Source organism: Acidobacteriota bacterium (genome assembly GCA_016196035.1).
Classification (GTDB): Bacteria; Acidobacteriota; Blastocatellia; order RBC074; family RBC074; genus JACPYM01.
Window position 1 is genome coordinate 1 of the sequence record JACPYM010000065.1, and the last position, 57,671, is coordinate 57,671.

Below are 57,671 nucleotides of genomic sequence, written 5' to 3' on the forward strand. Positions count from 1 at the left end.
CAGCACAAGCCGTGCGGATGAAGCTGCTGCGCCAACCACAACGTGCAGGCTTCGGCATCTAGGAGATCGTTAAGGGGAAAGTCAATCATTCCCTAAGCTTACCCCTGGCGATGCAAACTGACTACACATGAGCCAAACTTTCTTGCCGCCGTCTTCGACGACCGCCCAATTGCCGACGACGGAAAGGAACCTTGCCGACTCGCCGCCGGCTTTGTCTTTGCTGATGTCCACGCGCGTGCTTTTCGCCTTGGCGGCGGGTTTGGCGTTTTGCGCGCGCAGGGCGGCGACGCTCAGCGCCAGGACTGCCAGCAGCGCGATTCCGAATGCGATGCGATTTTTCATGGGTTAGCTCCTACGAAAGATAGTCAACCACCAGACGGCAAGCACCGCCAGCGGCCAGAGAAAATAAAACAGCCAGTTGGCATAACGTGGTTGCGCCGCCAGCGGGTAGCCCGGAAAGACCGGCTCATTCACAGCGGGCGGCGGCGCGATTTCAACAAGTTGGAAAAGTTGTTCGAGCACGATGGGTTCGGTGGTCGAACGGTTCATCACCTTGCGCCCTTGATACTCATACCAGATTTCGCCGTAATGCTGGCCCGACTCTTCAAACAAGCCGGTGCGGCTTTGCGCGGCATACACGGCGGTGAGTTGCGGCAACAGTCGGCGCAGCTTGTTCAGGATGCTGCGCTCATAATCCATCAGGCGCGGGTCTTCGGCAGCCAGGTTGATCGTGATGCGCAAGGGCGCGCGGATTTGGCGTAAGGCCGTTTCTTCGCCGCGCGTGAAGGAATTGCGCCGGTTCTCGCTGACATCCCAACTCGCCCGCGAGGTCGTGACCAGCGCCAAGGCAACAGTGCTAAGCACCGCCAACCCCAGCGTCAGGCCGCAACGGTTGCGCCACGGTTGCCCGCTATGCCACCAGATGACGGTGAGCGCCAGACCCGCCAGCGTGCACGCCAACAGCACGCCGACCGTGCTGACGCGCAACAAACCCTGTTCAAAGAACCGCAGCGCCGCCGCCGGTGTATAGGCAGCCGCTGCCGCCAGCCAACCACCGCGCCCGAGTGCGATGAAATCGAGCGCCCAGGTGCCTAGCGTAAAACTCAACGTGACAATCGCCGCGCTCGCGGCGCTTTCCGTCAGCGCCGCCGCCGCCATTGCCACCGCCGCGCTTAGCAGCATTCGTAGCCAATGTCCGGCAAAGAGATTGAGCGTTTCCGCCCCAGCCAGATGCCCACCGTAAGACTTCCACAAAATCAGCGCCAGCAGCCCCGGCAGCCAAGCCAGCAGCCAACCGGTGAGCAAGGCCAGCACCTTCGCCGTCAATTGCAGCGGCAATGAAGCAGGGAATTGCAGCGCCAGCTTGAGCGCGCCGCTTTCTTTTTCCGCTGCGATCAACCTTATCGCCACGAAGGGCAGCAGCAAGGTCACGGCCAATTCATAGGCCGCCCAGGTCGGCGCCAGCATTCCATCCAGCGGCGTCAAACCTTGCGGCAGCGCCGCCGGCGCGCCGTTCGCGCCGCTGGCTTCGGCATACAGATGCACGACGGAAATAAAGCCCTGCCCGACGAGCGGCCCAATGACCAGCAGCAAGAGCCAGTACGCGCGCGAGGCCAGCAACTCGCGCCACTCTTTGCCGGCCAGGATGAGCAGCTTAGGTGAGCGCAAGAAAGATGTCCTCCAGATTGCCTTCCGCGAGTTTGGCTTGTGCGCGCAACTCGTCCAGCGTGCCGATGCCAGCGCAGCGTCCTTCGCTCAACAAAACCAAGCGGTCACAGACGCGCGCTGCGTCAATCAGTTGATGCACCGAGAGCAACAGCGTCCGCCCACGTTCGACGTGGCTGCGCAGCAAGGTCATGACCTCGCGCGTTTGCCGCAAATCCAATCCGTCAAAAGGCTCATCCAACATCAGCAGCGGTTGCGGCGTCAACAGCCCCAACGCCAGCAACGCGCGTTTGCGCTCGCCTTTGGAAAGCGTGCCGAGGCGCGCTTGCTTGAGCGACGCAAGTTTGAAGGCGTCCAGCAACGCTTGCGGCTTTACTTTCGAGCCATAAAGTCTGGCGAAGAAATCCAGCGTCCAGCCCAGCTTTTGTTCGGCCCAAGGCGAGATGCCATCGGGGATGTAAAACAACGCGTCTTTGCGTTGTGCGGCAGGCAGCGGGCGATCTTCCCATTGCACCACGCCCGCATCGGCTGGCAGCAAGCCCGCCAGGCATTCAAAGAGCGTTGTCTTGCCCGCGCCATTCGGGCCGATCAAGCCCAATACTTCACCCTGCCGCACACTGAAACTCACGTTTTGTAAGACGGCGCGCGGGCCGTAATGTTTGGTGACGCCGTTGACGTTGAGCAGGTTCATCTTATGGACACGCACAGGATGCGGTACGGGGAGTGGTAGCGACCTGGTACCTCGGCGTCGCACACATTCCGTTACACCAGGTCGCTACCACTCCCCGTACCGCGTTGTTCACTCAAAAGATAAACCGCACTTGCAGTTGGAACATCCGCGGCGGATCAACATTGGCAAAGGCCGGCAGCGCATTCGTTGCCGTGCCCACCGCCACCAATTGACCAAACGTGGTGTTTGGCGTGGCGGCGTCGCCGTAAATCGTCTGCCCGCGTCCGAGGTAGTTGCCGTGATTGAAAAGGTTGAACCCCTCCAAGCGCAGCAAGAGGCTCGCACGTTCTTTCAGCTTGATGCGATTCTCAACGAAGAGCGCCACGTCCTGTGTGGCCGTGCCGCGAAAGGCCGACTTGGCAACCACCTTGCCGTCAATCACGGGCCGGTCGTTGTTCGCGCCGTCGCCGTTGTTGTCCACGCCGGTGGTGGCGTTGAAGGGGCGCGCCGAGGCGAATTGCGAGAGCGTGCCGGCGGTGAAGTTATACGGCAGCCGATAGCTGAACGTGATGACCGCGCGATGCCGCTGATTGACTACACTCAGGCCGCGTTCGACTTCGCCCAGCCGCGCGAGGTTGGGTTCGTTCGGCGCGATGCCGTTGCCATCCGGTTCGGTCGTGTTGGTCGCCTTGGACAGCGTGTAGCTGACGGCGGCATAAATCTTCGCGTGGCCGCGATAGCTGACTTGCGTTTGCAAGCCGTCGTAATCGGCGACGCCGAAATTGGTCAACACATTCACTTGCCGCACGCCGCCGTTGACCGGCAGGATGGGGCGCGTGGCGTTGGCTGCTGCGACGGTGCGCGTCTGGCCGGGCGCGGTGCGGTCAAAGGGCGCGGGCGCATTCAAATCAAACGAGCGATCAATGTTGCTTAAGTGCTGATGCACGTAATCGCCGCCGACAAACAAGCCGTGCACGATTTCGCGTTCCGCGCCGATGGAGACGACTTGGCTGCGCGGGTTCACCAATTCATCGGGATAGTTCGACAGCTTGGTGAAGTCCAGCCCGTACTTCGTAAACTGCGTTTGGTAAAAGCTGCGCAGCCCCGCCCGAATGGTGATGTCGCGCGCGGGCAATTGCGCGGCGGGCAGCGTCTTCGGATCGAGCGGCACCGGCAGGCAAGAGCCGGACAAACACGTCGGAAAGCCCGTCTGGCCGGGCGTGGCGGTGTAAGTCGTCAAGCCGTCCAATCCGTTCACTAAATATCCGGCGACCGCATTGGCGCGAATCTGCGTGTAATACATGCCATAGCCGCCGCGAATCGAAGTGCGCGCATTGCCCCAGGGATGCCAGCCGAAGCCGAGGCGCGGCGCGAAGTTGTTCGTCGCGTCGGTCAAGGTCTGCCGGTCGTAGCGCAAGCCCAGATCAACTGTCAGATCGCGGCGCAAGTGGATGCTGTCCTGCGCGAAACCAGTCACCAGCCATTGCGACAGATCGTAGCTGCTGATGCCGAAGTTGATCGGCTGCTGATAATTCTGTACGTCGGCCAGCGTCAGTTGATCGAAGGGCGCGGTCGTTGTGTTGCGGAACGTGAACGTGCCGAGCACCGCCGTGCCGGGTTCGCTGCCCGTGCCGCCGGAAGTGTGATGGACAATGCTGCCGCCCAAACGCAGATAGTGCTTGCCAATCGTCCAAGATAAGGTGTCAGAGAATTGTGACTGGTAACTGTAAATGTTGGATGAGCGCGACTGGCCAATGGTGAACGGCACATTCCCCGCGCGAGTGTAGGTGGTCGAGAGCGTCTTGGCTTCCCAAAGCGTCACTGGGTCGCCGTGCAGGTAGGCGAAGCGCGCTTCGTTGAGCAAATCGGCATTGATGACTGTCGTGTGATTGAGTTGCGTCGTCCACGAACGGCGCGAATAACGGCGCGCGACGCTGGGCGCATTGGTGCCGCCCACGGCGTCCTGCGGGTTGTCATCGTAAAAACGATCCACGTTGAAGCGCGCCGTCAACGTTTGATTCGCGGTGAGCTTGTGATCCACGCGCCCGTTGAAGAGGAACTGGCGGTAGTGGCCGGTGTAATCAAGCTGCCCATTCGACGGCAACAGGAAAGCAGGCAGCGCGGTCGAGAGAAAGGTCGTGCGGTCTTGCGCCGTGTAATCGGTCGTGGCGAAAAAGAAGGTCTTATCTTTGACGATTGGCCCGCCGAATGTGGCGGAACCTTGCTTCAGCGCATCGGGAATATCCACCGGGTTGATTGCCGTGAGCGTGGTGGGCGTGACGCAACTCGGCACAGACGGCGGACAAAAGTTCTTGGTCGAAAAGGTCTCGGCCTGCCAGCCGCCGGGACGGAACAGGTACAGCCCTTCGCCGTGAAAGCCGTTCGTGCCCGACTTCGTGACGATGTTCAGGGCCGGGCCGGAAGTCCAACCGAACTCGGAAGAGAAGGCGTTCGAGAGCACGTTGATTTCCTGAATCGCGCCCAGTGGCACGGTGGCAATCGCCGTCTGGCGGCCCCAGCCTTCGTCATTGTTCGCGCCGTCGAGCGTGAAGGTGGTGGCGCGGCGCGAACCTACACCGGTGATGAAATAGGTCGCGTTGACGAAGAGATCGCCCGTGCCCTTGCCTTGCCGGAAGGCTGAATTCAGCAGCGGCAGCGTGGTCGCCTTACGGCCTAGAATCGGCGTCTCATCAATGGTTGGGTTGTCGAGGCGGCGACCAATCTGCGCGTCAGCGCGCACGCCATCGGTGGTGCCGAAGATGGCGACTTCCGCCGTTGTGGAGCCGACTTGGAGCTTCACCCTCAGGGTCGCGGTTTCACCCGAACGTAGCGTGATGTCCTTGAGTTCCTGGTTGCTGAAGCCCTGCTTGGACACGCTGACCGTATAGGTTCCTGTCAGCGCGAGCGCGGGCAGCGTGGCGTTGCCCGCGCTGTCCGAGACGGCTTCGCGCACCGCGCCGGTCGCGGCGTTCGTCACGGCAACTTTGGCGTCTTTGATGACAGCGCCGGTTTGATCGCTCACGCTGACGATCAGTGCTGACGTATTGGGCGATTGCGCGGCGGCTGGCGCGGCCATCAAGGCCAAGAGCGCCAGCAACGGCAGCAAGCTCAGGCGATGCTTGGTGGTCATATAAATTCCCTCGTTGTTTTTGAGAATCGCTTCTCTCAATCGTTCTACTCGGATTTGATCGTTTGTTTGCGGATTGGTGCGTCAATCGTGCAGATGGCCTGATCTTACGAGGCAGGATGAATTACTACCAGTGATCGTAGCTGAACCCTGTGGCTGTGCATGATGGCGGGACAGTACCGCGCGCGTAAGCAAGCGGCGGCATCAAGCTTGCCCTCTTGGCTGAGCTGCCAACGGAACGCTTGCTCACACGTGCGGTACTGTCCCGCTGCGCGCTTTTACCGTAGACCTGAGTGAAAACCGAGCTAAACAGCACGCGATGTGGCCGGGCTGGAATTCGCCGAACGCAGCAGCAGATAGCAAATGATTGCCAGCAGCGCCACGAACGCAACAAAGACAATGATTTTTAGAATCCCCAGCACCGTGGTGAGAATCAACAGTCCGCGCCGCGCGCTCTCAAACACCAGCAACAGCGTCGTCGCCAGTGAAACCAGGGAAGCGACCAATTTGAATAGAAAACCCATTGCTGCGTTACTCCTCGTTACTCGCCAAGGCCAAGCCCGCCGCCTGTAGCTCGATGTCGCCACTGGCCGAGCGCAAACTGACCAGCGGCGCCGCGCCAGCGGTTGGTGGATTGGCATTGACCGATTTTTGATTGCGTTCGAGCGCCAGCCATTCAAAACCCCGCGCCCGCAAACGGCCCGAGGTTGTGCTGGCGTCGAGCCGAAACAGAATGTCGCGCGGCAAGCTCAGGCGCGTTTGACCGTTTTCATTGCTGGCCGTAAGGTCGCCCGCCAGTTCGTCATTGTGTGTAAGAGTGATTTTGCCGTTGCGCGATTTGACGCTGAGCGAACCGGCAAAATTTTGTACGGCAATGTCGCGCGTCGCTTCGATCTGAATCGCGCCTTTCAAATCCACCGCCGTCACCGCGCCGTTTTCCGCCGTGACGTGCACCGCGCCATTGCAGCGGGTTAATTTGATTGACTCATTCGTAGTGGCGATTTGAACGTCACCATTTACGCCCTCAGCCTCAACGCGCGAGTGGTTCGCCTTGACGAGTAAGTTGCCAGTGAGATTGCTCACGCTGGCGCGCGTGTTGCTCAATTCATCAAGCGTAACCAGGTTCTCTGCGGCAGGGAAGCCGACGGGCGCTTGGACTTCGCGCAACTCAAGCCTGCTGTTCGCAATGCTGGCGCGCACCGCACCCGTTAGTTGTTTGATTTGATAAGCGCCGCCCTCTGCCCGTAAGACCAGCTTGCCTTTGATCTCGCTCAGGCTCGCCCCCGCGCGCAAATTGTTGAGGGTCAAATCACCTTCGTGTTGCGCGACTTCGACGCGGCCGCGCGGGTCTTCGACGGTCAGCGCGCCCCGATTGCGCGCGCTGCTGACACTTCCGCAATTGCGCAGCAATTGTTCGCCACGCAAGTCCGCCAGCTTGACCGCGCCAGAGGCTTCGTTGATCTCGATGTTCGCCGTCTGCTGCGTTGGCAATTCGATCAGGAGGGAGGTGGAATACGTTTCTTTCACACGCTCGGCGTTGAGCACGAATTGCACTGTGCTCGCGTTGGCGGCGATTTGCAGGTGAATTTGCCGGGCGATGTCGCGCGCCTTTTCTTCGCTGCTGGCGCGGATGTGTTTGATGAGCTTGGCCGTGGCCTGGGCCGTCGCCGCGCCACGGATTTCAATGTCGCCATTGAACGTGTTGAAGAGCAGCCGCGCGTTGGCGGGCAGCTTGAAAGGTTGCGGCGCTTCGTCATCAACTCTGATCGGATTGCCAAGAACGTATTCGCCGACGCCTCCGATTGCGCTGATGCGCTCATTGACGCGCGCGAGCAGTTGGTTGTTGCGGCTGACATAATTGGCGCTCAATCCAGTGCCCGCAATCAGCAGCATGACAAAGATCGCGCCGGGACTGAGAGCGCGTGCCTGTTTGCTCAAGGGCGCTGTGGCCGTGTATTGGCGCAGCACGCGGCCCATCACAAAAGCCAGCAGAAACCAGAACCAATACCGCCCAATGATCGCTGTCAGGGAAGTTTCGCCGCGCAGGTTGATCGCCAGCAGGCTGCCGCCCAATGTCGTTAATAAGAGACTGCCGACCGGCGAGCGCGGATGGCGGTCAATGGCATAACCAGCCAACCGCACCAACCCTGCCAACACAAGGAAGAGCGGCCAGAATGTTTTGAGCATTTGCACCGCGTAGGCTTGCTCTGAAGCTCTGAAAAAGAAAACGCCCAAGCCGATTAACGCCACCCCCAGTAGAAATGTCGCCACTCGTTTGAGCATGATTACTTCACCGCGCCTTCCCCGTGACGTTTCAGCGCCATTGATCGAAACGGCGTTCGGCCCGGCGCTCGGCATTGACCAGATTGTTTTCGACACGTTCATACGGCGCGCCGATGACCGAGGGCGGATGGGCGGGCAGGTTTGGCAGCAGCGCCGGTTCCGTCCGCTGTTGCCGGTAATTGCGCAGTAAGAAAAGCCCCGCCAGAATCAAGATCAGGGGCCAGAAGCGTTGCACTTGATACGGATAAAAAAGATTGAGCAAGGTCAACACGCCAACGCCGGTCAGCATTGCGCCGAGCGTCGTCGTGTTCTCGCGCAGCATCCGTTTCAAGGCTTCGTCTTCGTGGCGCAGGTCTTCGCCCAATGAAACCCGGTGAGCAGTGCGCACCGCATCGTAGATCGAGAAGATATAGAAGGCCGCGCCGCCCAGAAACAACGGCAACTCGACCTGATGCGAGAAGATGTCCCCCAATTGCCAGAGGCTGATGGGGATGATGAAGTGCAAAAGCGATTTGATGTTCTGGCCGTTATACGCCGCGCCCAGCCCCGGGATGATGCCGAAAAGGCCCGCTATCAGCGGTGAACGCGCCGCCAGCGCAGGATTGACCGCAGCGCCGCCTTGTTGTTGACGGCGCAACGTTTCAACCCCGGTCACAATGCAATCCTGACAATAAGGGATGCCTTTGATGCGATGGTCACACGCTGTACAAAGACTGCGCTGGCAGCAGGCGCAATTGGCGGACGCCGGATTAGTTGAATGGAACGCGCAATTCATCAGAGTCAACGCTGCTCGTATCGCACAGCCTTTTGCAATTTGGGTGATGGGGCAGCCTGCGGCGCTTGTTCGGTAACCGTCGTGGCAGGTTGCAAGGGGTTCGGAGACGGTTCGGGCGCGGACGGTTTGGGCTGTTCGGTCGAAAGCACATGGCCCAATTGAAACGAAGCCCGCGCCAAACTATTTCGCGCCTGTTCGCTGGTTTGGTTGAATTCACTGAGCAGCCGTCCGGCACGCCCGTTGGCATGAGAGGCGAAACTTTCAAAGCTGCCAAAGCGCACGGAAACCAACAAGAGAATGGACGCCAGAATCAACCATGCGGCGGCCCATTGCGGCGCAAACACGCGCGCGGCAACTGTCCCCAGCAAACCGAAGCCGCCGAATTGTGACCAGAAAGTTTTGGTTTGTTGGCCGACCGTGGCCGAGACAATCCGCTCGGGCAAAGTGCTGGGCATCTCGACTTCCAGTTCTTTGACTTCGCGGCACATCTCAATGGCTTCTTCGATGCCCGCCATCAGACGGCGGCATTTGTGGCAATGTTCAAAATGCGCCTGGAAGGCCTGATGATCGGGCGCGAGCATCACGCCGTCAAAGTAACGTTCGATGAGCCGGTCGAATTCGCCGCAACTGAGCATCTCGCCCGCCGTGGTGGCCGCCAGGATGCGGGTTTCCAGTCCCGTCAACTCGGCCGCTTCGCCTTCGACAAACGCCAAACTGCCCATCATCTGCACCGTCTCACGGACATCGGTGTACAACTCGCGGCACTCGCGGCAAATCAGCCGATGCCCCGCGCATTCGGCCCGCACCCGCGCATCAAGCGCGCCGTCGAGATAATCAGAAAGTAAATCTTGGAAATCTACGCAATTCATTTTGTGAATCGGTTGTCGGTTGTCAGTAGTCAGTAACGGGTAAGCTACTGACTACTGACTGCTGACTACTTTAGTTAGAGCGTTTCGACGACTTTCATCCGTCGTAAAATCTTCGCCAGTTCGATGCGCCCGCGATTGATGCGCGATTTGACCGTGCCGATGGGGATGCGCAGGATGTCTACGATCTCTTGGTAAGTCAGTTCTTCGATGTCGCGCAAGATCACGCATTCGCGCAAATCGGGTTGCAACTTGGCAATCGCCGCGTGCACCTGTTTGGCGCGTTCGCCGCGTTCGACGCCGCGATCTGGGGCGTCGTGACGGCTTTCCAAGTGATAGGAATGGTCTTCGAGATCATCGCCGAGATCGGTGGGCGTGCGCCCCCGGCGGCGGTAATCGTCAATGACCAGGTTGCGGGCCAGCCGCATCAGCCAATTTGCCAGATCGCCGGCCAGCGGGTCGTACTGTTCGAGGGAACGGTAGACGCGCACGAAGACTTCCTGGGTCAAATCCTCAGCGGCTTCGTGGCGGCCCGTAAAGCGATAGGCCAGGTTGTAAACGCGCCGGGAGTAATCGTGTACGACCTGTTCCCATGCGGCGCTGTCGCCCGCACGGCAACGGCGCACTAATTCTGCATCCGAGATGTTCACAGATGCTCTTGCTCCTAGATTGCTTTGGTCTCTGCTAATCAAGGTCTTTACCTCTGGGTTATGAACCTCTAGTCCCAATTGTGTGGGTTATCTGTCTCCGGGGGCGATAACGTTGCGCGTTGGAAAAAGGTTCAGATAATTGTCCGGCAAGCCATCAGTTGCGCACTACTTGCCACTTACTTGATCGCTTTGACATTCGCTGGTTTGGCAAACAACTCGTCCGGCACCGGCGCGTCAGGCTGTACCGCCTGATAGTTGATGCGGCTCTCCTGAATGCCGTCTTTGTAAAAATCCACGATGTTGGGAAACTTAATCCCGCCATAATTGATATATTGAAAATATCGCACCTCGCGTTTGCTCAAGCCCTTACCATCGGCTTTTTCGTAGCTCAAGCTCATCGGCAAATGCGTGTAGCGGTCAAGCATCAGCATAACGACCCGCTCCGGGGCGAGCGTGATTTCAACAACGTCAGCGCGTTCACCGGGACGAGTCTCTTGTCGTCCATAAAAACGGATTTCGATGCCGGGGGTAATGGCAGCCACGCGCAGGATATGATCCAGCTCATTTTCGTTGCCTTCGAGAAAGTCTTTAATTTGCTTTTCGGATTGATCCTTGAGCGTTTCAGCGTCGCCATCATAAACCCAGCCGGTTTTCCCCACATTCACCTGAATGGTGCGGTCTTTCTTTTTTCCTTTGCCAAATTCCACCCGTTCCTTGTCGGGGTAAACGAGCCAATCGAGAAAGGTCTTGGGGGAAGTGGGATTCCCCTGGTCGAAGGGCGTGTATTGGCCGCTGGCGTGCAGTGTTTTGAATTTGAGGTAAGCGTCGCCGCCACGCGCTGTAATGGCCTGTTTTAGCAATTCACGTCCGCGCGTGATGTTTTGCGGATCTTTCGGATCGGCAATTTGCGCGAATGTGGAGGGCGTGAACACGGTCAGCAGTATCAGTAGCATTTCCGTGATGAGCCAAGAGAAGATGGTTTTGCCTTGAACTGTATGCACAGCTTACTCCGCCTAAAAAGAATTGATAACGATGATGCGGGCGGGATTATACAGCCAGTGTGACCGATTTGATAAGCAAGGGGCGGGTTAGTCGTTTGCAGACAGCACAGATGAAAAACGGCTGTTGGAACTTTGCGCCGTGCGGCGAATGATCTCGGCGGCGACTTCCAGTTTTTCACTGTCATTGAGCATCTCAAAGGTGCTCAACACGCGCTGCTTCAACGAATCACGCCACGTCCAACGCGTCAGCACGCCGGAGTTGAGCAATTTGTCGGCGATCTGCTGGCCGAAAATGCGGTCGTATTCGGACGGCGCGGGGTTCACCAGATACGAGACCATGAACTTGAGCACATCCGTTTGCAGTTTGGTATCGCTGACCGTCGTGCTGTAAACCTCTTTGAGCATAGGTACCGCCTCGAAAAAGGTATGCGCGGGAATCTCGCGGTCAGTGGCTGACGAGAGCAGTAACAGGAATTCCGGCTCAAACGGCAACAGGCTCTGATAAGAGAATTCCGTCCAGGTTAAGGCGCGGTTTTCATTGAGCTTCAACCGATTGGCGTTGCCGTCACCGAGCACCACGACCAATGCGTATTGCATCTGGGCGGCTTTCAGTTCGTTCAGGCGCGTTTGATACTCGAACTCAGAATGGGCCGTGATGACATCCGTGTGAATCAGGTCGGCATGCAGGTTCGGAAGCTGATTGGCTGTGCCGCTCAAAAGCGGATCAATGGTTTCCGGATTGCACTCCAACACCAGGACAGAGTGACTCTTATCCAGGCTACGCCCCAGGATGGCGTAATCATTCAAATTATGTGTTTGTCGTTGTAGCTCCGGCATCGTCGCCCTCCACATTGCACCTGCGACCCACACCAGACACCCGGCACCAGCACCAAGCAGTTCTAATTCGTTTTCACCTTCTCTTCGTAGCGCAGAATCATCCCGCGATCACCCACCGCCCAACCTTTGTGCGTGGATAAAAAGTAGACGCCGCGAATGCGGTTGCCGCGCGCCACGAAATCATATTGCCACGAGGCCCCGCCGTTATCCGTGCGCATCAGCGTCGTATCGTAAACCACCGCATCGGCGCCGCCTTCGCGCGGAGCCGCCGCCGCCGTCCAGCCGATGCCCGGCGTGAGGAATTGGGTGCTGTGCGCGGCCCGGCTGGGCGTGCGGTATTGTTCCCAATTCTTGCCGCCATCGCGCGTGTGCAGCGCGAAAAAGAAACGCCCCTCGCCGTCCATCATTTCCCCGGTGACGCTGCCCGTCTGCTGATCGCTGAAGCGCACGGAATGAAAAACGCCGGGCGTAAAACGGCCCGAACTATGCTGGGTTTGCACTGTCAGGGCTAAGCGCTTCCAACTCGTGCCGCCGTCGCTGGTGACGAAGATGCCACCGATGTGGCTTTTGGCCCGGCCATAAAAATTGCCGATCAACCAGCCTTGTTGCGAGTTCAGAAAATAGATGTCACGGAAACCAAAGTTGTAATTGGACGATTCTACCGGTAATCCGATCACTTTTTCTAAATCCGTATAGGGTTTCCATTCATTGCCCCCGTCCTCCGTCCTTAAAATCGTGGCGTTTTTCCCAACCGCCCAGCCATGCTGCGTATCGGTAAAGAAAACGCTTAAGATGTTGGGCAGGGATTTCTTTTGCCAGGAACGTCCGCCATTGGTGGTGCTCAGGACGATGGTTTCGGGTTCGCCATCATCGCGCCGGTTGATCTCGCCGAGCATCCAGCCGTTGTTCCAATCCACAAATTGAATCTGCGTGATGTTGGCGGCGGCGGCGCTCAACAAAGGCTTCCAGGTTTTGCCGCCATCGGTCGTGCGATACACCGCGCCCGCGTCGCCCGCCGCCCAGCCGGTCATCGAATCCACAAAGTAGATCGCCCGCAGGTTTTTGTCCGTCGCCGTGGTCTTGCGCACGATTTTCCAATTGTGGTTGGTGATGTCCATTTCACCCAGCGCGTCGGTGATAGGCGGGCCGGCAATGCGTGCGGCCGCCGCGACTTTCTCCGCCTCTTTCTCCGCATTGGTCGCTCTGCCACCTGTCGGCTCCGGTTCCCCTTTCGGTTCAGTCTTGGGCTCGTTCTTTGGATCCGGGGGCTTGGTTGGTTCGACAGGTTTCGTTTCAACCAGCGGCGTAGTTTTGGGATCGTGCGCCGCCGTTATTTGTGTTTGGGCCGGATTGGTTTTTACTTCGGCTGACGGCTTGCCGGAATTAGGTGCACCAGCGGTTTTTTCAGACGGATTCGGCAGCACTTTTGCGGGCGGCTTGTCCGCATTCAACGCGAGTTCTTTATCATTTTTGGCAGGCTTGGCAGGCTTGGCAGGCTTGGCAGGCTCAGGTCTGGTTGGCCTGGCTGATTCAGGCTTTTCCGCAGTGACCGGCGTTTCGCGGTGGGTTTCTGTGGGCGTCTCATACAACGTGATGATGTATTCCTTGATCCCGCCACGTTTGAGCGCGAGTTCGGCCTGTTGCTTCGCCTCTTCCTGATTACTGTAGCGTCCGAAACGCACACGGTAACGCGTGCCTTTGCCAGGGACGGTGGCTTTGACCAAATGGCCCTTGAGTCCGGCGGCGGCGAGTTTGGTCAGTTCTGCCTGGGCTTCCGCTTCGGTGGGCATCGAAGCGGTTTGCACGGTGAAAAGACGTGCTTGCGCCCAGCCTGTCAAACAGTATGCAGACAAGAGCAACATGGGGAAAATGATGCGGAACTTATTCATTGTTGATCTCTGCTCCTGAAACTCAAGCACCGCTGGCGGCAAATTCAAGACAGGGCTGAATCATAATTTCGTCTTTGCTCGAATTTGTCAGCGTGGTCTGCGCCGGACTCGCCCCAGCGCATGATTCTTCGCGACAGCAAGCGGAATTGATTTAAGCGGGCAACGGGGTAAATGACGCGGCGAACTATAGCACCAAAGCCGGCCCTTGTCGTGGCCTGACTTTCTGAAAGGCGGGCTGTCAAAGTTTTTGCGTAAGGACGTTTTTGAAAGAACGTGTGGCTCGCGTAGGCGTAGCGCAACCCGCCGAGGTTGCGCGGTATTGCAGCTACGGCCAGGGCTTCACTTGCGACAGCGCGCAACTTCGGCGGGTTGCGCTACGCCCGCCGGTGCATCCGTTTCTCCCCGCGCAAAACTTTGGCGCGCAGCCCTTTTCCAGGTTAGACAATTCCGGCAAGCGCTGCGGTTTACTTCGTTCTGCGCGGTAGATGTATAATACCGCCTCTCGTGAACGAAGACATCACGCACAATTTACGCAACAGCCTTTGGCTGGCGCGCTCGTTTTGAGAAGGGAAAGTTTATGCTGCAACCATCGCCAATTCGTCTCGCTTTGCTTTTTTGTTTGGGCACCTGTCTGGCCGCCTTACCGCCAGCCGCCGCGCAACAAACTCCGCAATCGCCTCCCACGACCAAACCCGCGCCCCAGAACAAAGACAACCGGTCGGACAGCAAAGACAAACAGAAAAAACCGCCCAATCGGGCCGATTCCAAAGCTGACCAGCCGACTGACAAGGATGATGTCGGCATCAAAATTAATACCGATTTGGTCTCGCTCGACGTGAGCGTGATTGACCAGAACAATACGCCGGTCTTCAATCTCGACAAAGACGTCTTCGCCGTTTTTGAAGACAAGGTCAAACAACAAATTGATAGCGTTAGCCGTGAAGAAGTGGCGCTCAGTTTCGGCTTGGTGATTGATACTTCCGGCAGTATGCGTTCCAAGCTGCAAATCGTCACCGATGCCGGGCTAGGTATCATCAAAACCATGCGGCAGGATGACGAAGCCTTCGTCGCGCAATTCAAAGCCGAGCCGGAACTCGTGACCGACTTCACCCACGACAAGCGCGAATTGGAAGAGGCGCTGGGCGAACTTTACACCAGCAGCGGCACAGCCTTGCTCGACGCCATCATCGCCACCGGCGACTATGCGCACGAGAAAGGGAAGCAGCGCCGCAAGGCCATCATCGTCATCACCGACGGTGTCGAAAAGAACAGCGCCGTCAAAGAAAAAGAAGTGCTCGACGCGATCAAGGAAGACGAAGTGCAGGTTTACCTGGTTGGCTTTGTGGACGAAGACGATAGCGGCGGTATCTTCGGCAAATCCGGCGCGAAGAAGGCCAAAGATTTGTTGCAACGCATCGCCGATGATTCGGGCGGGCGGGCCTTTTTCCCCAAAGATGTCAGTGAGATGGGCGAGATTGCCAAACAAATTGCCAAAGACCTGCGCACGCAATATGTCCTCAGTTACTACCCCTCGAATGACAAACGCGACGGCTCATTCCGCTCCGTCAAAGTTCAAGTCGCACCCAAGGACAATCGCAAACTGATCGCGCGCACGCGCCAGGGCTATTACGCCAAGAATGAAAAGGGCGAAACGGTGCAAGGCAGCAATCGGAAAACGCGCGGCAGCAACCCCTAACGCGGCAGTGATCCGATCCTATGGGCAATCCTCCAATCCGAAATTCGACCACGCGCTTTTCCGATCGCGTGGATAACTACGTCAAATACCGGCCCGGCTATCCGCCCGGTGTGCTCGAATTTTTGGCTGCCGAAGTCCGGCTCACATCCAACGCGGTGATCGCTGATCTTGGTTCCGGCACGGGCTTTTCGGCCAAGCTGTTTTTGGACAATGGCAACGTCGTTTATGGCATCGAGCCGAACCCTGAAATGCGCGTCGCCGCCGAAGCCTTTTTGCGCGGCTATCCAAACTTCCGCAGCCTCGCGGGCACTGCCGAAGCCACCACGCTGCCGGCTGACAGTGCCGATTTCGTGGTCGCCGCCCAGGCCTTTCACTGGTTCGATGTCGCGGCAGCCAGCACCGAAGCCAAACGCATTTTGAAGCTGGCTGGCTCCGGCATCCTGTTATGGAACGACCGCCTCACCGCAGGCACACCGTTTTTAGAAGCCTACGAAGACCTCCTACTGCGCTTCGGCACCGATTACGCCCAAGTCAATCATCGCAATGTCCAGGCCATTGACCGACAGGCCATCACCCAGTTTTTCGGCCATGCGGATTGGCGCTTGCACACTTTGCCGAATGTGCAGTTGTTTGATTATGAAGGGTTGCAGGGACGCTTACTTTCTAGTTCCTATGCGCCGTTGGCTGGGCATCCGAATTACGAGCCGATGTTGCAACGCTTGCGCGAGATTTTTGCCGAATATCAGGAGCAGGGCACGGTGCGCTTTGCATACGAGACGCAAGTCTATTTTGGCGCGCTGCGGTGAGTGTTGCCCTTGTAGTAACGAATTGATTCGTTACGCTGCGGCGCGAATCAATTCGCCGCTACAAAGGAATCTGGTAGCTACCTTGCCGGTTCATTCCTCAATCAACTTGTGATACCGCCCCAGCCAATACGGCAACAAAAAGTATGCACCGTCATCCTCGCTGCGCCCGCCATTGCCGCCGTCCAGCCGGTATGGATTGCCATTCCATTTGCTCATCGGTAACTCATCGTAAGGCAACACGATCAGCGCCTGTTTGCGTCCGAACCGGTCGGCCAGCAAGTCGCGCGGCACATCCAGCCGGTGCGAATTCGTGACCGTCCATTCGATTTGCTCCAGCGGAATCTCGCGCAAGGTGCGCACCGCTTCTTCGCGGTCGAACTCCTGGCTGCCGCTGCCTGCGGCGTAGATGAAATTCCAGAGCGGGTTGCGTTCGGGCCGTTCGATCTGCCAGGCGCGTTCGAGACTGTCAGCATAAATCTCGCGCAGCTTCGGATCGGTTTCGTATTGCAGCAGCGGATAATACGAGAGGAACGCCAGTTCGTCGTCGGAATGATTGACGTGGCCAGGGATGTTGATCTTTTGGTTGCGCAGCAGCAGGTGGTAGCGGTGCTTGCTAATCAGTTCGTCGTAATGCCGCTGATACTTGGTGCGATTGGCCTCGCTTTGCGTCACGTGCATGGCCGTGCGCAGATGCGCCAGCAAATGCAGCGCGCGCAAACCCGTTTCATCCGGGTCATCCCAGATCAAATCCGGCCCCCACCAACCCCAGCGCGTGTGCTTGCCGTCCACGTCAATGAGTTGGTAGTCGTTGTCCAGGATGTGATTGGTGATGCGGTCGAGCGTGGCGGCCAGTTGTTTTTTCTCAGCTTCGTCGGCGACCAGATCAAAGTAAATCGGGAAGACGAAATAGTGCCCGACGATCTCATCCGAACTGGTATCGCCTTTCCAACGCCAGACGCCGTCGGGCGTGTCGTGCCATTCGCCGTCGCCGGGTTGCAGGTCTACGCCTTTCTTGATGAAGGAGCGCGCCGGGAAGCCGGGCAGGCCGGTGATCTCTTCCAAGCGCAAGAGCGCCTGCATCCCTTGTTTGGCATTGGCGCGCGCCGCCGCCTCGCCCGTGACTTTGAAGCGGAAGGCTTCCGCCGCGACATACATCGCCGTCCACAAACCATCGTTGTCGCTCGACACCGTCTGATTGCTCGACAAATCGCCAGGCACGCGCAGATGCGAATCCGAAGTCTGGCCCCAGCGCACGTGCCGCTGTTGCACGCGCTCAGAAAACGCCTGGGCTTTTTGGGCCAGCGTCATTGGCTGATGCTCGATGCGGCTGAAGCCTTTGGGTGTTTCCAGCCAAACGACAATGCAATCGGGCGTATTGCCGGGCGCGCGTTTTTCAAACCCGATGCCGGTGATTTCATCGGCGGGCAGCCAGCGCAGCCCGGCGAAGTACTGAAAAGAATCAGTGTGTTCATCAAAGCGAATTGCGCCGCGCTTGGTGCCGAACCAGAGCACGGTCGGGCTTTCTTCGGCAATCACGGTGATCTCGTTGTAAGGCAGCGGGCGGTTGGGAAACGGGCGCACGATGCTTTGTCCGCCTGGCGTGGGCCGCATCTGTTGCACGATGCCGTGGGACGTGCCGATCAGCGTGCCGAGTTGATAAGTCTGGCAACGCGGCGAACGTTGAATAAGGACGCGCCCTTTGGTCATTTGCCGGAACTCGGCGGCGCTGTGCACCGTGCGTGTTTTCTGGTGAAAGCGATACGGCGGCAACGCCCCGCCATTTGACGTTTGCGCGAAGTTACAGACGCCAATGATGCAAAGCAGCACGATAGGATTGAGTGATTTCAATTTGCTCATGGGGAAACTCCTGGCCCAAACAACTGCCAACTGCCAACTGCCAACCGCCAACCGCCAACCGCCAACCGCCAACTATTTCTTTTTCGCTTTGGGTTTGGCAGGTTCAGGCAGGTAATTGACCTGCATATCGTAATGATCCACGAACTCTTTTTTCTTGCCGTTCATCCCGTACAGCTTCAATTGATAGCGGCCCGGCGCGTGGCTGCGTTTGGCGAAGGTCAGCGGGATGTTCAGACCGCTGGCTTTTTTCAACTGCTCGCTCCAGGCGATGCGCTTGCCGTTGGCGTCGGTCAATTCGACAAAATAGCTCTGATAGCCTTTGTCCTGGGCTTGGCGCAACACGACGGTGAAGAGCGCCAGATTGGGCGGCACGTCAACGGTGGAGAAGGCGTCTTTTTTCGGATTGGCGGCGCTGACATCAGCTTGTTTAACGGCGGCTGAATCCAGTTCCACCAGCGGCGCGCCGAGTTGCGGTTTGGAAAGCTGATTGAGTTCCTGCAACAGGCGCGCGTTTTCGGCGATCAAGTCCGCGCGATTGTCGAGCATCTCGCCGGTTTCCTGGGCTTCGATCTTGGCTTTGAGTTGCGCCATCTTTTCCTGCGTCTCGGCAATGCGCGTTTTGAGTTCGTCGGCATCTTCGGCTTTGGCCTGCGCCTGTTGCAGGCCGAGCCGGGTTTTCAGCACTTTGTTTTCCAAAAACAGCGCGCCCACCCAGGTGCCCAACGAAAGCGTCGCGACGGCCAGTCCCGTCAAGGCCACGGCGAGGGTGGGTTGCAGATGCAGGAAATGCAGCGCCCGGTGCAGCAGGGAAGGCGTTGGCTCAGGCACGGCCTGGAAATCGGCCAGCGACGTGATCTTGGTTTGCGATTTCATCAGCGGTTTTTGCGCCAGTCTCTGTGGGTAACTTTGGGTTGTCTGTGGGAGATTTTCAGTCATTGCGTCTGTGCCGTTGGTTGAGTGGGGTGATCGGCAACGAGTAAGCCGCATCTTAGGGGAGCGCGTCGCAAAGGGCAACCAGACGGTTTAGCAGTTGCTCCATATTCCAGGGCTTTTGCAAAGTCGCCAGCCGAAACGCCCGCGCGGCTTGGCTGATTCCTGATTCCCGATTCCTGATCCCTGATAAAGAAAATGCAGCGGATTTTTATTGTTCAGGGGTCAGGAATCGGGAATCAGTAGAGTGTCTTTGTTGGAGGTTTTGAGGACTTTGCAAAAGCCCTGGTTTAACGGTTGCTACATACTCGCCGCCTTTTCTCAACTCAATGCAAACTGTGCGCCCGTTTGGCTGACGCGGCCTTCGGCGGCCAGCTTTTCCAGATGCGCCTGCACGGAAAGTTCCGCCAGTTGGTGCAAGGCGGGCGGTGTGTCGGTATAAACCGTGGCGACAATCGCCGGGATGGTTTGCGGGCCGGCTGCGAGCGCCGCCAGGATGCTGTCTTCGCGGGCCTGGCGATGCGCGAGATACTCTTCGATCTTGCCGCGCGCATCGGCGAGGACGGGGCCGTGGCCGGGCATCAAGGCGGTCAGTTTGGGCAGCGCCAGATAGCGGCGCAGCGAAGCCAGATAATCATTCAAATTGCCTTCGGGCGGCGCGATGACGACGGTGCCGAAACCGACGACGCAATCACCGGTCAGCAGGGTGCCGGTGCGTTCTTCGTGAAAGCTCAGATGACCGCGCGCGTGGCCGGGCGTCCACAACGCGCGCAAGCGCCATTCGAGGTCATCGCGCTGATTCCTGAGCACGATCAATTCGTTGTCTTCGATCAAGCGGTCAACACGGGCTTCGCCGTTTAACGCATCGGCGGTCAGCCGATGCGTGGCAACGGGCAGGTTGAAACGTTCGGCCACATGCATCACGTCGCCGATGTGGTCGGGGTGCAGGTGCGTGATGATGATTTCGCGGAAGCGGCGGCCCTCGGCCAGCAATGATTCCAGCACCGCGTCGAGCCGTGCCTGTTCGTCAGGATAGGGCGAACCCGGATCAATGATGACCTGCTCTGCGCCGCCGACGATGTAACAGTTGGTGTGCGTGGCGGGCGGAATCGTCGGCGTGCGCAAGGGGCTGAGAAAAAAGCCCTGACGCATCTCGATGCGCTGTTCCCACAGATCGCGCGTGTCTTGGGGGATGTTGTGCAGGCGCGGCGCGAAATCGTGCGCCCCTTCGGCCAATGCCAGCAGCGCCGTCAAAATCGGCGTGACGATCAAACAGCCGCCGTCCGTCCAGCGTTGCAAGGCTTCGTGCGGGCGCAGCCATTCGCCCGAAGCCAATTCGCCTTCCTGCACGTCTGTCTCTTGCCCTTCGGGCAACCAAGCCGTAAAGAAGCGCGTGTCGTAACGGCGCGGCGACGAGGCCGGCGTACACCAGCGCGGTGCTTCGGTCAGCCAGGCGGCGTCGAGCGACAAGCCCAGATCGGTCAGTAAATTTTTGAAGCTGATTTGATTGCCGTGCAATTGCTGCCGCAATTCAACGCGGCGGGCGGCGGGGATAGCTTCAGCGCCGTGCGCCAACAGCACGCCAGTCTCTTCAAAAATTTCGCGGATGGCGCACACGCGGATGGCGGCGGCTTTGGCATCCGCATCATCAGGACAATTCGCCAGCGGGATCGCGGCATCCTCCGCGTCCAACTGGCCGCCGGGGAAGGCGTGAAAGCCGCCCATGAACGCGAGCTTGTATGAACGTTTGACCCAGAATACTTTGGGGTCATCAGGTTCGCGCAGCAAAATCATGGCGGCGGCGTCGCGGGGCGTGACAGGTGGTTTGAGCGTTGGTGGTGTCATGGGTTTTAGGCGTCCAAATTTGTCCACATTTGGTTGGGTTGCTTGGAAGCTGCGACAATGTAACTGAAATGCCTGCTTGCCACAAAGCGCGGCGTTATCGCGTGTGCGCTGGCTTGGTTGAACAATTGCTTTTGAACTTCGGTTAACAATGCAAGAGAGGTCGGCGCGTATGAAAATCTTGATTACCGGAGCCACAGGCTTAATCGGCAAAGCCCTGAGCCAGGCGCTGGTCGCGGATGGTCACCAGATCGTTGTGCTGACGCGCAACCCCGAACGTGCCACGGGGATCGTGGGAGCTACGGCGTATGCCTGGCAGCCTGAACATGAGCCGCCGCCGGTTGCCGCGTTTGAAGGCGTGACTGCCGTCATTCATTTGGCCGGTGAAAATGTCGCTGCGCGCTGGACGACGGAGCGCAAGCGCCGCATCCGGGACTCGCGTGTGTTGGGGACGCGCAATCTGGTGCTGGGCATGCAACAAAGCGCTGTGCCGCCGTCCATTTTCATCGCCGGTTCGGCGGTTGGAATTTATGGCTATCGTGGCGCTGAACAACTGACGGAACAAGCTGCGCCGGGCACAGGTTTCCTGGTTGATCTTTGCCGTGAGTGGGAAACCGAGAGCGAACAGGCGCAGGCGTTTGGCGCGCGCACCGTGATGTTGCGCACGGGCGTTGTTTTAAGCCGCGCCGGGGGGGCTCTGAAAACCATGCTCCCGGCCTTTCGGTTCGGCGTCGCAGGCAAACTGGGTGACGGGCGGCAATGGTTCCCGTGGATTCACATTGCCGACATCGTGGGGCTGTTGCGCCACGCTCTGTTAAATGAAACGGTGCGCGGCCCGTTGAATGGCGTCGCGCCCAATCCCGTCACGAATGCGGAATTCACCAAAGAGCTGGCGGCGGTGCTGCATCGTCCGGCCTTGCTCCCCGTGCCCAAATTTGCGCTTGAATTATTGTTCGGCGAAATGGCCGCAGTGCTGTTGGCGAGCCAGCGCGTGGTGCCGGAAGCCGCGCTGAAAGCCGGCTATCAATTTCGCTTTCCGTGGTTGCATGAGGCGTTGCGCGAGTTGTTGGCAAAATGATTTACCGCGGTTACAGGGCCGATTGGTGCGGTACGGGGAGTGGTGGCAACCTGGTTCTGCGGCTGTTGTAGTCTGCGGAGACACCAGATCACCATCGTTTCCCGTACCGCACCGGCAGCCGCGCCGCTTTCCCGTATAAGCAACCGCAAACCGAGCTAGGGTTTCCGTTGCGCCATCTCATCAAAGAAGCCAAATACATCCGGCAAGGCTTCCTGCACAATGACCAGATGTTCGACATCGGGGTATTCGCGGAAGCGCACGCTTCTGACGTTGGCCTTCTTCAATTCGAACGCCAGTTTGCGCGCATTGCTGTAGCCGAAATCCTGCACGCCGACGCACACGAAGAAGGGTACTTCGATCAATTCATCAGACTCTTTGACGCTGCCACCCCCGCCCAGCGCGGCCACGGCGGCAAAGCGATTGGGCGTCGCCGACGCCGAAGCGATGGCTTGTGAAGCGCCCATCGAATGACCGAGCACAAAGACGCGCTGCCGATCAACCGGGTAAAGCTTATCAATCGCATCAATGATCTGGCTGGCGCGATTGGGCGTGAACCCCGGCGAGCCGCGCGGTGAAACCAGCAGCCAGCCGCGCGCTTCGCTGAGCGTCGCAATCTTGCCCTGGCCGTAACCATCAAAAAACATATTCTCGCTGCCGCCCGCGCCGTGCATGGCGATGACCAGCGGCAAACGCGCGCCGCTTTTGACGGCGGCGGGCGCGAGTAGGCGCACCGGCACCGCACTGCCCGGCAAAACCAGCGTCAGCCAGAACTGACCCGTTTTGCGTTGGCCGTAAAAGCTCCGGCCCAGCCCTGCTTCGCGCAAGGCATGCTCGCTTTCGGCCAACAGGCGGGCGGCGGGCAGATTGGTTTCAAGCGCGGCTTTTTGGGCCAATTGTTCAAGCTGGTTGACCAACGCGCGCGCCGATTCACCATCGGTGGAAATTTGCGGCAGGGCAGTGGCGGATTTTTGCAATTGTTCCAGCCGCTCTTTCAGTTTGCTGACCACGGAAATGGTTTGCTCGCTGCTGGCCAGCAGTTTGTTGTTCAACAGAATCTCGTGGCGCAGGGTGTAATCGGCTTCGGCCAGCCCTTTGAAGAGCAGTTTGTCATTGAGCGGCAGCGTGCCGAGCTTGGTTTCGTAAGGAGCACCGACCACCTGTTTGCCGCGCAGCAGCGTCAGCCGGAGCTTGGTGGCTTGCGGTTGAATGCCGCCGGGCGCTTGGTAAGCCTGGTTGACTGTATATGGCAAGGCGAGTTCCGCCGCGTCAAATAAGCGGCTGTCGGGTTTGACGAAGAGCGATTCGGCCCAACGCGCAAAGGGCGTCGGTTCATTCGGCCAGCGCAAATCCATGCGCGCGGCATCCAGTTCGCGCGCGGCTTCGCTGAGTTTGAAGCCGAAAAACAATTGCACGGCTTGTTGCAAATGCAGGACTGCCGCGCGGCGCGATTCGCCGTTGTATTGCGTGTCCCAGGCGGCTTCGCACGCGCGCAGTCGTTGTCCCAATTCAAAGCGGTCGGCTTGCGCCGGCGCCGTCCGAGCAGCCAGGCAGAGCAAGCAAAGCAAGAAGCAGATTCGTGGTTTCATCGTGTTTCCCAGCCAGTGGATGTTCTATCGAAGGACGTTGCGTTAGGGATGCTGCGGAATTGCACCGGGATTTTACCGCGCCGGTTGTGACCGTGTACAGCCTGCATTTGATGCACATAGACTTTCGCTAAACGCTTCAGTAACATTGCCGCGCTTTCTGGATTGATCAATTCCCACATCCATTGGATACACATTGCACAGGCCGTCACACGATGGTGAAGCGGCAGCGAGGGTTTACGATGAGGCGGAACATTCAGCTTTTCTGCACGCTGGCAGCGTGTTTGTACGCCAGCCTTCAACTGGTTCCAACGCAGGTGGCCGGGCAAGGCGCCAAACCTGTGGCGCGTGGCGTGGATTTCAACCGCGAGATTCGTCCGCTGCTGTCGGACAACTGTTTTCAATGCCACGGCCCCGATGAAAAGCAGCGCATGGCGAAACTGCGCTTCGACACCAAAGAAGGCGCGTTTGCCAAGCCGGGCGTGATCGTCGCGGGCGACGCCGCCAATAGCCGTTTGTTCAAACGCGTCAGCAGCACCAATCCCGCCACCCTGATGCCGCCGCCGCCAAGCGGGCACAAGCTGACCGAACAGCAAATCGCTACGCTCAAACGTTGGATTGACGAAGGCGCGCCGTGGAATGAGCATTGGGCCTTCAGCGCGCCCAAACGGCCCGCACTGCCGGCGCTCAAACAAACGACTTGGCCGCGCAATCCGATTGATCACTTCATCCTGGCCAAACTGGAGAAGGAAGGCTTGAAGCCAGCGCCCGAAGCCGACAAGCCGACCTTGTTACGGCGCGTTTCGCTGGATGTGACGGGCCTGCCGCCCACGCTGGCTGAAGTGGATGCTTTTCTGGCTGACAAGTCGCCCGATGCGTATGAGAAGGTTGTAGATCGTTTGCTGGCCTCGCCGCATTATGGCGAACGGATGGCACTGCAATGGCTAGATCTGGCGCGTTACGCCGATACGCACGGCTACCACATTGATTCGCATCGTGACATGTGGCCGTGGCGCGATTGGCTGATCAAGGCGTTCAACGCGAACAAACGCTACGATCAATTCACGATTGAACAGTTGGCCGGTGATCTATTGCCGGATGCCACGCTCGAACAGAAAATCGCGTCGGGGTTCAACCGCAACCACATGATTAACTTCGAGGGTGGCGCGGTGCCCGAAGAGTATCAGAACGAATATGTGATTGATCGCGTCGAAGCCACTGCGACGACCTGGATGGGCCTGACGATGGGCTGTGCGCGCTGCCATTCGCACAAATTCGACCCCCTGTCGCAAAAAGAGTTTTATCAGTTTTACGCCTTCTTCAATAACGTGCCCGAAAAGGGATTGGATGGGAACACCGGCAACGCGCGCCCTTTTTTGCCGCTGCCTACCGACGCGCAAAAAGCCAGGCAGGAAGAGTTGACCAAGGCCATCGCCGATCACGAATTCGCGCTCAGCGATAAAAACGTTGCGCCGCTGCAAGTGGCTTGGGAGCAAGGCTTGTTGGGCAAACTGGCCGTGGTGCCGGTCAATGGTTTGATTGCGCACTACGATTTCGACGGCAGCCTCAGCGATTCATCCGGGCGCTATCAAAACGGGCGCACGGCGAAAGGCGATCCCACGTTTAGCGGCGGCATAGTCAGCCGCGCCGTCAACCTCGACAACCAAACCGAATTGCGCTTCGGCAACGTGGGCGCGTTTGAGCGTGACAAACCATTCACGCTGGCCGTCTGGTTGAAGCCGGGCATTGGCAAAGCTAACACCTTCGTCTTTCAAAAAATCAGTGACGAAGAGACGCGGCGCGGCTACGAATTGAGCATCGAGAACACGCGGCTTTACGACATTCAGAAATACGCCGGACAGTTGAAGCTGCGCCTGACTGCGCAAAGGCCCGGCAATGCGTTGGAAGTGCGCACGCAAGGGTTGCTGTACACCAGCGAATGGCGGCACGTAGCGATTGCTTACGACGGCTCGGGCAAAGCGGCGGGCGTGCAAATCTATTTCAACGGCGAGCGGCAGGAATCGGACGTCTTGCAAGACAGCCTAAACGGTTCGATCAAGAGCGACGCCGAATTGATGATCGGGACGAAGATCGCGGGCAAGGCGTATGGCGGCGGGATTGACGATCTGCGCTTGTACGAACGCGCGTTGACCGCCAGCGAGATCGAACAATTGGCCGTGCACTATCCGATGCAAACGATTCTGTCGGGCGTCAGCGGCAAACGCACCAAAGAAGAGAATGAACGGCTGCGCGAATACTTCCTGACGCGCATTGCGTCTGAATCTTTGCACAAGCAATACGCCGAATTGAAAGAACTGAAAAAGCAGAAGACCGCCTACGACAAAACCGTTGTCACGACGATGACGATGATGGAACTGGGCAAGCCGCGCGACTCGTTCGTGCTTTCGCGCGGCGATTACCGCAACCAGACCGAAAAGGTCTCACCCGGCGTGCCCGCCGTCTTGCCGCCGCTGCCCAACGGCGCGAAGGCGAATCGGCTGGCGTTGGCGCAATGGCTGATAGACCCGAATCATCCGCTGACGGCGCGCGTCGCGGTCAATCGTTATTGGCAAATGTACTTTGGCTTTGGCTTGGTGAAGACGGTTGAGGATTTCGGTTCGCAAGGTGAGCCGCCTGTCAATCAGGAATTGCTGGACTGGCTGGCCTGCGAGTTTATGGGAAAAGTGGTCGGCAATCCGCAATCCGCAATCCCCAATCCGCAATCAAAAGGCTGGGATGTGAAGGCGCTGCAACGGCTGATCCTGACTTCGGCGACCTATCGCCAGTCGTCAAAGGTGACGCCGGAATTGCACGACCGTGACCCAGAGAATCGCTTGCTCGCACGCGGGCCGCGTTTCCGGCTGCCAGCCGAACTGGTGCGCGACAATGCGCTGGCGGTGAGCGGATTGCTCAACGATACCATCGGCGGGCCGAGCGTCTTCCCCTATCAACCGCCCGGTTTGTGGGAAGAGATGGCCTTTGGCGACGGCTTCTCGATGCAAGCGTATGTGCAGAGCCACGGCGCGGATTTGTACCGCCGTTCGATGTACACGTTCTGGAAACGCACCGTGCCGCCCGCGACACTCTCGACCTTTGACGCGCCAGATCGTGAGAAATGCGTGGCGCGCCGCGCGGTGACCAACACGCCGTTGCAGGCGCTGGTGACGCTGAACGATCCGACTTACATTGAAGCCGCGCGCGTATTGGCCGCGCGCGTGTTGCGTGACGGCGGCAAGGATGCGAGCAGCCGGATTGCGCTGCTGTTTCGACTGGCAACGGCGCGCAAGCCTTCGTTGCAAGAGGCGAAGGTGCTGCGCGAATTGTTGACGCAGCAGTTGGCGCTCTATCGCGGCAATGTGGCGGCGGCGGAAAAGCTGTTGACGGTAGGCGAGTCAACGGTGGATGAGAAACTGGAGCGGGCGGAATTGGCGGCGTGGACGGTGGTGGCGAGCACGATTTTGAATTTGGATGAGACGATTACGAAAGAGTGACTGAATTATGAAATGGCTACTTGAAGCTGGCGCTGGTTCAGGCTGCCCAAAAATTGCTTCCAGTAAGTAGTGCGGAGGAATGACGTGAATTCATTGAATGAACCTGAATTGCAACTAACTCGGCGACAACTCTTCGGCCTCAGCGCCAAAGGCATCGGCCTAGCAGCCCTTTCCGCCTTGCTTCAACAAGACGGTTACGCGACGCAAGAGCCTAACGCCCGCGACGCTAAAACCGGCGGCCTCGTAGGCGTCCCGCACCACACGCCAAAGATCAAACGCATCATCTACCTGCACCAATCGGGCGGCCCCTCGCAACTCGACACCTTTGATTACAAACCCGCGCTCGAAAAGCTGCACGGCACCGAACTGCCCGACTCGGTTCGCAACGGCCAGCGCATCACCGGCATGACTTCGGGGCAGAGCACGTTCCCCTGCGCCAAATCCATCTTCCAATTCAAACAGCACGGCCAGTCGGGCGCGTGGGTCAGCGAACTGTTGCCGCACACGGCCAAACTCGCAGACGACCTGACCATCATCAAAACGATGAATACCGACGCCATCAACCACGATCCGGCGATCACCTTCATCCAGACGGGCTTTCAACAACCGGGCCGCCCCAGTATGGGCGCCTGGGTTTCGTATGGCCTGGGCAGCGAGAATCAAAGCCTGCCCGCTTACATCGTGTTGCTCTCGACTGCGCATGCGCTCAACACCGATCAACCGCTGTTTTCGCGCCTCTGGTCGAGCGGCTTCCTGCCTTCGTCATATCAAGGCGTGCGTTTGCGCGGCGGCGCGACGCCCGTGCTCTATCTGGATGATCCGCCGGGCGTAGACAAAAAAACGCGGCGTCAGATGCTGGACGCGGTCGCCAAGCTGAACAAGCTGAAACACGACGAATATGGCGACCCCGAAATCGAAACGCGCATCGCGCAATACGAGATGGCCTATCGCATGCAAACCAGCGTGCCCGACTTGATGGATTTATCAAAAGAACCCGATAGCGTCTTTGAGATGTACGGCCCCGAAGCGCGCCGCCCTGGCACTTACGCGGCGAACTGTTTGCTGGCGCGGCGGCTGGCCGAACGCGGCGTGCGCTTCATACAGCTTTACCATCGCGGCTGGGATCAGCATAACGACCTGCCGCGCGATCTGGCCTTGCAATGCGGCGGAACCGATCAACCGACGGCGGCGCTCGTACAGGACTTGAAACAGCGCGGCTTGCTGGATGACACGCTGGTCGTCTGGGGCGGCGAATTCGGGCGCACGGTCTATTGTCAAGGCAAGCTGACCGAAGCCAATTACGGGCGTGATCATCACCCGCGCAATTTTTGTATGTGGCTCGCCGGGGGCGGGTTGAAAAAAGGCCTGGTGTTGGGCGAGACGGACGATTTTAGCTACAACGTCGTCAGCGATCCGGTTTCAGTTTTCGATTTACAGGCGACAATGCTGCATTTGCTGGGCATTGATCACAAACGGCTGACGTATAAATTTCAGGGGAGGCATTTCCGGCTGACGGATGTGCACGGGGAATTGGTCGAGAAGATTTTGGCTTGAGGAGCAATCGAAATGGCGACACCGCAATCCAAATTGAGCCTGTACAGCGTGGAAGATTACTTGGCTATCGAACGCTCGACTGACGAGCGGCACGAATTCCTGGACGGCCAGATTCTGGCAATGGCGGGCGAGAGTCCGGCGCATAGCACGATCTGCACCAATCTGATTGCTGAATTGGTTACGCAACTCAAGCGCACACCTTGTCTGGTGTGGACGAAAGATTGCAAAGTGCGCAGCGGCCCGGAACCCACGCGACGCCGCAGTACCAAAGGGCTTTTCTCCTATCCCGACTTGGTCGTTGTTTGCGGCGCGCCGGAATTTCACGACGAGCATCAGGATGTGCTGGTCAACCCCAAAGTCATCATCGAAGTCCTCTCTGCCAGCACTGAAGCCTTTGATTCCAATGAGAAGCTACGGCGTTATCAATTGTGGAATCCCATGCTGAACTATTACTTCTTGGTCGCGCAGCTTGACCCGGTCATCTATCACTACGTGCGCCAAGCGGACGGCGGCTGGTCGTATTACACCTATCAGGGTTTGACTGAGCGCGTCGAAATCAACTCCATTGGTTGCGCATTGGCATTACGGGATGTGTACGACCGTATCATTTTTTCCGAGGAAGAAGACGCCGTCGTGCCTGACCAAGCTTGAGCAAGGAATTGAACTATGAACACGAATAATCCTGAGATGGACGCTTTGAAAACACGCCTCAAAGCGATGTGGATGGCGGGCGATTTCGGGCAGGTCGCCAAGCATATTGCAACGGGGGCGGAAGAGTTTATTGCCCGCCTGGCGCTCAAGCCGGGTGTGCGCGTGTTGGATGTCGCTTGCGGCAGCGGCAATCTGGCGCTCCCGGCGGCACGGGCGGGCGCTATCGTTACTGGTGTAGACATCGCTCCGAATTTGATCGAACAGGCACGGGCGCGCGCCGCCGCCGAAAACCTACCCATTCAGTTTGACGAAGGCGATGCTGAGAATCTGCCCTACGGTGACGCCGCGTTTGATGAAGTCGTAACGATGTTCGGCGCAATGTTCGCGCCCCGCCCTGAACTGGCGGCGGCGGAACTGGTGCGTGTCTGCCGACCCGGTGGGCGCATTGCGATGGCGAACTGGACGCCGACCGGATTCGTCGGCCAGATGTTCGCTCTTGGCAGCAAACACGTGCCCCCGCCGCCCAATCTCCCGCCGCCGGTCAAATGGGGCGAAGAGGAAACCGTGCGCGAACGGCTGCGCGAGGGCATTGCCGATTTACAACTGACGCGGCGACTGTGCCACTTCAACTATCCCTTCCCGCCCGCCGAAGTCGTCGAGTTCTTCCGCACCTATTTCGGCCCCACCCAGCGCGCCTTTGCCGCGCTCGACACCGAGGGACAGGCTGCTTTGCGCCGCGACCTTGAGCAGTTGTGGACAGAGCATAATCAGGCTACCGACAACACAACGCAGGTGGATGGCGAGTATCTCGAAGCTATCGCCATCAGAAGCTAGGTGGTCTGCAAAAAGTTCTTTGACAAGTCTTCAACAAGTCAACCAGAAGTTCCCAGAAAGAACGCCAGCTTTAACTAACCGTTCCTGCCGACTCAAGGCATAAAGATAACGACACGCGCTATCGGCAGAAGCCTCGATAGGCTGTGTTTGACGGTTTGCTAAGGCGCGCCCTTTGACGGAACGAAACAAATGATCAGCGGCATTCAATTCCGGGCAAGCTCGTGGCAACAACCGGACTTCAAGGTTTAGCGCTGCCGCTGTCTCCAAACTGTCTTCGGCGGTATGCGGTGAGCCACGATCTTCAAAGAGGATGAGGTGCCAGCCACGCCAGTGGCGGCGAATCATCTCCAAGAAATATTGAGGGGTGAGCGCGTCCCAGACTTCCGTGATGAAAAGTAAGAGTTCCCCGGTCTGCATATTGAGTGCTGCGTGCAAGCTGCGTTTGCTCCGGTTGCCGGTAATGGGCACGCTGACTTGCGCACCACGCCGTCCATAGCAGTAATAAAGTGGCGGCGTTTCCGTGACGATGATTTCATCCAACATCAAGACGAGGGGACGAGTGCGTGCCCAGAGGCCACGTTTTAAGCCCCTTTTGCCTGACGCCAAGCCGGATCGCGCAATAGTAACGTGTGCCGTGGACGTTTCCAGCGTAGTCCCAACCGCGCCAGCGCGTAACCGACACGACGTAGGCCGACTTCTTCGTCGTGTACTTGTGCGAGGTAAAGGCTTAACAAATCGGCTGTCCAGACCGTCGAGTTGTAGTCGTAATCGCGTGGATCGCTATCAATCACCGCATCAATCACCGGATCAATGATGCCTTGCGCGGTGACGGGGCGCCCACTGCGCGGGGCATCAGCCAGATGCACCACCAACTTGGCGGGAGGTTCTGCGGCAAACCGATTGACCCAGTTGTAAATGGTTTGGCGCGACACGTGCAGCACTGCTGCGACCTCGGTGACGCGCTCCTCTTCATCCAAAAGGAGTAGAGCTTACGCACGTTTGATTTGCTCTCCACTCGCATGCGATTTGAGAAATTGTTCGAGCGCGCTGCGCTCTCGGTAGCTTAATGTGATGATGTCGCTCATAACGGGTCCTCTTGTATGAGAGACAGTCTACGCGAAATTATTTGTCAAAGAACTTTTTGCAGACTACTTAATCTTATCCGCAGAGCTGCACGTGAGCACTTGGCCCTAACGAAATCAAGCCAGTCGGAGATGGCTTCGCGTGAGAGGGAGCAGAAGATCAAGATTCAGGCAATTTGTCGAATGGTTTCGGTTCGACGTCCGGCACTTCAGCCAATACCGCTTCATATTGTGCCCGGGTGGCACGGCTGGCGCGTTCAGCCAGATAGGATTCAGTCGTCAACGCGGCAATCTTTTCGGCGACGGCTGTGGCGACGAACTGGTCAACCGAAATCCCTTCGCGTTGGGCCAACTCATGCAGGTTTTTATGCAGCGATTTAGGAAATTGGACACTCAAGGTATTCACATTCATAGCAATGCTCCGATGCTGCGCAAAAAATCGGCAGGCGTGACAGCCTGCAAACCAGACTTTTCAATCCCGGCAAAGTCGCGCTGGTTGTAAGTGACGGTGCTATCACAGCCAGCTTTCACGGCAAGTTCCAAAACCATATTGTCATCCTGGTTGCGCAGAAAGGGACGCCAAAGAAAGTAGATCTCGTGATGTGTGGCGACCTGGCAATGGTAGTCAATGATGTTCTTGACAGCAGCCTGGCTGACCAGTAGTGCGGCAACTCGCGGAGTAAAATTTCTTCGTACTCCAACACCAGCGGGACTGAAAGGTGAATGTCGAATCGCCCAGTGCCAACGAGAGACAAAAGGCGAAAGGCCGTGCCCCGGTTTGAACGTAACCCAGCGACGAGGATGTTGGTATCAAGCACAATTTGTGGCGTGAACATCTGGCCAGTTGTCATAATCGGCTTCGGGTTCAGCAAAGCTCAAGGCGTGGTTGATTACGCCGAAGTCGTAGCGATGCGCCATTTCAATAGAGTTGTTGCGACCTTTGGAAACAACAACTCAGCAAATTGGCGACGGGGACACTGAAACCCAGTGGGCGACCGTCATTCTCCATTCTATATTCTCCATTCTCCATTCTCTTGCAGAGGCCGTCTTGATTGAGGTTTACCACTGCCCAGACTGCCCAGAAATGGCGAATGGCGAATGGCGAATGGCGAATGGCGGTTAAGCAGTTGGTAGTGAACGCCAAAACGCAAATTCCCCACTGTTTTCCACTGCAACATGTCTAATAGTAAATTGATGGCTGTCTCTGTAGATGCTCCCTACTTTCGATAAACTGTGCCGCCCTTCATCACAAACTTCACGCGCTCCAACTCCGTCACATCTTTCAACGGATCACCGTCTACGGCGATGATGTCGGCAAAGGCGCCGGCGGCGATCACACCGACTTTGTTGTTCCAGCCGAGCAAGTCCGTCGCGCTAGTTGTGGCGGATTGCAGCGCCTGCACGGGCGTCAAACCCCACTTGACCATGTGGGCGAATTGCTTGCCGTTCCAGCCGTGCGGGTAAACGCCAGAGTCGGTGCCGTATGCGATTTTGACGCCTGCCAGCGCGGCTTTCTGGAAATTCTCGCGTTGCAGGCGGCCCACCATTCTTTCTTTTTCGATGATCTTTTCGGGGTAGCCCATCTTGGCGTATTCGGCCAGGATGTAATCGTCGTTGTAAATGTCGGCGACCAAATACGTCCCGCGCTCTTTCATCATCCGGATGCCTTCTTCGTCAATGAAGCTGCCGTGTTCGATGGAGGCGACACCGGCGCGGGTGGCGCGTTTGATGCCTTCGGCACCGTGGGCGTGGGCGGCGACTTTGCGGCCCCACATTTTGGCCTCTTCGACGACGGCGTTCATTTCTTCCTGCGAGTATTGCGGCGCGCCGACCGCTTCTTCTTCAGACAGGACGCCGGCCGTCGCCAGCATCTTGATGACATCGGCGCCGTATTTGATGTTGGTGCGAATCTGTTTGCGCAATTCATCAACGCCGTCTACGACGCGGTCGAGGCCGTTGAATTTCAGATAAGGCGAGAAGCCATTCAGGTCGCCGTGTCCGCCGGTTGAACTCAGCGCCAGTGTCGCCACTTGCATGCGCGGCCCCGGCACCTTGCCCGCGTTGATGGCGTTGCGCAGCGCCACGTCAATGTATTCGCTCGCGCCCACGTCACGAATCGTAGTGAAACCGGCTTCGAGCGTGCGTTTGGCGTAAATGTGCGCGGTGATGGCGACATCAATCGGGCTTTTGCGGAAGAGGTCTTCATAAAAGTTTTCCGGCTGCCCCGTCACGTGCGTGTGACAATCAATCAGGCCCGGCAGCACAAACTTGTCTTTCAGATCAATGACCTCCGCTCCGGCAGGCACTGTGACGTTTGGCCCCACGGCAGTGACCTTGTCGTCTTCGATCAAAATGAACGCGTTGTTGATGACGCCGCCGGTTTTGGAATCGAAGAGCCGTCCCGCCTTGATGGCGATGCGTTTGGGCGAAGGCTTTTGTTCTTGTGCGCTGACGCCGAACAACGAAAGCGCGGTGAGCGCGAGAGCAAAGAGGGTCTTTTTCATAGTGGTGGTAGAAAGCAGACTGTTTTTTGAGAATATGGAGCAAACGGAAATAACGGCACAGGCGGAACGTCGCTGAACTCTTTCAGCCTTTCCGTTTGTCCCATTATTTCCGTTTGTTCCGTATGCTCTTTCCTTGCTGGTAGTGCGTTAAGCCGATGGTTTCAGGCTATTCAAAAGTCCTCGCACATAGCCGGCGGATTCGGCCAAGCCCGCCAGCGGGTCTTTGCTGTCCTTTTCGTACTCGAACCCGGCCAGTCCTTGATAGTTGATCTTGAGCAACGCCGAGAGGATGGCTTTGGTATTGAGAATGCCGCGCCCTTGTTCAATCGGCGACGGCTTCGACAACGTCGAGATGTCTTTGAAGTGCAAATCGTAGAGCCGGTCTTTGCATTTGAGGATGGCTTCCGCGGGGTCAACGCCAGCGCGCGCCGTGTGGCCCACGTCAATGCAGAGGCCGATGCGTTTGTCGAATTGCTCGACGGCTTTCCAAACGTCGTAGGGCGAAGGGAACTGCTTGTTTTCGGGGCCGTGATTGTGAATGGCGAGTTTGATGTCGAACTCTTTGACCACCTTGTCCAGGTATTTCACCCATTGCGCGACATCGGTCACGTCGGCGCTCGGTGAGCAGACCATGACATTGACACCGCAATCGCGGGCGTATTCAAAGGCGCGGCGAATGTCCGCCTCGTCATTCTTCATGCCGACGTTGCCGACGCTCAACGGCGTGAGTCCCGCGTCGCGAAACATCTGCGCGCGCGCCTTGCGCTCTTCGGGCGTGTGCGTCAGATCAACGTGGTTCTTGACGTTCTTGATCGAAACGTACTGCAAGCCGGCGCGCTTGACGCCAGCAATGCATTGTTCGATGGGCCAGTCGCGAAAGGTGTAAGTCGCCACGCCGATTTTCAAGCCGCGCCACGGATTGGGATCGGCAGTCTGCGCAAGTAAGGTTTCCAGCGAGGCGAACGGCAAGGCCGCCGCCGCCAGTGCGCCTGTTTTGAGTAAGTCACGTCGAGAGAGTGTGTTCATCGGTGCATCTCCAAATGTTTTCATTGGTCAACAAATGTAGCCCGCATCGAGCGAGAATCTTGAGCCGCGATGCGCACTGTGAAAAAGACAATGGCCCTGACCTTCAAGGCCGTGACGCGGGTCTGGGTTTTTCAGCCGCCTCCGCCGCAGCGCGCGGCGGGTTCCAGAACCCCAGTGTGCCCTTGGTTCTGGCTGCCAACTCGCCGCTGTAAAGCAGCGCATTAAACAACACGCGAAACGTGCCGAACGGTTGGCCGCGCCATTGCGGGCGAAAGCCCAACAGCAAGACGTGACCGCCACCGTAGCGCACATCGAGCGCTGCCGCACAGCCCTGCACATACTTTTCACCGAGCAGATAGCCTGACAGCAACGGCGAACCCGCGCTCTGATATTTTGCCAGCACTGCCCCAGCGAAGCCTTCGGTCGTGGTGAACACCGGGCTGCTATCGCCAAATACTTTCGCCTGCGCCGGCATCCCCGCCATCACCGGATGCGCGGCATCCACATCAACGGCGAGCACCGAACCTGCCATAAAGTAATCGCGCCGCGCCAGACCGCTCACCACATTTTTGACCGGCAGATGCAAGGCCTCGACAGCAAATTCGCCGCTGTGATTCAGGCAGACCAGCGTGCCGCCCTCGCGCACAAAGGCGTCGAGCGCGCGCACGCCCGCTTCGCCCAAACCACCGGCGTATTGCGGCGGCACCGTGCCTTCGGCAAAGCCTTCCAGCAAGGTGCGCGGGCGTTCATCGGCCAGCAGGATCACGTCAAAGCGTTCGCCCAACGGCCCCGCGAGCAAGCTGGGATTGGTCAATTCCGTAAACTTGAATTTGTACTGCTCCAACAGCCAGCGGCTCCAACCTTCATCCATGCTCGGCGGCCAGGGGTGATAAACGCCGATGCGCGGCGCGTTGACGGGCGTGCCGGTCGCTGCCATCGCCTGCGCGCGCAACGCCAGCGACTCCACCCATTTTGTTTGCGTGGCTTCGGGCACGCCGCTCACCACGTAGCGCGCGGGCGCGGTCGGCTTGCCGCGTTCGTCAAGCGTGGCTGGCGTGAATTGCACCGTGCCGCCCGCTTGCCACGCCAGGTTGAGCGCGCGGAAGCTGTTGTTCTCCGCAGGGTCAAGTGCCAGCGCCGCACCGCTGCCGCTGCGTTTGCCCGGCAGCGGCACGATGCCCGCCGCCACCGCATCCGTGTTGAAGCCCAGCCCCGGCGCGCTGTCGAAAGGCGCGGCATCCGCTTCGTTATTCGCGCGCGCGTTCCATTCAATGGCTTGCCCCTGCACCGCTTTGAACGCGGCGCGCGCTTCCGCCGTGAGCGGCGTCATCACCTTGTTCACGCGCACATCCATTTGATACGGCAGCGTCCAGCCCGAAACGTCGTAAGGCTGCTCTGGCGGGCCTTCGGGGAATTGCCGCAGGTCGGGGTAGCGTTGCACTTCCAGCACCTGCCGCGCGAGTTCGGCGTACTCCTGACTCATAGGGATGACCCAAGTGCCAGCGGGATAGCTCAGCCCTTCGATCACCAACGGCTTGGTCAACTGCGCGATGCGCACGCCGTTGAAGGCCAGCCGCCGCAACAACTCGACCGGCGCCACCGGGTCGCGTTGCTCTTGCGGGAGGAGATAGGCAAAGGGCGGCTCCTGCGCGTAGCGGCGCAACGTGTCGCGGCCTGCTTGATAACGATTAAACAGCACGCTCTCTTTGTACTTGCCCGCGTATTCAATCACGGCCACCGACGCAGTCAGCATGTAATCCACCGCATCGCGCAACCGCCACCAGCCACCTTTCCACGGGCTGGAATAGAGCGATTCGGGGCGCAGATTGGCGCGGTCGCGCGGGAAATCGCGCGTCGTGTAAAAGTGCGGCGTGGCATAAGCGAACAGCGCCGTCTCCGTCCAAAAGGCTGCGCGGTTTTGCAGCATCGGCATGTAATCCACATAGCCCGGATACCAGGCGTCGAAGCCCGTGCCCATATGCGTTGCGCCGGGTTGGCCGTGTTCTTCTAGGGCGTTGGCGATGACCATGCCGATCAGATTCACCGTGCGCGACATCAGCGGATGCACCTGCGAGGCAATCGGCTCGGCAAAGGGCGGCAGCCAGATGCGCGTCGGGAAGGGCGAGGTTTGATGATGCACGTAAGTGATCTGCGGCTCCCAGTGCCGCCAGACGCGCTCGACCACGCGCGACTCGATCATGTTCAGCATGTAAGCATCGCGGTTGTTGTCGTGACCGACATACTTCTGATAAAGCTCCGGCACGGGTGCGATCTCGTATGGCGTGCCGACGTTCGCGCGATACCACTCGGCCACGATGTTCTGCCCATCGGGATTCAGCGAAGGCCACAGCATGACGATGACGTTGTCGAGCAGCGCGCTGATTTTGGGATCGCTCGCGCCCGTCGCCAGATCGTGCGCGAGCTGAATGGTGTGCTGCGCGCCCGCGACTTCCGAAGCGTGCAGACCGCCGTCAATGTGCACGAAAGCCTTGCCCTCACGCGCCAAACGCCGCGCCTCTTCATCGCTCAAGCCTTCGGGATGCGCGAGCCGCTGCGAGATTTCGCGGTAGCGTTCGAGTTTGGCAAGGTTGGCGGGCGTTGAAATCAACGCCATAAACCAGGGGCGTCCTTCTGACGTGCGGCCAAGCTCGACCAGCTTTACGTGATCGCTGGCCTGCGCCAACGCGCGGAAATACTTAAGCGAATCGTCGTAGGTCGCCAGCTTGAAATCTTCGCCGACATGGAAGCCCAGCACGGATTCGGGCGTTGGGATTTTTACCTGTGCTGGTGACACGACTGCACAGGCGCTCAAAATCAGTATGGCAAGGGTTGTGTTGCGTAGGAGGGTTGTTTTCATCTTTGCAGTTCGTGACAGTTTTCGATTAACGGGAATATCGCGGAGCGGGACAGTACCGCGCGCGTGTGCAAGCGGCGCCACGAGCTTGCGGCATTGGTTCAATCGCTCAACTCCCGCTTGCACACGCGCGCGGGACTGTCCCGGCGCGCCACGCCACCCTGTACATCCAATCGCTTACCGATCTAGTTTACGAGCAGTTTGCGATGCTGACTGAACGCGCCGCCTAAATCACGCACGATTTGATCGTGCAGCGCCTGCATCCGCGCATAACGATCAACGTTAGGCGCGACCGGCTTGGCACGTGTCGTCTCATCCAGCGCGACGTATTGACTACACAAATTGGCGATGCCGACCGGCGCGCCTTGTTGTTTGCGATACGCCCAGACGGCTTGAATGGCCGCACCCAGCGCCGCGCCTTCTTCGCTCTTTGTGCAGACGACTTCGGCGTTAAAGACATCGGCCAGAATCTGCCGCCAGACGGCGCTTTTGGCCCCGCCGCCCGTCGCGCGAATTTCTGTCGGTCGAATGCCGAGCGAGCGCAAACGATTCAAGCCGTAATTCAACCCCAGCGTCGTGCCTTCCATCGCCGCGCGCGCAAAGTGGCTGATGGTGTATGTCTGTTCGCGCAAGCCGAAATAAACGCCGGTGCCGTCGGGCGCATTCGGCGTGCGCTCGCCCTCGAAAAAAGGAATCAGCAGCAAGCCGTCATTGCCTGCGGGCGTAGACGCAACGGCTTCGCTCAGTTGCGCGTGCGAGAGGTTGAAGCGTTCGCGCACCATCTCGGTCGCCACGGTCACATTCATCGTGCACACCAGCGGCAGCCATTGGCCGGTCGAATCGCAAAACGCCGCGATTTCGCCCTGTGGATCAATTACCGGCTGCGACGAGCAAGCATAGATCGTCCCCGATGTGCCGAGGCTGACCGTGACGACGCCCGCCCGCACGTTGCCCGTGCCGATAGCGCCCATCATGTTGTCGCCGCCACCACTGCTGACGATGACGGATTCACTCAAGTTAAACTCGGCGGCGAGCTCGGGCATCAACGTCCCAGCAATCTCATCCGCCGCAATCAAATCAGGCAGCATTGTGCGCACGGCGGGATCAAGCGCGGCAATTGCCGTGTCCGACCAAACGCGATTGCGCACATCCAATAAAGCCGTACCCGAAGCGTCGCCGCATTCCATCGTCTTGCGGCCGGTCAGCCAGAAATTCAAATAGTCGTGGGGCAACAACACGCTCGCCAATCGCGCGTAATTTTCCGGTTCGTGATGTTTGAGCCAGAGAATTTTTGACGCGGTGAAACCTGCCGGTACGCCGTTGCCGACCACTTCGATGGTTTTTGCCAAGCCGCCAAGCCCGTTGATGATCTCTTCGCATTCAGCGCTGGTCGCCGTGTCGCACCAGAGCTTCGCCGGGCGAATGACTTGATCGTCGGCATCGAGCGGCACGAAGCCGTGTTGCTGCCCCGATACGCCAAGGCCTTTGACGGCGGCGCGCTCAATGCCCGCTTGCTCCAACACGGCCTTGATCGTAGCGCGCGTCGCGTCAATCCATTCGTGCGGATGCTGTTCTTTGTGACCGGCGGGCAAGCCTTCGATCAATTCATATGCTTGACTGGCGCTGGCAATGACTGCGCCCGACGCGGCGTCGAACAGAATCGTTTTGGTGCTTTGCGTACCGCTGTCTATGCCGATGAAGTATTCGCTCATCTTCGCTGGCTCTCAATTTGTCTTGCTGGATGATTGCCTGATTGGGTGCGCCCATTAAACGCAATCGCTCTGTGAGAGGCAAGGGGCGCGGGCACTTTCTTTGGCTGAACCGGAAACGCGGTTATACTCCGCCCGTCCTTGCCAAGCGGTTTAGCACACAAGGAGAAATGGCGATGACCACAACGTCACCTGAAGTGACCCGGCTTTTGCTGGCCTGGAATAACGGCGAGCAAGCGGCGCTCGACCAACTGTTGCCGCTGGTCAATGCCGAACTGCGGCAGCTTGCCAAACGCTACATGCGCCGCGAAAGCCCCGGTCATACGCTGCAAACGTCGGCGCTGGTCAACGAAGCTTACCTACGGTTGATAGATCAAAAGCAGGTGCAATGGCAGAACCGCGCGCACTTCCTGGGCATCGCCGCGCAGTTGATGCGGCGCATCTTGATTGACCACGCGCGCAAGGCGCATTACGCCAAACGTGGCGGCGGGGCCTTGCGCGTTTCGCTGGATGAAACCGCCGCCGTGACTGAAGCCAAGGCGGCGGAGTTGCTGGCGGTTGACGAGGCGTTAGAGAAGCTGACGGCGATGGACGCGCGCAAAGGCCGCCTCGTCGAGTTGCGTTTTTTCGGCGGGCTGACTGAAGAAGAGACGGCAGAAGTGCTGGGTGTCTCTGTGCCGACGGTGCAGCGCGGATGGAGAGCGGCCAAAGCGTGGTTGCATCGAATGTTGACCGAAGGGGAAAGTCATGAAGCCTGAACGCTGGCAAAAAATAGATCGCATCTTTCAGTCGGCGCTCGAATACACGCCCGCTGAACGCGCAGCTTTCATCAACGAGGCTTGCGGCGGAGATGACTCGTTGCGCCGCGAAGTCGAGTTGCTGCTCTCTGCCGAGGACCAGGCCGGAAGTTTTCTGAACGCTCCGGCGTATGCGGTGGCTGCCGAATTGCTTGTCGAAAACGGAAACCCCTTCATTGCTGGGAAAATCCATCAGCCACTATCGAATCATTTCGCTGTTGGGCAAAGGCGCGATGGGCGAGGTTTATCAAGCGCGTGATACCAAACTTGATCGCACCGTCGCTTTGAAAATCCTCCCCGCTGACCTTGCCACCGATGCCGAACGTCTGCGCCGCTTCGCCAGCGAAGCCAAAGCCGCGAGCGCCTTGAATCATCCGCACGTAGCGACCATTTATGAAATCGGTGAGGCGGAAGGCGTGCGTTTCATTGCGATGGAATACGTCGAAGGTCAGACGCTCGCGGCCAAGATCAACGGCCAGCCACTGGCGGTCAATGAGATCGTGGAGATCGGCAGCCAAATTGCCGACGCGCTGGACGAAGCGCACAACAAGGGCATCACGCACCGCGACATCAAACCAGCGAACGTGATGCTCACACTGCGTGGGCAGGTGAAGGTGCTCGACTTCGGACTAGCCAAGATCGCACGACCAGCATCCATTGATAGCAACATCAGCACGCTCGCCAAAACGCAACCGGGCGCGGTGATGGGCACGGTGCCGTATATGAGTCCTGAGCAAGCGCTGGGGCGTGAGGTAGATCATCGCTCCGACATTTTCAGTCTGGGCGTGGTGTTGTATGAGATGGCGGCGGGACGCTTGCCCTTCGCCGGTTCAAGCACGAGCGACACGCTGGATCGCATTCTGCATTTGCAACCAGATGCGCTGGCGCGCTTCAATTACGACGTGCCCGCCGAGTTGGAACGCATCGTGCGGAAGTGTTTGGAGAAGGAGCGCGAGCGGCGCTATCAGTCGGCGCGGGAGCTATTGGTTGATCTGAAAAATCTCAAGCGGGAGAGTGATGCAATAGCACGTCCGGTGAATCAGGCTGCGGAACTGACGAACAGGCTCAAACCTGCCTGGCAACGCGGACTCCTGGTTTTGGCCGCGCTCGCCCTGTTCGGAGCAGGACTCACTTATTTCATTTTGAGGTCGCCATCCCCATCGAAGGTGACAGCTTACATCCCGATCACGAGTGATGACCTGCAAAAGTTCTGGGCTAATTCGTCATTAGTCACCGACGGCTCGCGCATCTATTTCTCGGAAAGGGTAAGTGGGCAGTTCGCCCTGGCCCAAGTGTCCAGCACAGGGGGCGAGACGGTCAGGATTTCTGCGCCCTTCCGAAACGCTTATGTGCGGGATATTTCTCCGAGCCGGTCGGAGCTTCTCGTTGAGAGCCGCAGTGCAGGTGAAGTTGGAGCGCCGCTTTGGGTGCTGCTTTGGGTGCTGCCGGTGTTGGGTGGAGCCCCGCGCCGCCTGGGCAACGTGTGGGGCCACGCGGCAACCTGGTCGCCGGATGGGCAACAGATTGTTTATGCGCAGGACTCCTCATTGTATCTGGCCAAAAGCGATGGGACGGAATCCCGCCTACTACTGGCAGACCCAATTGGCCGCGCTGGTCGCCTGACGGCACCCGGTTACGTTTTACCGTGGTGGATACCAACAGGGTCAGCTTAACCTCGCTGTGGGAAGTGGCCGCCGATGGCGCCAATCCTCATCCCCTGCAGCCCGGTTGGAGCAACCCGGCTGCCGAATGTTGCGGTAATTGGACGGCGGACGGGCGCTATTTTGTTTTCCAGTCTATCCGTAATGGGGCGACCAATATCTGGGCTATGCGCGAGCAGGCGGGCCTTTTCCGGCGGGCTGGTCAAGAGCCAGTGCAGTTGACCATCGGGCCGCTTAATTACTATGCGCCGGTGCCGAGCCAGGATGGCAAAAAGCTTTTCGTCGTGGGTGAACAGCGGCGCGGTGAAATGGCTCGCCACGATATGAAGACACAGCAGTGGGTCGGCTATCTGTCAGGCATATCGGCCGAGCGCCTGGATTTTTCCCAGGATGGCGAGTGGGTGGCTTACCAGACTTACCCGGAGGGCAGTTTGTGGCGCATGAAGGTGGATGGCAGCGAGCGGCTCCAACTCACCTATCCACCGCTGCAAGCGACTTTACCGCGCTGGTCTCCCGACGGAAAGCAGATTGCTATCACCGCCAATATGCCTAACCAACCCGAGAACATTTATTTGATTTCAGCCGAGGGGGGAAGTCCCCAACAACTGATACCGGATGAGCGCCGCGAAGGTGATGCTAGCTGGTCGCCAGATGGAAACTCACTGGCCTTTTGGGCGGCAGCGATGTCTCTTAAGCCTGCCGGGATATATCTGCTTGAGATCCGAACGCGCCAGGTTTCTCTGCTGCCCGGCTCTGAAGGGTTATACTCTCCCCGCTGGTCGCCGGACGGGCGTTACATCGCTGCCATTCCCAACGGTTTATGGAATAAATTGCTGCTCTTCGATTTGACGACGCAAAAGTGGGCAGAACTCGCCACCCAGAGAGCCAATTGGCCGCATTGGTCGCGGGATGGAAAGTTCTTCTACTTCCCCAGCATTCGCGAAAATGATCCGGCTGTGTGTCGAATCAGGATTGGCGACCGGAAGATCGAGTGGGTGGCCAGCCTGAAGGGTTTGCGGATAGCAGCAGCCTCTGGGATTTGGATTGGCTGGGCCCCGGATGATTCGCCGCTGGTGCTGCGTGACGTGGGCACACAGGACATTTACGCGCTCGACTGGCAGACGCCGTAACCAATCCCGATCCCCCTTCACAAACGCTCAGGCGGAATCTCAATCAAGCCGCTGGCACAAAAACTTATTCAGCTTTTTGCGCGCGTCCAGTGAAGGATGCGTTTCGGATTCTTTATTCGTCGCGCTGCCTTTGATGCTGCCAATGATCGTCATGCGTTCCAGGATGCGACCATAGCTTGCCGGGTCATCGCCAATCTCTTTCAATGTAAAAGCCGCTACCACATCGCAGAACAGCTCGCATTCGCGCATCAGCTTCCCGTCGCTCGCCTCGTGTGCCTGACTGCGTTCATTCCAGACGTACTCGTGCGCCAGTTCGTGCGCGACGATGCCGTGTATCTCTTCATCACTGGCGCTGATCATCAGGCGATTCGTGATGATGATGACCGTGCGTTCGACCAGATAGGCTTTCGGCTGATCTGACCACAGCACAAAAATCGGCATCTGGCTGCGCCCGTGATAAGCGAGCACCGGTTGCAAGGCGGCTTTGAGTTGGTCAACGCGCTTGCTGTTGGCGACGGACAGGTTCTGCGCTTTGACAAGCTGACTGACGTGAGCGGCATCGGCCAAATACGCCTGTGGACGCAGCTGCGCCAAACGTTCACGAATTACGGCGGGTGAAAGATCGCCGAGACGCGCTACAGCGTTGGCGGCTTCGGCTCCCTCCGGCAACTCTGCTCGCTTGTTGTTGGTGACGTTGGAGGCAACGTTGGTCAGCGGTTGTGCGGCAATGGTAATCGTTGCGGCAAGGATGAAAGCGGCGGCGAACGTGATGGGCTTGCACATGCGGCTCCTCTCGCTGCGCCGTCACCGCGTAAGCTGGACACACTTCGGCCAGAGGCTGTGCCAATCAGCCTTGCGACGGAGACGGCGCGCGTTGGTTGGGAAAAGTTGCGAGGCAGCCTCGGATGGCGCTTGTCATCTGCTGCCTTCACCGCCTAACGCGAGAGCTGCGGGAAAACCCCATCACGATTTCAGAAGTTTTTTTGCGAAGCCGCTAAGAGTTGGCGAAAGGGATTCGCCGCTCGGCTGGGAAACAGGAGCGGATAAAATAATAGCCCCGCCGCAGCTTTGTTGGGCTGCGGCGGGGCCAGCGATTGAGTCGGGTGTGACGGGCGCTATTCTTTGACGAACGGATTGCGCAAGGTCTCCAGCCCTTCGATGACGACTTCAAACACATCGCCGTCTTTCAACAACACCGGCGGAGTGCGGAAGATGCCGACGCCTTCGGGCGTGCCGGTCGCAATCACATCGCCCGGTTCCAGCGTGATGGCCTGGGTGATGTAGTGAATCAAATAGGCCACACCAAAGATCATCTTGTTGGTGTTGGAGGATTGCATCACTTCGCCATTGAGGATGCCTTCGATTTTCAACGCCTGCGGATCAGCGATTTCATCGCGCGTCGTGATGAAAGGGCCGATGGGGCAGAAGCCGTCGAGGCCCTTGCCGCGCACCCATTGGCCGTCGCTGAATTGCAGATCGCGGGCACTGACATCATCCAGACAGCAGTAACCGAAGACGTAATCCAACGCTTCTTCCTGTTTTACCTTTTGCGCGCGGCGACCGATGACGACAGCGAGTTCGGCTTCGTAATCAATCTTTTCGCTGATGGCGTGCAGCGTGACCGGCGCGTTGTGCGCGGTGATCGAATTGGTGAACTTGGTGAAGATCAATGGTGAGGCAGGCGGTTCGCTGCCGCCCTCGACCGCATGATCGTGATAGTTGCGGCCAATCGCAATCACCTTGCCCGGGTTGACGGCGGGCAGATATTCAACCGCGTCGAGCGCATAAGCGGCTTTGGGCGTGACGCTGTTGGCAGCTTGCACGGCGGCAGAACCCTTGTTGATGAAGTCGAGCATGGTGGCGGCGACTTCGGTGATGTCCACGATGACGCCATTTTCGAGCTTGCCCAAGCGGGCTTCGTCGGAAGTTTTGGTTTTGAATTGTGCGAGTTTCATTCGTTGTTCCTTAGCAAAGTTAGATAAGTAGCAACCAGTTCTGCGACCGGTAAGGAGCACGATCTCACGGTGACACTCCCTACCATTCGCAGCACTGATTTAGGCTTCGGCGCTCTCGAACTTGCGCCGTTGGAATTCGTCGAACGTCACGGCCAGCACGATGACTGCGCCGATGATGATCTTTTGGATGAATGGCGAAATTTGCAGCAGGTTTCCGCCGTTGGCCAGCACGCCCATAATCAGCGAGCCGATGATCGTGCCGACCGCCGTGCCTTGGCCGCCGTTCAAGCTGCCACCGCCAATGACGACGGCGGCGATGACATTGAGTTCGTAACCCTCACCGCCATTCGGTTGCCCGGTAACCAAGCGTGAAGTTTCGATGGCTCCGGCGAACCCAGAGAGCCCCCCCAAAATCACGTAGTACAAAACCTGATAGCGCGAGACTTGAATTCCGGCATAACGCGCTGCTTCGATGTTGCTGCCCATCGCGTAACAATAGCGGCCAAGCTGCGTGCTGCTCAGTGCGAAATGCACGATCAGCGCGACAACGATCACAATCAGCAAGGGCAGCGGCACCACGCCAAACAGATTGCGTTCGGCCAGCAAGCCGAAGCTTGAGGGCAGGCCGACGACTGCGTTGCCGTCGCAAAGATACAGCGCCAAACCACGATAGATGCCCATTGCGCCTAAGGTCACGATAAAGGCCGGGATCTTCAATCCGGCGACGGCGGTGCCATTTAGCATGCCGCAGACGGCTCCCACGATGACACAGATCAAAATCCCGGCGACTGACGGCGCGCCGTGCGTCATGGCCAGCGCGCCGATGACGCCGGACAACCCGACGATAGAGCCCACCGAAAGGTCAATCGCGCCCGACACCATCACCATCGTCATGCCCATCGCCATGATCGTGATGACGGCAGTCTGGCGGGCGATGGCCGCGAGGTTCGCCGATGAGTAAAAGACGGGGTTTTTATCGAGCAGCCAGTATTCGCCCGTAGGTATCAACACACAGAGCGCGAGCAAGCTGATGAAGGGGAGAAAGCGTTTGAGCCAGTCAGACATATTGATTGCGGATTGCGGATTGCGGATTTATTCCTCAAGCGCCGCGTATTTTAGAATTTCTTCTTGGCTAGTTTGTTGCGCGTTGAGTTCGGCTACCAGTTTGCCGCGCCGCATCACCAGAATGCGATCCGCCATGCCCAGTAGTTCGGGTAGATCAGAAGAGACCATCACGACACACGCGCCTGCTTCGGCCAGTTCATTGATCTCGCGATAAATCTCAGTGCGCGCCGCAACGTCTACGCCGCGCGTCGGCTCATCCAGCATGAATACCTTGGATTCGGCGAAAAGCCAGCGTGCCAGCAGCGATTTCTGCTGATTACCGCCGCTCAGCCGCCCCACCAGTTTGCCAGGCGTAGGCGGTTTGATGCCTAACTTTTGAATGTATTGGCGAGCGGCTTCAGTTTCGCGTCGGCGTTGCAATCGTCCGCCTTTCACCAGCGCGCGCACGTTGGCAAGTGTGATGTTGGTGGACATGGGCAAATTCAGGCAGAGTCCCGTGCGTTTGCGGTCTTCGGTCAACAGGCTCATGCCGCGTTTGATGGCGGCGTTTGGTTGCGTGGCGATGAAAGAGGCGCCGTTGATTTCCACTGCGCCACTGGTTGCCGGATGTGCGCCGAAGATGGCTTCGAGCATTTCGGTTCGGCCCGCGCCAGCCAAGCCAGCGATGCCTACGACCTCACCCGCGCGCGCTTCAAAACTGGCGTTTTCAAATTTCGGCGGATGCGAGAGTTCACGCACGCGCAATTTGACTTCGCCCAGGGTGGCGTGGCGTGGCGGAAAGATTTCTTTCAACTCACGGCCTGCCATTTGGCGGATCATTTCGTCGGTCGTGATTTCGCCCCATACACCATTGTAGACGGCGCGGCCATCGCGCAGAATCGTCAGTTGGTCAGCGATTTCGTCTAACTCTTCCAGCCGGTGCGAGATGTAAATGACGGCCAAGCCGCGCTGTTTCAGATTGCGAATAAGGCGGAATAGCTCTTCAACTTCGTGATTGGTGAGCGAAGAAGTCGGCTCGTCCATCACGATGACTCGCTTGGCTTCGACGATGGCGCGCGTGATTTCGACCAGTTGCCGGGCGGCGGCACTAAGGCGGCCCACACGCGCTTGCGGGTCAAGTTTGAAACCGTATTCATTCAGCAATTGCCGGGCGCGATCATTCAGTGCCCGTTGGTTGATGAGGCCCAGCGCTCGCAGCTTCAGAGGTTCCCGACCCAGGAAGATGTTTTCGGCAACGGTCAGATGCGGAGCGAGCGAGAGTTCCTGGTAAATCATCGCAATGCCTGCGGCAAGAGCATCAGCAGGACGCGCGAACTGAATAGGCTGGCCATCCAGTGAAATCTCGCCGCCATCAGGCTGATGCACGCCCGCCAAGATTTTCATCAAAGTGGATTTGCCCGCGCCATTCTCGCCGACGAGCGCTAATACTTCACCCGCGCGCGCCGTTAGGTTGACGTCGGCGAGCACTTGGTTGCCGGAAAAAGCTTTGCCGATACCGCGCATTTCCAGCACGGGCACCGTTGCTGTATTTGCCATCTATTGGGTAGGGAAAACGATGAAGCTTGAATCAATTACGACGGTTTTCTATCACAAGGCCGCGGGGTATGTCCATTCATCAGACCACAGACCACAGACTTCAGACCAAAGACATCAGACATCACACATCAGGTTTTTGGGATTGCCGAGAGAGCAAAGCCAGAAGCTTGATGTCTGATGTCTTTGGTCTGAAGTCTGTGGTCTGATGGAGCTACTGTCGTTCGTTGCGTGGCGCTTCGCGGGCAGTTTCAAGCGCGGGCAGGCTGACGGGGCGTTCAAAGCGCACGCGCAGGACGGTGCCAGGCGCGAGTTTGATGTCGTTGCCTTTGCTCATCAGCACGCCGCCCAGCGCGCCGACACCGGCGCCACCCAAGACGCCGCCCAGCCCGCCGATGGCCCCGCCAATGGCCCCGCCAATGCCGCCCATTGTGCCGGCGTTGCGGCCCGTGCGACCGCCGCTGTGACCGCCGCCGACTTTGCCCTCTTCATCTTTCGATTTGTACTTTTCGTCGTTGGCGTAATCGTCAATGGCGGTGACGATGGTCGAGACTTTTTCGACGCCGTAAGACATGCGCATCTGCTCGAAGGTGATGGTAATGGTCGCCTGGCGTTGCGGGCGTTTGGCGGCTTGCACCTGTGTGACGCGCCCGATGAACTCAGTGCCGCGCGGGATGGCGACACGGCCATCGCTGGAACGCACGCTTTCGTAAAGCACACCGATGACTTCGTCGCCGACTTCACTAATCTTGGAACTGAGTTGCGATTGCAGCGAAATGCGCGCGGTTGTGCCTTCACTGATGGTGATGTTGTGGGTTGTATTGGCCTCGTCGCTTTTGGTTTCCGGTGTCGTTTGAGCGCGCGCGACACCGCTCAAGCTGAGTAACATCCCGGTCACCAGCGCACATAGGAATTGACGATTCATTATTACCTCCAAACGCTAAATCAATGGTTCATCTTGCTGCAGGAAAAGGGTTGCGCGAAGTATAGCACACGCCGCTTTGAACGCCGCCGCGACAATGTTTTGCGCGTCTGTTGCAGGGTTTTGCGTTAAGTTTCGCCAAGGAGCCGCTTATTTGCGCCGCCGAATGTCGCCGCGCATGACTTCGCCGATGTCTGTGTCGCGCGTGCGCTCGCGATGGTGATTGGCTTCTTCAAGTTCACTGGCGCCGGTGGCCCGGCGTAACAGCCGCAACGCTCCGTCGCGCGCTTTTTTGACCTCGCGCCGCCCGTCTTCAAATTGAATCTCGAGGGCTTGGCCGCCTTCCAGCACGCGCAGCACTTCGCCGTAAGCCATGCCATTGCCAAAGGCGTAGGAGATTTCATCGCCCACGCCGAACGTGATTGTCTTTGCTTTATTCGATGCAACCATCATTTACTCCTGAGATAAGTCCTGAAGTTGAGAGCAACCGACGGAGCAGCTAGACGTAACTGCCGTCATTCACTTGATAACATTTTTCATTGCCAACGGAAAATGCGCAGCGCGATGGCAAAGGTCACCATCGCCCAAGCAGCCAGGATGCCAATTTCCAAAGTGGTTGCCGAAAGCGGCGCTCCCTCGTTCATGACAGCGCGCAACGAGTCATTCATGGCCGTCAAGGGCAGCGCTTTGATAAACGGCTGGGCGAAATCCGGAAAGCGCGTAGCTGAAAAGAAGGTGCCGGACAAAATCCACATCGGCAGAATCACCAGATTCATCAATCCGCCCGCCGCCTCTAGCGTTTTGGTGCGCGCGGCAACTAATAATCCCAAACCAGCAGAGGTCAGTGAACCGAGCACCGCGAGCAAGCCGAAGGTCAGCCAGGAACCGTGCATGCGGACGCCAAAAACCAAGTAAGCAAAGCCCAGCAGCACGATGAGTTCAGGCCCTAAGAAAAGCAAGCGCGAGAGCATGAATGACAACAAGTATTGCCAGCGTCGCATCGGCGTGGCCGACAATTGCTTGAGCAATTTTTCGGTACGCGCCAGCACGATGGCAAACCCGAAACCCCAGAGGCCGCTGCTCAGCAAATTCATGCCAATCAAGCCGGGCACCAGAAAATCAATGTAACGCGCGCCCGGTTCAGTGAAGGTCGCCTCTTTGACGCTGGCGACATCGGCGCGTCCGGCGGCGCGTTGCAGCACATCGTTGACCAACAAACGAGTGCTGCGGCTTTCGGGGCGTGTCGGGTCGAATTGATATTCAAAGGCTGTTTCGGAACTCGCGCGCACAATGAGTGCGACCTTACCGCTGCGTAAGGCTTGATGCGCGGCTGCCGGTGACATCAACACGCCATCCAATTCGGGCGCCCGTGAGAGCGTGGCGGCGAGATTGGGGGCATTGGGCGCCGCGTTTTCCACCGCCACGCGCGTTTTGGTCGGCGCGGTGTTGCGAAAGGCGATGCCCAAGGCGCAGGCCATCAGGATGGGGAAGACGAACGTCCAGAAGAGCGCTTCGGGCGTGCGCACAAGTTCCCGCAGCCGCATCAGCGTTAATTCAGACAGCGATTGCCAGGCCGCTGTTGGTTGGTTTTGCTCAGACGAATTTGCCGCGTTGCTCATAGGTGGTCGTATTCAAAGGAAAGGACAGTGTGGATGCCGCTTATTCTTCACGCAACTGTCTGCCGGTCAGGTTGACGAAGACATCTTCGAGCGTCGCCTGATGCGTGGTGAGTTGATTGAGTGTGACTTGCTGCCGGCTGAGTTCCGCCAACAGGGCCGGCAGCGCTACGCCAATGTCAGAAACGCTCAGCGCATAGCTTTGCTTTTGCTCACGGGGCTTTTGCTCACGGGGTTTTTGCTCACGTGTACCGCTAATGCCGGGTAACTGGGCCAGCGGAGTGGCGTCGAAATGATCTTCCGCGCCCGTGATCGTGAATTCGATAATCTGATCCGCGCCCAACGAGGCAATCAATTCGGCGGGCGTGCCCAACGCGATGACGCGCCCGTGATCCATGATCGCCAAGCGATCACACAAACGCGCGGCCTCTTCCATGTAATGCGTCGTGATTAACACCGTCCCGCCTTCAGCGCGAAAGCGTTCGACCACTTCCCACATTTGCAAGCGCGCCTGCGGGTCAAGCCCGGTGGTTGGTTCGTCGAGAAACAGGATGTCTGGCGCGCTGACCAGGGCGCAGGCGACGGCTAGGCGCTGGCGTTGGCCGCCGGAAAGTTTGGCGACGCGCGCGTGGCGTTTTTCTTCCAGCGAGACCAGACTGATGACGTGATCGAGCGTATGGCCGTGCCGGTAAAAGCTGCGGAAGAGCCGGATAGTTTCTTCGACGCTGAGTTTGTCGGGCAGCTTGGTTTGTTGCAACTGCACACCGATGCGTTCGCGGATGGCGCGTTCGTCGTGACCGCCCCAATGCAAGCCGAGCAATTCGGCAGTGCCGCTATCCGCCTGGTTCAACCCTTCCAGGATTTCGACCGTCGTCGTTTTGCCCGCGCCGTTCGGGCCTAAGAGGCCGAAGCATTCGCCGACGTACACAGCCAGATCGAGGCCGTTGAGGGCCGTGACATCGTTGTATTTTTTGACCAGGGCGCTGCAACGAAGCGCCAGCCGCGCATTTTCACTTGGCATCATGATGGTTCAACGGTAGGTGATTAACGCCGGATCGTCCAGGTGCGGCAGGGCATTGAATGAATCGAAGGCGAGCCGGTCGCGGCTAAACGTGAATTCGGTCAGAGAGCAGTTGCGCACGCGCCAATTGATTTCCAGGGCTTTTGCTTCCGGTGCATGCAAAGCGGTTTGCACCGCGAGGCCAATGACACCGCCCGAAGTGAAAACGGCGATGCGGCGGCCACTGCCTTCTTTTGACATAATCTGTTTGAGCGCGCCACGCACACGTTCGCGAAATGACGCCCAATGTTCGACGCCCTCAGCTTCAAACTCGCCCTTTAGCCAGCAAGTGGTGGCGGCTTCAAACATCTTTTGGAAGTAACGATTGCGCTCGGGGCTGTGGCGATGTTGCTGGAAGGCTTCCAGTAAGACGCGGAATTGCGCGTCACGTTCAGCCAGGGCCGGCGCGAACTGTTGCCACAAGCCGCTGGCATCGTATTCATTCAACGCCGGCAGGCTCTGCAACGCGGGCCATGCGCGTCCGTCGGCGGCAAAGCCTGCGCCAATGATTTCAGCCGTGCGGCGCTGTCGCACCAACGTGCCGCAATAGGCTTCGTCAAAACCAACGTTGTGCCGCAGCCAATATGCGCCGAGCGCACGCGCCTGCTGTTCGCCAATTTCAGTCAACCGGTCAGAGTCTTGTTCAAAGGCGCGCGCTTGGCCGTGACGGATGAGTGTGAGTTGTCCCATAGCTTGAATGCGGAATGCGGAATGCGGAATGCGGAGCCGCGGGAACTTTCATTCCGCATTCCGCACTCCGCATTCAGGAAAGATTTGCTTGGAGCTTGCGCATCCCGCGCAACCAGCGGTCGTAATCGCCCGCTTTGCGTTTGATGTACTCGGCTACTTCAGGATGTGGCAGAATCAGAAACTGTTCGGAGGCGAGTCCCTGCACAACAACTTCAGCGAGAGCCGCCGGTTCTATCGCTGATTCGCGCAGGAAATTGGTGATGCCGTGGAATTCATCGCCTTCCAACATGCGTGTGCGCACGCCTTGCGGGCACAGGCACGAAACCTTGATCCCACGGTCGCCATACGTGATCGCCAGCCATTCGGCGAATGAAACCGCCGCGTGTTTGGTAACGGCATAAGGAGCCGCGCCAATTTGCGAGAGGAGGCCCGCCGCCGAGGCCGTGTTGAGCAGATAGCCTGCACCGCGTTCCAGCATCTGCGGCAGCACGGCGCGCGCGGCGTAAACGTGTGCCATCAGGTTGATTTCCCAAATCTGCTGCCAGGCTTCATTCGAGGCTTCAATGCCGCCGGGCGGGCCGCCGATGCCAGCGTTGGAACAGAAGAGATCAATCGGACCATAGGCGGCATTGGCCTGTTGCACGAGGTTGATGAGATCGGATTCTTTGCCGACATCCGTGCCCACGGCCAGCGCGCCAATTTCCGCCGCCAGCGTTTGCGCCTTTTCGGCTTCAAGATCGGCAACGACCACGCGCGCGCCTTCTTGGGCAAAGCGGCGACAGAGCGCGGCGCCAATGCCATTGGCGCCGCCGGTGACAACCGCGACTTTATCTTTCAGGTTCATTCGTATTTCCTCAATTCAATTTTGGCAATCGCTTCGCGATGCACTTCGTCAGGGCCGTCCGCGAGCCTGAGTGTGCGCGAGTTGGCCCAAGCACCCGCCAAATTGAAATCGCCACTGACGCCGCCGCCGCCATGCGCCTGGATGGCGCGGTCAATGACCTTCAGTGCCACGTTGGGGGCGAGCACTTTGATCATAGCAATCTCAGCCGCCGCGACTTTGTTGCCCACCGTGTCCATCATATAGGCCGCTTTCAAGGTCAGCAGGCGAGCCTGTTCAATCTCGATGCGCGAGGTGGCGATGTCGGCGCGAATGGTGCCTTGTTCGGCGAGCGTTTTGCCGAAGGCGACCCGCTGTTTGACGCGCTTGCACATGGATTCGAGCGCGCGCTCGGCCACGCCAATCAGGCGCATACAATGATGAATGCGGCCAGGGCCTAGACGCCCCTGCGCGATTTCAAAGCCGCGCCCTTCGCCGAGCAGCAAGTAGGAAGCTGGCACGCGCACATTTTCAAAAAGCGTTTCAGCATGGCCATGTGGTGCGTGATCATAGCCGAAGACGGAAAGCATACGTTTGATCGTGACGCCGGGCGCATCCATCGGCACCAGGATCATGGATTGCTGTTTATGGCGCGGCGCTGAAGGATCGGTTTTGCCCATAAAGATGGCGATCTTGCAACGCGGATCACCCGCGCCCGAAGTCCACCACTTGCGGCCATTGATGACGTAATGATCGCCATCCCGCACAATGCTGGACTGGATGTTGGTGGCATCGGATGAGGCGACCTCGGGTTCGGTCATCGCGAAACATGAACGAATCTCGCCCTCAAGCAGCGGCGTCAGCCATTGGCGCTTTTGCTCTTCGGTGCCGTAACGCGCCAGCACTTCCATATTGCCCGTGTCGGGAGCGGAGCAGTTAAAAACCTCGGCGGCCATCGGCGAGCGGCCCATGATTTCGCACAGGGGAGCGTATTCCAGGTTGGTCAACCCGCCGCCGTACTTGCCCGCAGGGTCGGATTCGTGTGGTAAGAAAAGATTCCAGAGGCCTTCCGCGTGGGCTTTCGGTTTCAGATCTTCGATGATTTGGACAGGCGACCAGCGCTTGCCCAGGCGGGTGTTTTCTTCGATCTGTTCGGCGAAAAGATTTTCATTGGGGTAGATATACTCATCCATGAAAGCGTTGAGCTTCTGTTGCAGGTATTTGACCTTCTCGGAATACTCGAAATGCATAGCCGGGTTCCTTTCGGGTTGACCACTGGGTTTGACCACCAAGTATGAATTGATGACGTAGATTTTTGGATATTGCTTTGAGCGTGGGGCGAGTGTAACTGAATCGCTCTGACGCGCCAAGCAAACCAATTGAAGCGAACGTATCTTTTCTTTCTTGAGCGGTTGCGCCTATATTGATGCGCTATGCCGACGCACAACATCTATTCCGATTACGACAGCTTTGCCTGGTTTTACAATCGTTACTGGGGCGAAGAGTTCAGCCGTCCGGCCTTGGTGATCTTCAACATACTGCTGTTCCCACACTTGCCATCAGGCTGCCGCGTGCTGGATTTGTGTTGCGGGACGGGGCAATTGGCTGCCGGTTTGTGCGAGCGAGGTTATCAAGTGACGGGCCTGGATGGTTCGACGGCAATGTTGGAACTGGCGCGCCAGAATGCTCCGGCAGCCGAATTTGTGCACGCCGATGCGCGGTCTTTTAGACTGCCAAGGCGCTTTCAAGCTGTGCTCTCAGCCTTTGATAGTTTGAACCATCTGATGGAATTCCAGGAATTGGTGCAGGTCTTCCGTAACGTTCACCAAGCCCTGGGTGAAGACGGCGTCTTTCTCTTCGATTTGAATATGGAAGACGAATCTGAACTTTTTGGTCAAACACTGGATATGGTGAGCGACGATCATGTCTGTTTGGTACGCGGAATCTATGACGCTGAAACGAAATTGAAGCGGTATGAAGTCACAATGTTCAGATTGCTGGCGGGGTTATGGCAACGGAGTGATGTGACGTTACACCAACGATACTATGCTGAAACAGAAGTGCTGGCGGCGTTGGCGGAAGCAGGCTTTCGGCACGTCAAAACTTATGATGCGCGGCGCGAATTTGGAATGACGCTGAGTGATGGGCGGATGTTCTATCTGGCACGGAAGGAATGAGCGGAGCAAGCTGAGCGCTCTTACTCCGCTCAGGCTGGCTCATTTATTGAACACCTTTACTTTTGCGATAAAAGAGCCGTTGTTGTCTTTGAGATTGCCCTCGTTGACGCTGAGAAATAGCACGCCGCTGTGGGTGGCCGTAAATTCTCCATTCGTGCCGAGGAAGACAAAGTCATCGTTATCATCCCCGACGACCGCGATTAGCGCCCCAGTCGGACGGTTGAGCATCAGTTTACGACTGTCATTGAGCGCGATGCCATTCGGAGTGGCCCGCTGATTATTTCCCAGATCAACTTCACCGGAAGCATTCACCACGACACGTTGCCCGCGCTGCACTCTGACCTCAGTGCTCGTCCAGTCCGCCGCCGCCGCGATACTGATTGTTTTATCCGCCAGTAAGCCGGCTGTTTCGCCAAGCGCTGCGGTGTTGATCTCACCAGTATTCGTGACAGGCGGTTTGGCTATTGCGACAGGTTCTTTCGCTTCCGGATCCGGGCGCACGATCGGTTGCTGGACGGGCTGCGATTCATACCGCGGTTTTTCACTGCGACTGGATGGGCCTTCGGGATTGCCAGGATTCGTCATCGCACGCGGCGCGCCAATATCGCTGGCGTCGAATTCAACACTCTCTATCTCATCTACGGGAATGACATGCTGAGAAGAAGATGATCCGACGTAAATGGTGATGGTGAATTTGCGTTGGCTATAGCCGGTAACTTTGCCCTTATAGACACTGCCATCCTTCATTTTGATTGTGTCAGCGTAAGCAACCGTTGTTAGCAGAACCAATAAGGTGGCACAAAAACTCAGCCAAAAACAGAGACGGAATGGGGTTCTTTTATTATTCACTCTTGCCTCCAACTGGAGAAATGGATTAACAGGTATTCAAGTTGTTTGGGGGGAAACGGCGGGCAGCTTAGCATAAATCCTTTAGTAATTGCAGCCATTGCCCCTGGCTATCCGGTGAACATGGTTTGGGAAAAAGTTGTAGCGAGAAAATAAAGCGGCTTGACTCACCTTATTTGGCCGAATATACTCGCCGTGTCTTGATGGTATAAACATCCTGTTTATGCTGGTTTATTAAGAGATTCATCTTGATAAGCGCTGCTTCGTAACTGACAAGCTATCATTTATTGATGACGGATTTGCCAATAGCCGACAGTTCTAAGTTGAAAAGCTGTCGGGGTTCTGTGTGCGGTTGGGTCGCACCGGAGCATGGCTAGTGACTTACCTCCCTCCTTCTCCTGCTTGATTCCCACGATGTGAAATTGTCGCATCGTGGGATTTTTTATTTGGTTTTGCGGTAAAGCAAAATCCTCACCAGCAAAACAAAAGACCTGCTTATCTGGCAGGCCTTGGTCAAATACTGGTTGTGCCAAACGCTCTACTGTTTTGTCGTAGTGCCGGGCTTTTTTACTGGCATTTCTTTTTCACCATTACTCGGCTCCTCTTTGGGCGCGCGGTAACCATCCCGTGTGCGAACCGTCAATCCCGATGTGCCGACACTCACAAGGATAGAGCGATACTTGCCATCGCGCTGATCATTGGAGGAGATATAGCCCAATGTGTAGAGATTGCGTAATTCATTGGCAATCAAAGTGAACGAAAGACTCGTGTTCTCGATACTGTCGGCCCTGAGATGACGCGCGCCAGATACCTTTGTTAGCAGTTGCAGGTAATCGTTGGCAATCAAATACCTGTCGCGCTCATGCGAGGGATTTTGGCCACTGATCACGTTTGATTGCGGTTCAAGGTCAAGAGGCTTCGCGCTAATCGCGGCATCGAATTGTAGCGGCATAGCACGTCGTTCAAAGGCACGTTGCTTGTTGTCTTCAAACCTGGGCGAAAACAAAGCGTTTCCGTTATTCGGTAAAAAGATAGGGCGCATAACGGGCGCGCCTTCGTTACGGGTTTCATACTGAATGGCATAGCTAATGATGCCAGACCCGGCAATCAAATCAATTGTACTTTCAAAAGTGGCTTGTTTACTGGCGGTGTCTACGCCATCGGTTAGCACCACAATCGCTTTGCGTCCTTGTACTTTGGCTAGCTTTTCCGTGACGGCGAATTGGATAGCGTCATAAAGCCGCGTGGAATAGCCTGTCTTGGCGGCTTTGATGGCTTTTCTGAGCGTACTTACATCGCCTGTAAAATCACTGATGACGTTAATCTTGTCATCAAAGGTCAGGACCATTACGCGGTCACGCGGTTGCAATTGTTTGATGAAGTTCTCAGCCGCCTTTTGAATCGCACCTAACTTGCGGACAGTGCTGCGGCTCGTGTCAATCAGCAGCACCACGCTGAAAGGAGTCTCAGAGGCTGAGAAATCATCCACTTTTTGCTCCTTGCCATCCTCTCTCACGCTGAATTGGTCCTTGTTGAGACCTGTGACAATACGTCCATAGCGGTCAGACACAATGACGGGCACCGTCACATAAGTAGAGGGAATCACGAGGATCGAAGGATCCTGTTTTTGCTGTTCCTGCGGCTTACCGGGAGGCTGGGTTTGCGTTTGCCCGGCCACTTCGTGCACAACGATCAAAGCGCAGAGCGTAAAGAGTAGAATTTTCGAGTAATGATTTCGCATACATCCCGCCAATGAAAGTGAATCTTCAAAAAGTGCGGGGATTTTACTTTACAGTTCGATTGGACGCAAAAGCGCCAAACTAAAATGACTGAACGCCGGGCAGTCAAGTCCTTGCGCATGAGCCAAAGCAAGCGGATGTAGAGTCGCTGTCAATTGGTTGGGCGAGCAGAGGCCTCGGCTGCTCGCGTATTCTGTATGAGCTGAGTTTCCAAATCGCGCTTGATTGCGTCCAGGATACCGTTGATAAATTGCGTTGCTTCGTGTGTGGAGAAACGCCGGGCAATTTCCAACGCCTCGTTGATGGCCACGGTTTTCGGCGTGCTGGCTTGGTGGAGGAACTCGTAAACAGCCAGGCGGAGTAAATTACGGTCTACTACAGCCATCCGTGAGATACGCCA

General features: G+C 57.8%; 49 protein-coding genes and 1 pseudogene (1 of these 50 running past the window's edge). 12 read left to right on the forward strand and 38 right to left on the reverse strand.

Annotated features, from left to right (window positions below; all coding sequences use genetic code 11):
• Positions 1-81: 81 nt before the first annotated feature.
• From HY011_19970 to HY011_20025, 12 genes are all read right to left on the reverse strand, one after another.
• Complete coding sequence (locus tag HY011_19970; GenBank protein MBI3425217.1) at positions 82-342, reverse strand: hypothetical protein; 261 nt, start codon at positions 340-342, stop codon at positions 82-84.
• Positions 343-345: 3 nt separating this feature from the next.
• Entirely contained in the window at positions 346-1,668 is a 1,323-nt protein-coding gene (locus tag HY011_19975; GenBank protein ID MBI3425218.1) for an ABC transporter permease subunit, read from the reverse strand.
• Positions 1,655-2,356, reverse strand: a complete 702-nt coding sequence (locus tag HY011_19980) for an ABC transporter ATP-binding protein (protein MBI3425219.1) — start codon at positions 2,354-2,356, stop codon at positions 1,655-1,657. The genes HY011_19975 and HY011_19980 overlap by 14 nt, the downstream gene beginning before the upstream one ends.
• A 112-nt stretch (positions 2,357-2,468) precedes the next feature.
• A complete protein-coding gene (locus tag HY011_19985) occupies positions 2,469-5,465 on the reverse strand; it encodes a TonB-dependent receptor (protein MBI3425220.1) in 2,997 nt (998 codons plus the stop codon).
• A gap of 302 nt (positions 5,466-5,767) precedes the next feature.
• Positions 5,768-5,986: a hypothetical protein gene (locus HY011_19990; GenBank protein MBI3425221.1), complete on the reverse strand. Its 219-nt coding sequence runs from the start codon at positions 5,984-5,986 to the stop codon at positions 5,768-5,770.
• A 7-nt stretch (positions 5,987-5,993) separates the two neighbouring features.
• On the reverse strand, positions 5,994-7,847 hold the full coding sequence (locus HY011_19995; GenBank protein ID MBI3425222.1) for a DUF4097 family beta strand repeat protein: 1,854 nt from the start codon (positions 7,845-7,847) through the stop codon (positions 5,994-5,996).
• On the reverse strand, positions 7,777-8,400 hold the full coding sequence (locus HY011_20000) for a hypothetical protein (protein MBI3425223.1): 624 nt from the start codon (positions 8,398-8,400) through the stop codon (positions 7,777-7,779). The genes HY011_19995 and HY011_20000 overlap by 71 nt, the downstream gene beginning before the upstream one ends.
• Positions 8,401-8,525: 125 nt before the next feature.
• Positions 8,526-9,389 (reverse strand): zf-HC2 domain-containing protein, encoded by an 864-nt coding sequence (locus HY011_20005; GenBank protein ID MBI3425224.1) that lies wholly within the window; start codon positions 9,387-9,389, stop codon positions 8,526-8,528.
• A 74-nt stretch (positions 9,390-9,463) separates the two neighbouring features.
• Positions 9,464-10,036, reverse strand: a complete 573-nt coding sequence (locus tag HY011_20010) for a sigma-70 family RNA polymerase sigma factor (GenBank protein ID MBI3425225.1) — start codon at positions 10,034-10,036, stop codon at positions 9,464-9,466.
• Between the two features lie 176 nt (positions 10,037-10,212).
• Positions 10,213-10,989 (reverse strand): hypothetical protein, encoded by a 777-nt coding sequence (locus HY011_20015; protein ID MBI3425226.1) that lies wholly within the window; start codon positions 10,987-10,989, stop codon positions 10,213-10,215.
• 135 nt (positions 10,990-11,124) lie between these two features.
• Positions 11,125-11,874 (reverse strand): hypothetical protein, encoded by a 750-nt coding sequence (locus HY011_20020; GenBank protein MBI3425227.1) that lies wholly within the window; start codon positions 11,872-11,874, stop codon positions 11,125-11,127.
• A gap of 62 nt (positions 11,875-11,936) precedes the next feature.
• The gene (locus HY011_20025; protein MBI3425228.1) at positions 11,937-13,763 is read right to left on the reverse strand and encodes an SPOR domain-containing protein; all 1,827 of its coding nucleotides are present in this window, start codon (positions 13,761-13,763) and stop codon (positions 11,937-11,939) included.
• Between the two features lie 577 nt (positions 13,764-14,340).
• Here HY011_20025 and HY011_20030 point away from each other — a divergent pair.
• Positions 14,341-15,459 (forward strand): VWA domain-containing protein, encoded by a 1,119-nt coding sequence (locus HY011_20030; GenBank protein MBI3425229.1) that lies wholly within the window; start codon positions 14,341-14,343, stop codon positions 15,457-15,459.
• A gap of 20 nt (positions 15,460-15,479) precedes the next feature.
• Complete coding sequence (locus HY011_20035; GenBank protein MBI3425230.1) at positions 15,480-16,265, forward strand: class I SAM-dependent methyltransferase; 786 nt, start codon at positions 15,480-15,482, stop codon at positions 16,263-16,265.
• 90 nt (positions 16,266-16,355) lie between these two features.
• Here HY011_20035 and HY011_20040 read toward each other — a convergent pair whose 3' ends face one another.
• From HY011_20040 to HY011_20050, 3 genes are all read right to left on the reverse strand, one after another.
• On the reverse strand, positions 16,356-18,122 hold the full coding sequence (locus tag HY011_20040) for a hypothetical protein (GenBank protein ID MBI3425231.1): 1,767 nt from the start codon (positions 18,120-18,122) through the stop codon (positions 16,356-16,358).
• A 72-nt stretch (positions 18,123-18,194) separates the two neighbouring features.
• Positions 18,195-18,995, reverse strand: coding sequence for a hypothetical protein (locus HY011_20045; protein ID MBI3425232.1), 801 nt, complete (start codon positions 18,993-18,995; stop codon positions 18,195-18,197).
• 378 nt (positions 18,996-19,373) lie between these two features.
• Complete coding sequence (locus tag HY011_20050; protein MBI3425233.1) at positions 19,374-20,897, reverse strand: MBL fold metallo-hydrolase; 1,524 nt, start codon at positions 20,895-20,897, stop codon at positions 19,374-19,376.
• Between the two features lie 169 nt (positions 20,898-21,066).
• On the opposite strand from HY011_20050, the gene HY011_20055 reads away from it, so the two are divergent.
• Positions 21,067-21,972: a TIGR01777 family protein gene (locus tag HY011_20055; protein MBI3425234.1), complete on the forward strand. Its 906-nt coding sequence runs from the start codon at positions 21,067-21,069 to the stop codon at positions 21,970-21,972.
• Positions 21,973-22,127: 155 nt separating this feature from the next.
• Here the strand turns inward: HY011_20055 and HY011_20060 are convergent, their stop codons facing one another.
• Positions 22,128-23,558, reverse strand: a complete 1,431-nt coding sequence (locus HY011_20060) for an alpha/beta fold hydrolase (GenBank protein ID MBI3425235.1) — start codon at positions 23,556-23,558, stop codon at positions 22,128-22,130.
• 239 nt (positions 23,559-23,797) lie between these two features.
• Here HY011_20060 and HY011_20065 point away from each other — a divergent pair, with 239 nt between their 5' ends.
• The 4 genes from HY011_20065 (at position 23,798) to HY011_20080 (ending at position 30,085) form a co-directional block, all read left to right on the forward strand.
• Positions 23,798-27,046: a DUF1553 domain-containing protein gene (locus HY011_20065; GenBank protein MBI3425236.1), complete on the forward strand. Its 3,249-nt coding sequence runs from the start codon at positions 23,798-23,800 to the stop codon at positions 27,044-27,046.
• Between the two features lie 84 nt (positions 27,047-27,130).
• Positions 27,131-28,600, forward strand: coding sequence for a DUF1501 domain-containing protein (locus tag HY011_20070; protein MBI3425237.1), 1,470 nt, complete (start codon positions 27,131-27,133; stop codon positions 28,598-28,600).
• Positions 28,601-28,612: 12 nt separating this feature from the next.
• On the forward strand, positions 28,613-29,251 hold the full coding sequence (locus HY011_20075) for a Uma2 family endonuclease (GenBank protein ID MBI3425238.1): 639 nt from the start codon (positions 28,613-28,615) through the stop codon (positions 29,249-29,251).
• Positions 29,252-29,266: 15 nt separating this feature from the next.
• A complete protein-coding gene (locus HY011_20080; GenBank protein MBI3425239.1) occupies positions 29,267-30,085 on the forward strand; it encodes a class I SAM-dependent methyltransferase in 819 nt (272 codons plus the stop codon).
• A 30-nt stretch (positions 30,086-30,115) separates the two neighbouring features.
• Here HY011_20080 and HY011_20085 read toward each other — a convergent pair whose 3' ends face one another.
• The 8 genes and pseudogenes from HY011_20085 to xylB form a co-directional block, all read right to left on the reverse strand.
• Positions 30,116-30,628: a transposase gene (locus HY011_20085; GenBank protein MBI3425240.1), complete on the reverse strand. Its 513-nt coding sequence runs from the start codon at positions 30,626-30,628 to the stop codon at positions 30,116-30,118.
• A 38-nt stretch (positions 30,629-30,666) separates the two neighbouring features.
• Positions 30,667-31,062 carry a helix-turn-helix domain-containing protein gene (locus HY011_20090; protein ID MBI3425241.1) on the reverse strand — a complete coding sequence of 132 codons (396 nt, stop codon included), beginning with the start codon at positions 31,060-31,062 and terminating at the stop codon, positions 30,667-30,669.
• Positions 31,063-31,327: 265 nt separating this feature from the next.
• Complete coding sequence (locus tag HY011_20095) at positions 31,328-31,573, reverse strand: toxin-antitoxin system HicB family antitoxin (protein ID MBI3425242.1); 246 nt, start codon at positions 31,571-31,573, stop codon at positions 31,328-31,330.
• A gap of 2 nt (positions 31,574-31,575) precedes the next feature.
• Positions 31,576-32,003, reverse strand: a pseudogene (locus HY011_20100) (putative toxin-antitoxin system toxin component, PIN family).
• Between the two features lie 381 nt (positions 32,004-32,384).
• On the reverse strand, positions 32,385-33,671 hold the full coding sequence (locus tag HY011_20105) for an amidohydrolase family protein (protein MBI3425243.1): 1,287 nt from the start codon (positions 33,669-33,671) through the stop codon (positions 32,385-32,387).
• Between the two features lie 147 nt (positions 33,672-33,818).
• A complete protein-coding gene (locus HY011_20110; protein MBI3425244.1) occupies positions 33,819-34,697 on the reverse strand; it encodes a sugar phosphate isomerase/epimerase in 879 nt (292 codons plus the stop codon).
• Between the two features lie 103 nt (positions 34,698-34,800).
• The gene (locus tag HY011_20115; GenBank protein MBI3425245.1) at positions 34,801-37,554 is read right to left on the reverse strand and encodes a hypothetical protein; all 2,754 of its coding nucleotides are present in this window, start codon (positions 37,552-37,554) and stop codon (positions 34,801-34,803) included.
• A gap of 182 nt (positions 37,555-37,736) precedes the next feature.
• Positions 37,737-39,263, reverse strand: a complete 1,527-nt coding sequence (xylB, locus tag HY011_20120; GenBank protein MBI3425246.1) for a xylulokinase — start codon at positions 39,261-39,263, stop codon at positions 37,737-37,739.
• Positions 39,264-39,436: 173 nt separating this feature from the next.
• On the opposite strand from xylB, the gene HY011_20125 reads away from it, so the two are divergent.
• Genes HY011_20125 through HY011_20140 form a run of 4 tightly spaced genes read left to right on the forward strand, consistent with a single transcriptional unit; the run spans position 39,437 to position 42,848 of the window.
• Entirely contained in the window at positions 39,437-40,018 is a 582-nt protein-coding gene (locus tag HY011_20125) for a sigma-70 family RNA polymerase sigma factor (protein MBI3425247.1), read from the forward strand.
• Positions 40,008-40,316 carry a hypothetical protein gene (locus tag HY011_20130; protein ID MBI3425248.1) on the forward strand — a complete coding sequence of 103 codons (309 nt, stop codon included), beginning with the start codon at positions 40,008-40,010 and terminating at the stop codon, positions 40,314-40,316. Before HY011_20125 ends, HY011_20130 begins: the two co-directional genes overlap by 11 nt.
• Positions 40,234-41,730: a protein kinase gene (locus HY011_20135; GenBank protein ID MBI3425249.1), complete on the forward strand. Its 1,497-nt coding sequence runs from the start codon at positions 40,234-40,236 to the stop codon at positions 41,728-41,730. The genes HY011_20130 and HY011_20135 overlap by 83 nt, the downstream gene beginning before the upstream one ends.
• Positions 41,703-42,848 carry a PD40 domain-containing protein gene (locus HY011_20140; GenBank protein MBI3425250.1) on the forward strand — a complete coding sequence of 382 codons (1,146 nt, stop codon included), beginning with the start codon at positions 41,703-41,705 and terminating at the stop codon, positions 42,846-42,848. The genes HY011_20135 and HY011_20140 overlap by 28 nt, the downstream gene beginning before the upstream one ends.
• Before the next feature lie 39 nt (positions 42,849-42,887).
• On the opposite strand, the gene HY011_20145 is transcribed toward HY011_20140, so the two are convergent.
• The 11 genes from HY011_20145 to HY011_20195 all read right to left on the reverse strand — a co-directional run bounded on the left by HY011_20145 (position 42,888) and on the right by HY011_20195 (position 53,759).
• The gene (locus HY011_20145; GenBank protein MBI3425251.1) at positions 42,888-43,631 is read right to left on the reverse strand and encodes a M48 family metalloprotease; all 744 of its coding nucleotides are present in this window, start codon (positions 43,629-43,631) and stop codon (positions 42,888-42,890) included.
• A gap of 332 nt (positions 43,632-43,963) precedes the next feature.
• A complete protein-coding gene (locus HY011_20150; protein MBI3425252.1) occupies positions 43,964-44,803 on the reverse strand; it encodes a fumarylacetoacetate hydrolase family protein in 840 nt (279 codons plus the stop codon).
• Positions 44,804-44,902: 99 nt separating this feature from the next.
• On the reverse strand, positions 44,903-45,868 hold the full coding sequence (locus HY011_20155) for an ABC transporter permease (protein MBI3425253.1): 966 nt from the start codon (positions 45,866-45,868) through the stop codon (positions 44,903-44,905).
• Positions 45,869-45,895: 27 nt separating this feature from the next.
• A complete protein-coding gene (locus HY011_20160) occupies positions 45,896-47,404 on the reverse strand; it encodes a sugar ABC transporter ATP-binding protein (protein ID MBI3425254.1) in 1,509 nt (502 codons plus the stop codon).
• A 211-nt stretch (positions 47,405-47,615) separates the two neighbouring features.
• Positions 47,616-48,326 (reverse strand): hypothetical protein, encoded by a 711-nt coding sequence (locus HY011_20165; protein ID MBI3425255.1) that lies wholly within the window; start codon positions 48,324-48,326, stop codon positions 47,616-47,618.
• Between the two features lie 147 nt (positions 48,327-48,473).
• Entirely contained in the window at positions 48,474-48,776 is a 303-nt protein-coding gene (locus tag HY011_20170) for a hypothetical protein (protein ID MBI3425256.1), read from the reverse strand.
• 83 nt (positions 48,777-48,859) lie between these two features.
• Positions 48,860-49,942: an ABC transporter permease gene (locus HY011_20175; protein ID MBI3425257.1), complete on the reverse strand. Its 1,083-nt coding sequence runs from the start codon at positions 49,940-49,942 to the stop codon at positions 48,860-48,862.
• 40 nt (positions 49,943-49,982) lie between these two features.
• On the reverse strand, positions 49,983-50,963 hold the full coding sequence (locus HY011_20180; GenBank protein MBI3425258.1) for an ABC transporter ATP-binding protein: 981 nt from the start codon (positions 50,961-50,963) through the stop codon (positions 49,983-49,985).
• A gap of 6 nt (positions 50,964-50,969) precedes the next feature.
• The gene (locus HY011_20185; GenBank protein ID MBI3425259.1) at positions 50,970-51,689 is read right to left on the reverse strand and encodes a histidine phosphatase family protein; all 720 of its coding nucleotides are present in this window, start codon (positions 51,687-51,689) and stop codon (positions 50,970-50,972) included.
• 73 nt (positions 51,690-51,762) lie between these two features.
• Entirely contained in the window at positions 51,763-52,533 is a 771-nt protein-coding gene (locus HY011_20190) for an SDR family oxidoreductase (protein ID MBI3425260.1), read from the reverse strand.
• Positions 52,530-53,759 (reverse strand): acyl-CoA dehydrogenase family protein, encoded by a 1,230-nt coding sequence (locus HY011_20195; protein ID MBI3425261.1) that lies wholly within the window; start codon positions 53,757-53,759, stop codon positions 52,530-52,532. The genes HY011_20190 and HY011_20195 overlap by 4 nt, the downstream gene beginning before the upstream one ends.
• 183 nt (positions 53,760-53,942) lie before the next feature.
• Between HY011_20195 and HY011_20200 the strand changes: the two genes are divergently transcribed.
• The gene (locus HY011_20200) at positions 53,943-54,686 is read left to right on the forward strand and encodes a class I SAM-dependent methyltransferase (protein ID MBI3425262.1); all 744 of its coding nucleotides are present in this window, start codon (positions 53,943-53,945) and stop codon (positions 54,684-54,686) included.
• Between the two features lie 39 nt (positions 54,687-54,725).
• On the opposite strand, the gene HY011_20205 is transcribed toward HY011_20200, so the two are convergent.
• The 3 genes from HY011_20205 to nusB all read right to left on the reverse strand — a co-directional run.
• On the reverse strand, positions 54,726-55,535 hold the full coding sequence (locus tag HY011_20205) for a hypothetical protein (GenBank protein ID MBI3425263.1): 810 nt from the start codon (positions 55,533-55,535) through the stop codon (positions 54,726-54,728).
• 535 nt (positions 55,536-56,070) lie between these two features.
• Positions 56,071-57,273: a VWA domain-containing protein gene (locus HY011_20210; GenBank protein MBI3425264.1), complete on the reverse strand. Its 1,203-nt coding sequence runs from the start codon at positions 57,271-57,273 to the stop codon at positions 56,071-56,073.
• 149 nt (positions 57,274-57,422) lie between these two features.
• On the reverse strand, positions 57,423-57,671 hold the 3' portion of the coding sequence (nusB, locus tag HY011_20215; GenBank protein ID MBI3425265.1) for a transcription antitermination factor NusB. It continues 174 nt past the right edge of the window; the window shows 249 of its 423 coding nt (coding positions 175-423); its start codon lies off the right edge, out of view — the gene reads right to left on this strand; it ends in the stop codon at positions 57,423-57,425.

What these genes read in the sequence shown, in the direction of transcription:
- HY011_19970 (MBI3425217.1), bottom strand. Translation starts at nt 342, where the DNA reads ATGAAAAATCGCATCGCATTCGGAATCGCGCTGCTGGCAGTCCTGGCG.
- HY011_19980 (MBI3425219.1), bottom strand. Translation starts at nt 2,356, where the DNA reads ATGAACCTGCTCAACGTCAACGGCGTCACCAAACATTACGGCCCGCGC.
- HY011_19985 (MBI3425220.1), bottom strand. Translation starts at nt 5,465, where the DNA reads ATGACCACCAAGCATCGCCTGAGCTTGCTGCCGTTGCTGGCGCTCTTG.
- HY011_19990 (MBI3425221.1), bottom strand. Translation starts at nt 5,986, where the DNA reads ATGGGTTTTCTATTCAAATTGGTCGCTTCCCTGGTTTCACTGGCGACG.
- HY011_19995 (MBI3425222.1), bottom strand. Translation starts at nt 7,847, where the DNA reads ATGAACGTGTCGAAAACAATCTGGTCAATGCCGAGCGCCGGGCCGAAC.
- HY011_20005 (MBI3425224.1), bottom strand. Translation starts at nt 9,389, where the DNA reads ATGAATTGCGTAGATTTCCAAGATTTACTTTCTGATTATCTCGACGGC.
- HY011_20015 (MBI3425226.1), bottom strand. Translation starts at nt 10,989, where the DNA reads ATGCTACTGATACTGCTGACCGTGTTCACGCCCTCCACATTCGCGCAA.
- HY011_20020 (MBI3425227.1), bottom strand. Translation starts at nt 11,874, where the DNA reads ATGCCGGAGCTACAACGACAAACACATAATTTGAATGATTACGCCATC.
- HY011_20025 (MBI3425228.1), bottom strand. Translation starts at nt 13,763, where the DNA reads ATGAATAAGTTCCGCATCATTTTCCCCATGTTGCTCTTGTCTGCATAC.
- HY011_20030 (MBI3425229.1), top strand. Translation starts at nt 14,341, where the DNA reads ATGCTGCAACCATCGCCAATTCGTCTCGCTTTGCTTTTTTGTTTGGGC.
- HY011_20035 (MBI3425230.1), top strand. Translation starts at nt 15,480, where the DNA reads ATGGGCAATCCTCCAATCCGAAATTCGACCACGCGCTTTTCCGATCGC.
- HY011_20040 (MBI3425231.1), bottom strand. Translation starts at nt 18,122, where the DNA reads ATGAGCAAATTGAAATCACTCAATCCTATCGTGCTGCTTTGCATCATT.
- HY011_20045 (MBI3425232.1), bottom strand. Translation starts at nt 18,995, where the DNA reads ATGAAATCGCAAACCAAGATCACGTCGCTGGCCGATTTCCAGGCCGTG.
- HY011_20050 (MBI3425233.1), bottom strand. Translation starts at nt 20,897, where the DNA reads ATGACACCACCAACGCTCAAACCACCTGTCACGCCCCGCGACGCCGCC.
- HY011_20055 (MBI3425234.1), top strand. Translation starts at nt 21,067, where the DNA reads ATGAAAATCTTGATTACCGGAGCCACAGGCTTAATCGGCAAAGCCCTG.
- HY011_20060 (MBI3425235.1), bottom strand. Translation starts at nt 23,558, where the DNA reads ATGAAACCACGAATCTGCTTCTTGCTTTGCTTGCTCTGCCTGGCTGCT.
- HY011_20065 (MBI3425236.1), top strand. Translation starts at nt 23,798, where the DNA reads ATGAGGCGGAACATTCAGCTTTTCTGCACGCTGGCAGCGTGTTTGTAC.
- HY011_20075 (MBI3425238.1), top strand. Translation starts at nt 28,613, where the DNA reads ATGGCGACACCGCAATCCAAATTGAGCCTGTACAGCGTGGAAGATTAC.
- HY011_20080 (MBI3425239.1), top strand. Translation starts at nt 29,267, where the DNA reads ATGAACACGAATAATCCTGAGATGGACGCTTTGAAAACACGCCTCAAA.
- HY011_20085 (MBI3425240.1), bottom strand. Translation starts at nt 30,628, where the DNA reads ATGTTGGATGAAATCATCGTCACGGAAACGCCGCCACTTTATTACTGC.
- HY011_20105 (MBI3425243.1), bottom strand. Translation starts at nt 33,671, where the DNA reads ATGAAAAAGACCCTCTTTGCTCTCGCGCTCACCGCGCTTTCGTTGTTC.
- HY011_20110 (MBI3425244.1), bottom strand. Translation starts at nt 34,697, where the DNA reads ATGAACACACTCTCTCGACGTGACTTACTCAAAACAGGCGCACTGGCG.
- HY011_20115 (MBI3425245.1), bottom strand. Translation starts at nt 37,554, where the DNA reads ATGAAAACAACCCTCCTACGCAACACAACCCTTGCCATACTGATTTTG.
- xylB (MBI3425246.1), bottom strand. Translation starts at nt 39,263, where the DNA reads ATGAGCGAATACTTCATCGGCATAGACAGCGGTACGCAAAGCACCAAA.
- HY011_20125 (MBI3425247.1), top strand. Translation starts at nt 39,437, where the DNA reads ATGACCACAACGTCACCTGAAGTGACCCGGCTTTTGCTGGCCTGGAAT.
- HY011_20130 (MBI3425248.1), top strand. Translation starts at nt 40,008, where the DNA reads ATGAAGCCTGAACGCTGGCAAAAAATAGATCGCATCTTTCAGTCGGCG.
- HY011_20145 (MBI3425251.1), bottom strand. Translation starts at nt 43,631, where the DNA reads ATGTGCAAGCCCATCACGTTCGCCGCCGCTTTCATCCTTGCCGCAACG.
- HY011_20150 (MBI3425252.1), bottom strand. Translation starts at nt 44,803, where the DNA reads ATGAAACTCGCACAATTCAAAACCAAAACTTCCGACGAAGCCCGCTTG.
- HY011_20155 (MBI3425253.1), bottom strand. Translation starts at nt 45,868, where the DNA reads ATGTCTGACTGGCTCAAACGCTTTCTCCCCTTCATCAGCTTGCTCGCG.
- HY011_20160 (MBI3425254.1), bottom strand. Translation starts at nt 47,404, where the DNA reads ATGGCAAATACAGCAACGGTGCCCGTGCTGGAAATGCGCGGTATCGGC.
- HY011_20165 (MBI3425255.1), bottom strand. Translation starts at nt 48,326, where the DNA reads ATGAATCGTCAATTCCTATGTGCGCTGGTGACCGGGATGTTACTCAGC.
- HY011_20170 (MBI3425256.1), bottom strand. Translation starts at nt 48,776, where the DNA reads ATGATGGTTGCATCGAATAAAGCAAAGACAATCACGTTCGGCGTGGGC.
- HY011_20175 (MBI3425257.1), bottom strand. Translation starts at nt 49,942, where the DNA reads ATGAGCAACGCGGCAAATTCGTCTGAGCAAAACCAACCAACAGCGGCC.
- HY011_20180 (MBI3425258.1), bottom strand. Translation starts at nt 50,963, where the DNA reads ATGATGCCAAGTGAAAATGCGCGGCTGGCGCTTCGTTGCAGCGCCCTG.
- HY011_20185 (MBI3425259.1), bottom strand. Translation starts at nt 51,689, where the DNA reads ATGGGACAACTCACACTCATCCGTCACGGCCAAGCGCGCGCCTTTGAA.
- HY011_20190 (MBI3425260.1), bottom strand. Translation starts at nt 52,533, where the DNA reads ATGAACCTGAAAGATAAAGTCGCGGTTGTCACCGGCGGCGCCAATGGC.
- HY011_20195 (MBI3425261.1), bottom strand. Translation starts at nt 53,759, where the DNA reads ATGCATTTCGAGTATTCCGAGAAGGTCAAATACCTGCAACAGAAGCTC.
- HY011_20200 (MBI3425262.1), top strand. Translation starts at nt 53,943, where the DNA reads ATGCCGACGCACAACATCTATTCCGATTACGACAGCTTTGCCTGGTTT.
- HY011_20210 (MBI3425264.1), bottom strand. Translation starts at nt 57,273, where the DNA reads ATGCGAAATCATTACTCGAAAATTCTACTCTTTACGCTCTGCGCTTTG.